This is a genomic window from Pseudoleptotrichia sp., from assembly GCF_057270515.1.
Map to the genome: position 1 here is coordinate 1 of NZ_DBHIXS010000003.1, position 57671 is coordinate 57671.

Sequence of the window (57671 nt, forward strand, 5' to 3'; positions counted from 1 at the left end):
AGAAGTCCCTCAAGCACCTGTTTACCTGCATTTCTTAACTGAGCGGTAACTTTTGAATTTGGATTTTGCTGATTTTGGTACTGATTTAAGGTTAAAGTCATTCCTATTATTACCATTTGGTCATATATATATTTTTTATCACTGTCACTCATTTTATCAAAGTCATCTACACCTTGAAGCACTGTTTTTAACTGATTTTGCATAGGTTTCATATAATCATCATTCAGACTTACATTGTTATATGCCATATATGCTCCTGCTATTGCAGCTGCCATTCCTGTCGACAAATCATTTGTAGGCATTCCTACTGAACGTGCTACCTGCGGGAAAGAATCCTGAATTTTTTTCAGATATGTTCTTGCTTCCCCTCTCTGTTTTGACGGATAGTTATTAACAAAATAATCAAGTCCTCTTGTATTTCCGTCCGATTTAAAAGTAATATTTGCTTTTGTTGTTTTTGGGGCTGTAGTTGAAGTTGCTGAACTTCCCGTTGTTTTTGTAGTTGTTTTTTTAGAATTTGATTTTTTCTTTGAAGAATAATCTCCTTTTCCAATATGCTTTATTGTTTGTCTACTAAGTAAATAATGTCTTGTAGTATTTATCACATTGTTTGTATAGTTAAAAATGTCTGACGTATCATAATAAAATGCCTGTGCAGGCTGTGATACAAATACTCCCGCTCCAATAACTGCCGCAACAAATAATTTTTTTAAATTTACTCTCATAATTTCTCCTCCTAAAATTTTTATTTTTTTTATTAAACCTGTTTAAAAACTTTATATTTATTTCTGACAGAAGGGCTTTTAGAACGAACCTTTGCCGATAAAAATAAATATTATTAGACAGGTTATTTTTACTTTACAATTTAATAGTACACTAATTAGATTAAAGGAACATTAGAATTTTTTATTTTTTGAATTTTTATCAAATAGTTTTCTCTTTCCTATCAATAAATTTACACCAAGGCCCACAAGAAATATTACATCCAATAAACCTATGGAAAAATAAGCATAATAAGTTGGTAAAAATTCTTCACCTCCTGCTGATGAAACTAAATATTTATACGATATTAAAGATATTAGTATTTTTAATATTACACCAATTATTGTTAAAATTATCAAAGCCTTTTTTCCTATTCCTGCTTTTGCATAAAAATATGATAAAAATATATTAAGCAAAATTAATATAAGATTTTCCGAGTATATACCTCCAATCATTTTCAAATTACTTAAAACTGATACTTCTAATACAGCCAGAAAAAATAGTACTAGAATATTAAAACAGAGCAGATGAATAAAATACAGGCTTCCAAAAAATATTTTTTTCATTTTTCCTCCTAAATCATACATTAATTAATCAGTTATTTTTCAATTTTATGATATATAATTCTGATTAAAATAAAATGATAATTTTTACTTTACTTTTTTCTTTTCTTTTCATAGATATAAAACCCGGCTGCGAGAAATATAATTGAAGATAATAAAAACATAAAATTATTAGATTCGCTTTCTCCATACATTTCCTCATATCTTTCTCTATTCCTTTTTTCCTGTTCTCTTGCATTTTCGAGTCCTTGATTAGCCATCCATTGTGCATTATAATCAATAAAAAAACCATAAGCCTGATTTGAAATTCCAAAACTTAATGCTACTATTACTATTAAAAATATTTTTTTTATTTGCTTAACTTTCATAATTTCTTCTCCTGAAATTTTTTCTAATTTTATTAAACCTGTCTAAAAACTGTATATTTATTCCTGACAGAAAGGCATTTAGAACGAACCTTTGCCGATGATATAGTTTAAAAATAAATATTATTAGACAGGTTATTTTTACTTTAGAATTTAATAGTACACCAATTAGATTAAAGAAACATTAGAGCTTTTTATTTTCTATTTATTTTTTGATACTTTTTTAAATACAAGATTACTCTCAGGAACTCCGATATAGAGAGTCTGCTCGTTATCCATAAGCGTTATTACATCAGCATTACTTAAATCATATAAAAAATCTTTATCACTGTCGCTCAGTTCACTCTCTTTTTTCAGCAGATTGTTCAAATTATCTATTTCAAAAGAAATCCTGTGATTTTTTAAGAAATATTTTCCCGAATATTTTTTTCCATTTTTTCCTATTATGACAACATTTCCTTTATCAAGTTTTATTGAAATTTTACTGTTTTTAAGTTCAAGCCCTGCAATATTTACAAGTGTCCATTCATTAGCCATTATTTTTTTCTCAAAATCTTCGATATTACTAAAAAATGAAAATCTGTCTTTATATTTTTCTTTAGAATATTTTTCCATAGCCTTTAGCATGAAGCTGTCCCCTTTTTCAAAGCTGTTTTTCAAAAAATCGGGAATATCCTTTCTGTATATGAGATATACAGTTTCATAATTTTTGTTATCCACATAGACAGGATAATAGCCGTAATCAGAATTTCCTAACGACAGCATAGGCGAAAGAATTGCTTTAACTGTTCCATTTTTGAGATTCTGCACCATAATATTACTGTCCTTATATTCAGTTGCTTCGAAGACAGTATAAGTGGGAGAATGCTCCATTTTTCCAGCAAATTCCTTATCAATCTCATCGGATACACCCACTTTTAATATATACCCCTTGTCTATTATGTCTTTTGGTTTTCCGCAGGAAATGAATACAATTCCCAGAAGCATAAAAATCAGAAATCCTCCTAATTTATTAATTTTCAGCATATAGCTTCCTCCTTTTTAATTTATTATTTTTTCACCATATATTTTCTCCCTTATTAATAATAATTAGATAATGAAAACATTTACTTTTGAAAGTCTATGATATGATTTTTTCTCTATTACTAAGAATAAGATAGCGAAATATTTAGATTTTTTTAGTTCCCTTTGTTTCGATTTTCGAAATTTCGAATATGTTTTTATAATACATGAATTAGATTAAAATAAAATGAGAGTTTTTCATTTTTACAAATTTTTTATTTAAAATTTTTTGTATTATACCGTCATTTTCATTTTTATTCAATAATAATAAAAAAAGCACTTTCTAAAAAAGTGCTTTTCATTTTATGGTTTTTATTTTACGATTTTTATATGATTTCTATTTTGATATTATTTTTCAAATACTATTTCACACTGCCAAACAGATCATTTAATGCTTCACTCATTGTAGGATGTGTAAATATCATATCTTTCAGGAATGTATATTTCTGTTCAGCTTTCATTGCCGCAGCCACAACGTTTATCATCTCATGGGAAGTGTTGCATAACAATGTACAGCCCAGTATTTTATCTGTTTTTGCGTCTATCACCGTTTTTAGCAGTCCGTCCGTTACACCTTCTATTTTTGCTTTCGGGATTGCCATTGCTTCAATTTTTCCTGTTTTTACTTCATATCCTTTGGCAACAGCTTCGCTTTCAGTCATTCCTACCCTTGATAATGGCGGATTTATAAATACGCTGTAAGGTATCACATTTCTGTCGTTTACGGTTCTGTTTCCATTTCCGTAAACATTATCCCTGATTATTCTGAAATCATCAAGGGAAATATATGTAAACTGCAATCCTCCTTTTACATCTCCCATTGCCCATATATTGTCCGCCGTAGTTTTGAGTTTATCGTCAACTATAACTGCTCCTCTCTCGTCTGTCCGTACTCCTGCCGCTTCGAGGTTCAGTCCCTCTGTATTCGGTTTTCTTCCTATTGCCACGAGAATAGCATCGGCTTCTATTTCAGCTGCTCCTTCTTCTCCCAAGACTTTTATGTATCCTCGGTTATCTCTGTCGGACACTTCATCTATTTTTGATTTCAATAAAAATTTTATCCCTTTTGCCTCAAGTATTGTTTTCACTCTTTGGGCAATTTCTTCATCTTCTTTCGACAGCAGTTTTTCAGCCGTATCGATAACTGTAACTTCGGAGCCGAATTCGGAATACATTGAAGCAAACTCAAGTCCTATATATCCTGCTCCTATTACAGCAAGTTTTTTGGGCAACTCTTTTAATTCCATAATTGATGTACTTGTATATACGTATCTGCTTTCCTTCAATCCTTTTATATCAGGAATTATAGTAGTCGACCCTGTATTTATAAATATTTTCTCTCCCTCTATCTGTTCATTATGACCATTATTCTCAATATTGACAATGTTTTTTGAAACAAAACTTCCGACTCCGTCATATACTGTAATTGTATCTTTTGTAGCAAGCATTTCGTAGTTTTTTCCTCTCAAAGCTCCTATCAGAGTATTTTTATTGTCAATACTTTCGGTATAGAATTTTTTTCTATCTTCAAAACTGCTCAATCCTTTATCTTTTAGAACTTTTGTACTGTTCACAAGTTTTTTTGACGGAATGCAGCCTATATTTATACATGTACCTCCGTACATTTTATCGGATTTTTCGATTAATGCTACATTCTGACCTTTTCCTGCCAGAAATCCTGCCAAAGTTTTTCCGCCTTTTCCAAATCCAATTATTATGGCATCATATTTTTTCATTTTATCCTCCTCATTTATTTTTTTACAAAATCTTTATGGGCTTGTCTCATAAGGTAGAAAAAATATCTTAATTATAAGTTATATATATATTCTGTTATTTTTATAAAATCAATGAAAATGGTATTTTTAAATTCTTTAAATACATGATTTTATGTTAGAGAGTTTATTTCTAAATTATGAGATGACCTCGTCATTATAAGTAAATTTACTATTTTGAATTCCCTGATATAAATTCATCATTATGAATTTACCATTTTGAATTTATATTTTCGTATAATTTATTGTATCATATTTTTATTGTTTTGTACATACAATTTTTATAAATTATTTTATAGTAAAACTGCCATAATATCGAACTAATAACTTATTACGAACATAAAACATCTATAATTTCCTATTTTTATTTTAAAGCAGTTAGTTGTATAAATTCTTATTTACAAAAAAGAACTGTTTCAAAAGAAAAACAGTTCTAATTTTTGTATAATATTTTTATAAATTAGAAATACATTGTATTTTATATCTAAAATTAGAGTCCTAATTCTTATATAATGATTTTATAGCTAATAAAATTATTTATTTGTCATAATATATTTTATTATTATTTTCTTTATTATTACCTGCCTTAATTGTTACTAATAATTTTCAGGGAACAAAATTCTTTCCACTCCCTCAATAATTATGTGTAAAATCATCATATGCACTTCCTGTATTCTGTCGGAAGTTTCTCCCGGAATGATAAATTCGTAGTCGCACATACCTTTCATTTTTCCGCCGTCTTTTCCTAACAGACCTACGGTTTTAAGTCCTCTTTCCTTAGCTGATTTGACTGCTTCTATAATATTTCTTGAGTTTCCCGAAGTGGATATTCCGAAGAAAAAATCTCCTTTCTGCCCGAAAGCTTCCACTCCTTTGGCAAATATAAAGTCAAATCCGAAATCATTCCCCACACAGGTAATGTGCGAAGAATCGCTTATACTTAAAGAAGGCAGTGCCTTTCTGTCTTTTCTGAAACGACCTGTAAACTCTTCAGCAAAATGCATTGCATCACAGTTGCTCCCTCCATTACCTGCTATCAGTGATTTATTTCCATTTCTGTATGCTTCTGCCAGTTCTTCCGAAATCTTTACAGTTTTTTCAATATTTTCATCATTTTCAACAAAATTTTTTACTGTTTCATATGCGGTAAAATATGAATTTTTAATATGATTTTTCAACAAGACTATCACCTCACTATTTTTTTTCTGTGAACATTTCTCTGTTTATTTTATAATTTTCTAAAAATTCCACAAACTTCGTAATTCCCTCTTTGTCTTCATTTTCCCTTATAAATACTATCTGAAACTTATCTTCGGATTTATCAAAGCTGTGAATTACTTTGAGAGTTCCTTTTCTTATTTCCTCATATACACTGTAATAAGGGAGTATTGCAAATCCCAAACCATTTTTTATAAGATTTTTCATTGTTTCAATACTTCCGTTTATGGATATTCTCTTATCCAGATTAAACCCTATTATCTTTTCAAATAAATCCAAGTATTTATTTGTAAGCATTGTATCCCTTTTCAATAAAGGAATATCCATTAATTCTTCATAATTCCTGATTTCATTCCCTGCCACTACTACAAAAGGATACTCTTCAGTTTCTATTACTTTTATTTCCTTATCTTCTATAAAATATTCCTCCATTAATGCCACATCTACAGTTCCCTCTTTCAGATGTTTCACAAGGGATTCCTTGTTTTTTATGTAAAGGTCAAATTCTATTTCGGGATTATTTTTTGAAAATTCTATCATTATTCCCGGCAAGACAGGTTCTCCTATATTATGAGTAGCTCCTATAGAAATTTTCCCTTTTTTATATTGCAGGATTTTCTTCATTTCATTTTCCATTCTTGAAATTTTTTCAAAAACATCCCGAGACATTTTGAAAAGCTCTTTCCCTGCAAAGGTCAATTTAAAGTTTTTTGAATTTCTTTCAATCAGCTGTAGTCCCAAAGTGTATTCGAGCTTCTTTATCTGTATGGATACTGCCGATTGGCTTATGTACAATTTTTTTGCAGCTTTTGTAAAACTCTTTTCATTACATGCCTCAAAAAATATTTTTAAATGATGTATATCCATTTACTTCTCCAATCATATATTATATTTATAGTATTATATAACATTCATAATCATTTGTCCAGTATATTTTAAAAAGAAGTTTTGTTTATCCTTGATATAATTGTTCCGATTTATAAGTGCAATCTCTTTTTAAATTCATGCTTGTATGCCTTATACGTATATCTGAGCATCACATTCAGAACAAATAAAGGTACCGAAGCCCAAATCGACCATGACAGCCTGCGGCTTATTATAAATTCCAGTATAAGTAAAAATACTCCTACAAAGAATAAGAAAAAATTCATAATTTTTATTCTGTCTTTTTTATGTTTATCCCAAACAAATGAAAAAACAAAGGCTACAAAATAATATGCTCCTACAATGGGGATACCTGTTCTCAAGCTCCATGTAAGTTCCTTATTTCCATAGTCCAATATAAGGAAATAGACTGTCAATCCTATAAATATAAGAAAAAGGTTCTGTCTCATTGTATGAAAATTAAGCAATACGAATAACATCAGGTCAAAAATCAAAATAGAGGGAATGGCATAATATCCCCACTTCATATGTCCGTATATAATCATATTTTGAAAAAACACTTCAAGTATTGATATTATTGATATTGTAAAAAAAGATAGAAATACTGCTTTTTTCACTTTTTTTATTTTCAATTCATATAGATTTATATTAATTATGGGATATTCGGGGTCATAGACTATATTTTCATTTTCGTTATTTTCCATTTTTATGACGGGAGTTTCACAAAGCGGACATTTTTCATGATAATCGTCCAGCTCGGCTCCGCATTTTACGCAATACATACTGTCGCTCCTTTTTAGATTTTTTGTTTATCTCAATTACTTTTTTAATCATATTTTCTATTTATTCTTACATTTTCTAATTATTATAATATCTTATTTCGGATCTATTTTTGATTAATTAGTTTATTATTCTGATTTTTTGTTCATTCTTATTTTTATAATTATTATCGTATCTTATTTTCGATCTATTTTTAGTTAATTAGTTTATTATTTTGATTTTTCGTTTATTCTTATTTTTATAATTATTATCGTATCTTATTTTGGATCTATTTTTGGTTAATTAGTTTATTATTTTGATTTTTTTTATTCTTAATTTTTTGATTATTATCGTATCTTAACTTATATCTATTTTTAATTAATTAATTTATTATTCTGTTTTTTTTATTCTGATTTTTTATTTCATTTTATTTCGTTATTTAATTATATTAATTCCATTTATATTAATTTTATTTTTCCTGATTTTTGCTCAATTATTTTATTTTCTATTTAGTAATTCACGGATATTTTAGCCCTTATTCCTCTTTTTCTCAAGTAAATAAAGTAATCTCTTTCTATTTCATGATTTGTAGTCAGATTTCCGAATGTCAGATAGACTTTTTCATCATTACTTATAATTCCTATTTTTATTTTACATCTTTTACTTGGAGGCGGTAAAAATCTGTATCCTTTTATATATTGAAAATATTTTTCGTCCATTTTCAAAATTCCGAGATTTGAAAAGCCTGTAGTATAGCCTTTTTCGCCATAATAGTCAAATACAAAAGGATAAAAAATCCTTTTTATGAAGTAAGGAATTGACTTTACAAAAATATTTCTCATAGGATTTATAGCTTTATAAATACTTTTATAAAATTCTTTCTTTGTTACTTTCATTTTAAAATAATTTTTCAGATATTCAATAATCTCTTCAAGGCTGTAACTGCCTAAACTGGGGTCGATACTCGGAGTTATATTTATAAAAAAATTTCTGTAAGTCTTTTCTGAAAATATTTTCCTCAAATCCACAGGAACTCCTATTACAATCTGTTTTCTTATATTCGGATATTTATCAAGGAGAACCTTAAAATATACTGCCAGAAGATACTTCCCTACAGTTGTATTATATTTCTCGCTTTCTTTTTTTATACTCTCTAAAGCTATTTCTCCCGTCGTTATATGATACTGACCTTTTTCCAATATTTTTATCGGTAAATGGAATGCCGATTTTATAGTTTTTTCTTTATTTACTTTTCTCATATATTTACTATATAAATCTACATAATCCACATTTTCGGAATTTATTATATTTTCTTCCGATTTTACGGACTTATTATTCTTATCTATATCATCTGTATTATTTTTATTATCTAATAAAAAATCATCGCTATCTTTATTATTATCTATGTTATTTTTATTATTTTCTAAAAAACTGTCTCTATTATTACTTTTACTATTATTATTTTCACTGTCTTTTGGAACTTTTGAAAAATCATTATTATCTTTATCATTATTAGCATTATTACTATTACTTTCTAAAAAACTGTCTCTATTATTATTTTTATTGTTATTGTTTTCACTGTCTTTTGGAACTTTTGTAAAATCATTATTATCTTTATCATTATTAGTATTATTGCTATTATTTTCTAAAAAACTGTCTCTATTATTATTTTTATTGTTATTGTTTTCACTGTCTTTTGGAACTTTTGTAAAATCATTATTATCTTTATCATTATTAGCATTATTACTATTATTTTTTAAAAAATCATCATCTTTATTATCATCATTATCACTGAAATATTTTAAATTTAGATATTTTTCAGTCAAGTCCTTTAAAAATTCTGCCGCTCCTACTCCGTCAGTGAGAAAATGGGCAATTTCCACAGATATTTTTTTTCTGTAATAAATTATTCTCAAAGGATTTTTCTTTTTTATATCTGTACACGGATAAGTGTTTTCAGGCTCTACTTGAAAATTCTCCTTTTTATGCTGTAAATAATTCCAAAAAATTCCTTTTTTCAGCTCGGAATTATAAAAAGGGTACTTTTCCTGCAAAATCAGAGCCGCTTTTTTGAGCAGTCCGACATCTATTTCTTCGGACAGCAAAACGGACAACCGAAAACAAGTTGTCCTTCCCTCGCTTATTATTGATGAATAAGTTTTCGCAAAAGCGTCAAGTTTATACCATTTTTTCTGAATTTTCTGTGTTTTCATTTCTGTTCCTTTTTTCATATCCTGAAATCTCTAATACTTAAATAATTTGAGGATATTTTATTTTTTCAAATTGTTCCGATTTTCTCTATTATGCCGATATGGAAAATTTTTCTAAATTAATTATATCTTATTTTTCTAAGAATATTCCAAATTTCAAAATAATTTCAGATTTTTCTATTCTGAAAGATATTTTATCATTGCTTCATATCTTTTTTTAGCTTCCTTATGACCCTCATTATAGACATTGGTCAGTTTTTCCCTGTTTTTTTCTATTCTTCCGAGATTTAAAGGTTTTTCAGGCTGAATAATAAATACATTCCCCTTTTTTTCCTGCTCATATATGTACTCAAGAGTTTCATTATACCTTGAAAATCTTGTATTCATAAGTTCTACAAGTTTAGGATATTTTTTATATCTTATTGCCGAAATTTTCCCCAGATTACTCTGTTTTTTACGATAATTTTTATCCCTTGTCATTATTATAATATTTTTCGTATTACCGTTTTCTATGGACTTTTTTATAGGTATAGCGTCCGATATACCCCCGTCAAGATAAAGTTCCCCGTCAATCTTTACCATTCTCGAAAGAAAAGGCAATGAACTCGAAGCCCTCACATAATCTACATCTTTTTTCATATCTTTGACATAGGGATATTCGGCTTCTCCTGTCCGACAATTAGTTATAACCGCTTGAAATTCAGTATTTCCTTTGAGATAAGTTTCATTATCAATAGGGTTCAGCACATCAGGAATTTCTCCGTAAACAAAATCCACCCCGAATAAATCCCCTGTCTTAATCAAACTGTAAAAGCTGCAATATCTTTTATCATCCAGATAATCCACTGATACGTTATATGCCCTTTTATGCTGTTTGCACAAATAGCTGCACGCGTGGCAGGCTCCCGCAGATACTCCTATACAGCCGTCAAATTCTATATTTTTTTCAAGGAAAAAATCCAGTACCCCTGCTGTAAAAATCCCTCTTAATCCTCCACCTTCGAGAACTAATCCGATTTTTTCATTTTTTATTTCTTTCATATTAGTTTCCTCTTTTCCAAAATTATAGCCTTATTATATCACTTTTTGTGGAATTTTCACAGCTTTTTTGCTATAATTATAAGAAACGGAGGGGAAATTTTTTTAAAAGGAAAAAAGAATATGGATTTTAAAATACACTCAAAATTTCAGCCTACAGGCGACCAGCCTCAGGCAATAGATAAAATTGTGGAAAATATTGAAAACGGAATTACTGACCAGATACTTCTCGGAGTAACGGGGTCAGGAAAAACTTTTACCGTGGCAAACGTAATAGAAAGGATAAACAGACCTGCATTAATAATGGCTCCCAATAAGACACTGGCTGCCCAGCTGTATAACGAGTACAAGCAGTTTTTCCCTGAAAATGCTGTAGAATACTTTGTTTCCTACTATGACTACTACCAGCCCGAAGCGTACATAATGCAAACTGATACTTATATAGAAAAAGATTCTTCTATAAATGATGAAATAGACAAACTGCGTCATGCGGCAACAGCAGCCCTTTTAAATCGTCGCGACGTCATAATAGTTGCATCGGTTTCAGCCATATACGGTCTGGGGTCTCCCGAGGCATATAAAAAGCGTTCCATTCCTATCGATGTGTCCACAGGTTTTGACAGAAACGAACTTATAAGGAGGCTCATTTCCCTCAGATACGAAAGAAACGATATAGCCTTTGAAAGGGGAAAATTCAGAGTGAAAGGCGATGTTCTCGACTTGCACCCAAGCTATCAGGATACAGGGTACAGATTTGAATTTTTCGGAGATGATTTGGAAAGCATTGCTGAAATCAACACTCTCACAGGACAGAAAATAAGAGAAATAAAAAGACTGACAATAATGCCTGCCACTCACTATTTATCCACCGAAGATTCTGAAAAAATGTTTGAAAGTATAAAATCGGAATTACACGACAGAATAAATTTTTTTGAAAAACAGAACAAGCTTCTCGAAGCTCAGAGAATTAAGCAGCGAACTGATTATGACCTTGAAATGATAGCAGAAATCGGATATTGTAAAGGTGTAGAAAATTATTCCCGATACTTGACGGGAAAATCGGAGGGAGAAGCTCCCGACACGCTTCTCGATTACTTTCCTGATGATATGGTAGTCTTTCTTGACGAATCACACATATCAGTTCCCCAAATAAACGGAATGTACAAAGGAGACAGGGCAAGAAAAGAATCCCTTGTGAATAACGGTTTCAGATTGCCAAGTGCTTTTGATAACAGACCTTTAAAATTTGAAGAATTTTTTGCCAAAGTACCTCAAGTGGTCTATATTTCCGCCACTCCCAGCGATTATGAACTGGAACATTCAAAAGATGAAATAATCGAACAGCTTGTAAGACCTACAGGCATTGTAGAGCCAAGCATTGAAATCAGACCTACAAAAAATCAGATTGACGACTTAATGGACGAAATAAAAATAAGGACTGCAAAAAAAGAAAGGATCTTAGTTACCACCCTTACGAAAAAAATGGCTGAAGAGCTGACAGACTATTATTTGGAATATGGAATAAAGGTAAAATATATGCACTCGGACATTGATACGCTTGAAAGAACTGAAATAATAAGAGGACTAAGAAAAGGAGAATTTGACGTATTAGTCGGAATAAACTTACTGAGAGAAGGTTTGGACATTCCCGAAGTTTCGCTCGTGGCAATCCTTGAAGCCGATAAAGAAGGATATTTACGTTCAAGACGTTCACTGATCCAGACAATGGGAAGAGCCGCAAGAAATGTAGAAGGACACGTCATTCTTTATGCCGATACTGTTACAGGCTCTATGAAAGAAGCTATTGACGAAGTCGATCGTCGTCGTAAAGTTCAGGAGCAGTACAATATAGACAATAATATCAATCCTAAATCTATCGAAAGGGAAATAGCCGAATCTATCGTAGATTATGAAATTATAAAAGAAGACAGTGTGGATAAAATCAAAAAAGACTATAAAAATCAGGCTGAAATTGAAAAAGAGATTAAAAGACTGGATAAAGAAATCAGGAAAATGGCTGAAGAGCTTAATTTTGAAGAAGCCATAAAACTCCGTGATAAAATGAATGAACTGAAAAAACTGATATTGGAATTATAATCAAAAAATGGTTATTAAAAGATAAAAGAAAAATAATTTGAATAAAAATATTCCCTTTATAGTTTGATTTTTTTATCTTCAGAAAAAACAAAAAATAAGAAACATAAAACAAAAATATTTAAGGAGCAGAATAAATGAGAATATATTATTATCCGACGTGCAGCACATGCAAAAAAGCATTGAAATGGCTTGATACAAACAAAATAGGTTATGAAAAAAGACATATAGTGGACGCTAAACTCACTACAAAAGAAATAGAAGACATTTACAGAAAAAGTGGACTTCCCATTCAAAAACTGTTTAATACAAGCGGAAGAGTTTATAAAGAGCTGAATTTAAAAGATAAGCTGAAAGATATGACCGAAAAGGAAAAACTTGAGCTACTTGCCTCCGACGGTATGCTTTTAAAAAGACCTGTCTTAGTAAACAGGGCATTTGTATTAATCGGTTTTAAAGAAGAAGAATACAAAGAAAAACTGTTATAAAGAACAGAAAAATCAAATAAAAAAATCATAAAAAGAGGAAAGAAAATGGAACAGACTATATTTTCAGTCAGTGAAGTAAACAGAGCTGTAAAACAATTTCTTGAAGGGACTTCCACTTTTAAAAATATATACATTCAGGGTGAATTGTCAAATATTACATACTATCGTTCGGGACATCTTTATTTTACATTGAAAGACGATAAGGCAAGTGTAAAATGTGCGATATTTAAGTATATTTACAAAAACATTCCTACAGACCTGAAAGAGGGAGACCACGTAAAAATAATGGGCAGTGCTACTGTGTATGAAGCAAGCGGCTCTTATCAGATAATTGCCGAAACCCTTGAAAAAACCAATAAATTAGGGTCATTGTTTGAAAAACTGGAAATGCTGAAAAAAATGTATCTTGAAAAAGGCTATTTTGATGACGCTAATAAAAAGCCACTTCCTTTACTCCCGGTAAATATTGGAGTAGTAACCGCTGAAACAGGAGCGGCTATAAGAGATATAATAAATACTGCCCATAAAAGATTTAAAAATATAAATATTTACCTTTATCCCGCAAAAGTTCAGGGAGAAGGCTCTGCCACAGAGGTTGCTTCAGGAATAGAATTTTTCAATAAAATGAAAAATGAGGAACAGCTCTGTACAGATGTCCTCATTGTAGGACGGGGCGGAGGAAGTATAGAAGATTTATGGTCTTTTAACGAAGAGCCTGTAATTGAAGCTATTTTCAAATCAGAAATCCCTGTAATATCAGCAGTTGGACATGAAATTGATAATTTACTGTCAGATCTGGTTGCAGATAGAAGAGCTGCTACTCCTACTCAGGCTGCTGAAATATTAATTCCTGTAAAAGAGGAACTGATAAATAATCTGACAGTCAAAAAAAACGCTGTAAACAGATTATTACTGAACAAAGTAACTTTTATGAAAAAAGAACTGAAACAAAGAAAGAACAATTATTACATTAAAAATTACATAAGCATTTTAAATGAAAAGAAATTTCAGCTGATCGAAAAAGAACAAAGAATTACAAAAGCACTCAAAAGGATTACCGAAAGAGCGGGAGAACAGTTTGAATACAGAAAAAAAAGATTTGAAAAAATAAACCTGAAATCATTGCTGGACGAAAAAAAAATCTATATCGGCTCTCTCGAAAAAAAATTGAATATCAGAATAAAGGAAATATTAAAAGAACTGAAAAACGAACTTCAATTAAAATCTGCGAAATTATCCAAATATTCCACGTCCGATATACTGAAACAGGGATATACCATAACAAGAAAAAATGGAAAAGTAATAACGAGAGGAATAGAGTTGAGCAAATCGGATATTATTGAAACACAATTTTCAGATATGAAAGTAAAAAGCTCCATTAAGTAGTTTGCGAATAAATACCATTAAAGATTTTATTAGAAAAATGATACGCTGCAAAAAATGAATATCAAGGAAAGGAGAATAAAATGACTAAAAGAAAAAATTATCTCTCATGGGATGAATATTTTATGGGTATAGCATTTTTATCAGGAATGAGAAGCAAAGACCCGTCTACTCAAGTAGGGGCATGTATTATCGATGAAGATAAAAAAATAATAGGTATCGGTTACAACGGTTTCCCAATAGGAAGTTCCGACGACAATATGCCTTGGGATAAAGAAGGAGATTTTCTCAATACAAAATATCCTTATGTTGTCCATGCCGAGCTGAATGCCATTCTTAACAGTATAAAATCTCTTAAAAACTGTATTCTTTATGTAACCCATTTTCCGTGTAATGAATGTGCAAAAGCCATTGTTCAGTCGGGAATAAAAAAAGTGATTTATTTTTCTGACAAACATAAATCACTTGATTCTACAAAAGCCTCTCAAATAATATTTGAAAATGCCAAAGTGGAAATGCAACATTTAAAAATGGATAAAAAAGAAATTCTTTTAAAATTTGAAGATTAAATTTCTCCCAAATTTTTTAAACTCAGGAAATTATATAAATTTAACTTGATATTGTTGATTAAATCCCGACATTTAATCCGTAAGATTTAAAAATTTCTTCCACTTTTTTGATTTCTTCCCTTGACGGAGTTTTGACCTCGGCAAGTTTATACTCTTTTCCTACTTCTTTCCATTTATATGCACCCATTTGATGAAAAGGAAGAATATCCACTCTGACAATATTTTTAAATTGAGAAACAAATTTTGCCCATTCGTGTAAATCTTCTTCATCATCTGAATATCCCGGCACTAAGACATATCTCACCCAGACAGTTTTATTTATATCCGACAGATACTGTGCAAACTGTAAAGTATGCTCCAGACTGACCGATGTCAGTTTTTTATATTTATTCGGATTGATATGTTTTATATCCAGCAGGACTAAATCCGTCCATTTCAAGACTTCTTTTACTTTATCATTAAACATATATCCCGATGTATCCACAGCCGTATGTATACCCTCTTTTTTGCACAACTGAAATAATTCCATTACAAATTCAGGCTGGATTAAAGGTTCCCCTCCTGAAACAGTAATTCCTCCTGTTCTAATAAATCCTTTTACTTTCAGGACTTCTTTCATTACTTCCTCGGGTGTCATCATATATTTTTTATCTTTCACGTTCCATGTATCAACATTATGACAATATAAACATCGAAGCGGACACCCTTGTAAAAATAGGACAAATCTTATTCCCGGTCCGTCCTTTGTACCGAAAGATTCAAAAGAATGTATATACCCTATCATAATCACTACACCCTATTCTTAAATTTTATAGTAAATAATGCCGCTCAACATGCACTATCAGAACAGTCAAGCGGCAAAAACTTGTAACAATATATTTAAAATTACAGCTATTAGAATTTATTTGATATTGTTCTGTTTATAACATCCAGCTGCTGTTCTTTCGTCAACTTGACAAAGTTTACAGCATATCCAGAAACTCTTATTGTAAGTTGAGGATAATTTTCAGGATGTTCCATTGCGTCTTCAAGGAGTTCCCTTCCGAATACGTTTACATTCAGGTGATGTCCTGTTTGATTAAAGTATCCGTCAAGTAATCCTACAAGATTGCCTTTTTTCTCCAATTCATTTTTACCCAATGTTTCAGGCGTTATTGCAAATGTATAGGAAATTCCGTCATTTGCATCTTCAAAAGGCAATTTAGCAACTGAAGCAAGGGATGCTACAGCTCCTCTCGTATCTCTTCCGTGCATTGGATTTGCTCCCGGTCCGAAAGGTGCTCCCGCTCTTCTTCCGTCAGGCGTATTTCCTGTTTTTTTACCGTATACGACATTTGAAGTTATAGTCAGCACTGATTGAGTAGGAGTTGCGTTTCTGTACATTTTATGACTTCTTATTTTATCCATAAATACTTTTACAACTTTTACTGCCAATTCATCAGTTTTATCGTCATTATTTCCGAAAGGAACGTAATCTTTTTCATTTATATAGTCAACGGCGTCTCCGTCCTCATCTCTTACTATTTTTACTTTTCCGTATTTAATTGCTGCCAATGAATCCGCTATTATTGACAATCCTGCTATTCCAAAAGCTTCAGTTCTTCTTATGTCCACATCGTGTAAAGCCATTTCCAATGCTTCATAAGAATATTTGTCGTGCATATAGTGGATAATATTCAATGCTTTGACATAAGTTTCAGCCAACCAGTCTAACAGTTTATCAAATTTTTCCCAGACTTCATCATATTCAAGATAATCTCCTTCGATTTTAGGGAATTTTCCTTCAGGAGTAACCTGCATTTTTGATTTCTCGTCTTTTCCGCCATTTATAGCATAAAGCAATGCTTTAGGTAAATTTACCCTTGCTCCGAAGAACTGCATTTGCTGTCCTATCGTCATAGGAGAAACACAGCATGCTATTCCGTAATTATCTCCGAATTGAGGTCTCATAATATCATCATTTTCATATTGAACCGAGGAAGTATCTATGGAAACTTTCGCACAGTATTTTTTCCAAGTTTCAGGGAGACTTTCACTCCATAAAACTGTCAAGTTAGGTTCAGGAGATGTACCCATATTGTATAATGTGTGTAAAATTCTGAAACTGTTTTTTGTTACAAGGGATCTTCCGTCAAGTCCCATTCCTCCGATTGATTCAGTAACCCATACAGGGTCTCCCGAGAACAGTGCATCATATTCAGGAGTTCTTAAAAATCTTATCAATCTCAGTTTCATAACAAAATGGTCCATAAATTCCTGAGCTTCTTTTTCAGTTATTATTCCTTCTTTCAAATCTCTTTCGATATATATGTCAAGGAATGTAGAAACTCTTCCTATACTCATTGCAGCACCATTTTGGTCTTTAGTAGCTGCAAGATATGCAAAGTAAGTCCACTGGATTGCTTCCTGTGCAGTTTCGGCAGGTCTTGAAATATCATAACCATATGCTTCCGCCATTCTTTTCAATGCTTTTAATGCTTTAACCTGTTCAAATATTTCTTCTCTCTGTCTTATAATATCCTCTGTCATTTCTGCAGGATCATCGTTTTTGAAAAGCTGTTCCCTTTCAGCAATAAGTCTGTCCAAACCATAAAGGGCAACTCTTCTGTAATCTCCGATAATTCTTCCTCTACCGTAGGCGTCAGGAAGCCCTGTTATTATCCCTGTATGTCTTGCTTTTTTTATACTGTCCGTATAAGCTGAAAATACTCCGTCATTATGAGTTTTTCTGTATCTTGTGTAAATTTCCTCTGTTGCAGGATCCAACTTATATCCGAATGCTTCCAAGCTGTTTTTTACCATTCTCAGTCCGCCATTAGGGAAAATAGCTCTTTTTAAAGGAGCGTCAGTTTGAAGCCCTACTATTTTTTCAAGGTCTTTATTGATATAACCCGCTCCATAGGCGTCAATCTGTGAAGGAATTTTAGTTTCTGCATCATAAATTCCTCTTTCTCTTTCAATTTTGAACTTTTCCTTAAGTGAGTTCCACAATTCTACAGTAGCTTCCGTAGGTCCTTCAAGAAAGCTTTCATCTCCCAGATATTCCGTATAATTTTGTTTTATAAAGTCGGTAACGTCTATTTTCTCAGTCCAGTTACCTCCTTTGAAATCTCTCCATGCGTCCATAGCCTTGAACACTTCCTTTCTTTAAAACATAACTTTTTATTTATTTTTATTTTTCTATTTACATTTTTATTATAACTCATTTTGTCAAGAAAATCAAAGGTTTTTTTAAAATTGTTACTTTTTTCTCATTTTTTCAATTTTTACTTCAATATACTTTCTCAAAACTTCTTTTATTTCAATATTTTCAGGAATTAAAACTAATAATAATTGTTATTTTTTATAGTTATAATAATTTTTTATCATTATTTTTAGCTTAGATATAAATATAAAATGTTTATAGTATATTACGTGATTTTTTTCTTTTGTATTCTATATATAATTTTATCTATTATATAATAAATCTGATTGACAAATAACATAAAAAAATGTAAAATTTTTATTATATATTTTTTTCATACTTAAATTGTTTAAACTTATTTTTTATATTTCAGAGTATTTTTTAGTATATAAAATATAAATTATAGCTATATATATAAATTTATTATATATATAAAATTAGAAAATGAAAGGATAAATATGGCAAAAAATCTTGGAGGAAACTTGACTCCTTTTTCAATTTTCATAGGAACTGTCGGCACAATATTAGTTGCAGCAAGTTCTTTTTACGTCGTTTTAAAATTCGGTGCATTACCGTGGCCGACGATAATGGTTACATTGATATCAATATCGACATTGGGCATTTTTGGCAGAAAAGATTCGGGAGAAATCACCGTTACTCATACTATTATGAGTGCAGGCTCAATGGTTGCAGGAGGTGTAGCTTTTACAGTTCCCGGCTATTTACTTTTAGGAGGAAACCTTAATAATATCAACAAAGTCTTGTTCCTGATTACCGTACTTATAGGGAGTGTTTTAGGTGCCGTTCTCTCTTTTATTTTCAGGAAAAAACTTATCGAAGAGGACAAGCTTGAATTTCCTATAGGAGAAGCAGCCTATAATCTTGTAAAATCAGAAAAAAACAAAAAAAATATGAAAATTGTAACTTTAGGAATGCTTTTCAGCACGATTGTGGCAGTTCTTAGAGATTACAGTTTCAGAAAAGGAAAAGCTCCTTTTATACCTACAATATATTCCATAAAAAACGGTCTGTTCAGCTTCTATGTTTCTCCGCTTCTTTTAGGGATTGGATATATTTTAGGATTTATGAATACTTTCATATGGTTTTTAGGCGGAGCTGTTACTTATCTGATTGCAAAGCCTCTTTCAGTTTATTACAACTTAAAAGATTTTGATATTATGAAAAATAGTTTCGGTATGGGATTTGTTATCGGGATAGGTGCTTCGGTTATATTGAAAATAGTGCTTTCCACAACAAAAGCTAATAAATATAAAAAACGTAGAAATGACGGAACAAATATAAAAGTTATACTTGGAATTTTTTCGGTAATAAGCATTGTTCTGATTTCCTATATTTATAAACTACCCCTATTTTTATCACTTATATTGATACTAATATGTATTTTATGTACTGTTATCGCAGGATATACAACAGGAAAAACAGGGATCAATCCAATGGAAATTTATGCAATTATATCCATTCTGATAATTTCCTTTTTCAATGTAATGTTGAATGGACTTGATATAGGAGGAATAAAATTTTCCACTAACATCAATCTCCTCGTGCTGTTTCTGCTTGCATGTATAGTCGCTGTCGCCTGCGGTCTTGCAGGAGATATATTAAATGACTTTAAATCAGGTTTCAGAATGAAAGTCAGTCCTGTGGAGCAGTTTATCGGAGAACTGATTGGTGCGGTTGTAAGTTCCTTTGTCGTAACTTTTCTGTTTTTTATATTTTTTGACGTATATAAAAATATAGGACCTAAAGAAAATTCCGAACTCATAGTATTACAGGCTTCTATCGTAGCATCAATAATAAAAGGGATACCTTTTATAAATATATTCTGGACAGGACTTGGTATCGGATTTATCCTGAATATGCTGAATATACCTGTACTGACTTTCGGAATAGGGATTTATCTTCCTTTTTATCTTACATTGCCGGTATTTGCAGGAGGACTGATAAGCCTTATATCATCACGTATATCCGAAAAATTTTCTTCAAATATGCTTCTTTTTTCAAACGGACTTATGTCGGGAGAAGCTATTGTAGGAGTTATTTTATCAATACTCGCATACATTAAGTTATTTATATAATTTGTATGTTATAATATTTTAAAAATAACTAAATAAGGAGGATAAAGATTATTTCGGAAATATCTGAAAACAATCTTATTAATAATATGATTTTAGGATTTGATGTAGGAAACACACACATTGTACCTGTTTTTTACAGTTATGACGGCAATATCAAGGCTTCTTTTCGTATTCCGACAAGTTTGTCCTTTACGGAAGACACTTTATTTGCCACGTTGAAAACTTTGGCAGAAAATAATAACATTAATATTTATGAAGTTGAAGATATAGTAGTTTCTTCAGTAGTTCCGCATATTAATGAGCTTTTTGAATATCTGGGACAGAGCTATTTCAATGTTCAGCCCAAGTTTATTTCCCTTGATACGGTAAATGATGAGATTAAGTTACTCGACGGAATGGAAAGGGGACTCGGAGCAGACAGGATAGCCGATATTCTCGCTGCGAAAAAGCTTTTCCCTGAAAAGGAGCTGTTAATTATTGATTTCGGCACAGCCACTACTTTTGATGTTATAAAAAACTCCACTTATATCGGAGGCTGCATACTTCCGGGAATTGAGCTGTCCATAGACACCTTATTCAATAATACGGCTAAACTGCCTAAAATTAAATTTACTAAACCCGATACCGTTTTCGGTACTGATACGGTAACACAGATTAATGCCGGAATATTTTATGGAAATGTTGGAGCCGTAAAAGAGCTTATTTTCCAATATAAAAAAGAAATGCCCGCAGCTTATATAATTTCCACGGGAGGACAAGGCAAAAAAATATCCGAATATATTTATCCTGTTGATGAGTATATTCCTCAACTTGGAGAAATAGGGATGTTCGAGTTTTATAAACTTCATAAAAAATAACTGATTTTATTTGTAAAATCTGATTTAAAATTTAACTGATAAAGGATAAGAAATGGAAACGAAAATAAATTTTTTAAAATTTCTGTTTAAGTTTTTCTTTACTGTTATCATTTTGGTAATAGTAACTTTCATAGGATTGAAAATAACTAAAATGCTTTTATATCATCCCTATACTGTAAAAAAGTTCGGTACTTTTGACGGTAATAAAGATTTTATTGTTATTTTCCACGGAGTATACGGAAAATCCGAGACTTTGGAACCTATTGCCAAAGAGCTGGAAAATAGAGGATATTCAGGTATAAATATCCAGTATCCTACTACTGACGGAACTATTGAAAAACTTTCCGAAAAATATATTATTCCGAATATCGAATTTATATCACAGACAGTAAAGAAGTCAAATATCGAAAGAAAGAAAAAAGGACTGCCTGAAATAAAAATAAATTTTATTACTCATTCTATGGGGACAGGAATTTTGAGATATTATCTGAAAACTCATAAATTGGATAATTCGGGAAAAGTGATCTTTCTCTCTCCTCCTGCTCATGGAAGCGAATTATCGGATAATCCTGTGGCTGACGCTCTAAAAAGCACTTTAGGAGAGTCCGTTGCACAGTTAAAAACTTCCGATAACAGTTTTATAAACTCATTGGGAGAGCCTGACTATCCGTGCTATGTAATGATTGGAAACAAATCAAGTAACTTTCTCTATTCTCTCATAATTCCGGGAGTGGATGACGGTATGGTTCCTTTTAAAACTTCAAGACTGAATAACTGTAAATACAGGGTAATCGAAAATGCCACTCATACGAGTATTTTAAAAGATAAAAGAACTATTGACGAGATTATAAAATATCTTGGAAATTAATAAAAAACAATTCCTATATTTAAGCTCAAAACAGGTTCAGGAATTATTTTAAAATATATTGAAACAAAAAGAGGGTGTTTCATAAGTCAAAAATAATTTTATTAATATAAATATTATATATTTTTAAAAATCAAAATACATTATTTTTATTGGTTTTATATAAATAATAAAATATATAAAATTTATGATTTAGTAATTTTATTTACCTTATGAGACAGCCTCTTTTATTTTTTTCCTGACATACTTAACATAAATTTTTCTCTATGTTTTATACAATTTATACTATTTTCATCAGACTGTCCGCTACTAAATCAAATTCTTTTTCCCTCAAAGTCCTCATATCGAGAATAATGCTGTTTTCCTTTATACGTGTAATTATAGGGATTTCCTCCAGAAGAAGTAATCTTTCTATCTCTGTGGAAGTTTTTTTATTATGAGTAAGTTTTACCGCTATACTTTTCAGATAGCTCGAAGGATAGCTTCCGCCTCCTACTTCTGCCCTGTCCTCGATTATTTCGGAAATAAAGTCGGATTTTTTTATAATTTCGGTAAATTTTTCCGCTTTTTCTCTCAACTCCTCTTCTGAAATGGAAATCATTCTTAATGTAGGTATTTCTTTTAAGGCTGTTTTTTCATCAAGATAAAGTTTTAAAGTTGCTTCCAATGTGGCAATAGTCATTTTATCCACACGTAATGCCCGTGTGAGCTGGTTTTTTTTCATCGCTTCTATATATTTCTTTTTCCCGACTATTATCCCTGCCTGAGGCCCTCCAAGCAACTTATCCCCACTGAACGTAACTATATCCATACCGCTGTCAAGAACTTCCTTTACTGTAGGCTCATAAGGTAGTCCATAAGGAGTAAAATCGACGAATTGCCCGCTACCGAGGTCATTTATCGCTATCAGTCCGTTTTCATGGGCTAAATCAGCAACTTCCTTATTACTCACGGCTTCCGTAAATCCTGTTATTTTATAATTGCTCGTATGTACTTTCAGTAAAACCGCTGTATTTTCATTAATAGCATTGATATAATCTTTTAAATGTGTTTTATTCGTAGTTCCTATTTCACAGGAAACTCCTCCGCTCAGCTTAATAATCTCAGGAATACGGAAAGCACCTCCGATTTCTACAAGTTCTCCCCTCGACACTACTATTTCTTTCCCTTGGGTCAACGTATTGAGGGTAAGCATTACGGCAGCGGCATTATTATTTACCACAAGTACATCTTCAGCATCAGTCAGACGTTTAATAATATCTATCAGATGACTGTAACGGCTTCCACGTTTTTTTTCATCAATATTAAATTCAAGATTTGAATAATTAAAAGCTATCTCCGTCAAATTTTCCTTTACTCTTTCACTTAAAAGACTACGACCGAGGTTAGTATGTAAAATAGTCCCTGTAGCGTTTACAATACGTCTTAAAGAAAGTTTGTCCTTATTTTTCACTTCCAGACATAATTTTTGGACTATTTCATCCATTTCAGGAACTTCTTTCAGCTTTTCCTGTAAAATATCATTTTTTATATTATCCACTTCTTTTTTCACAATATCCTTTACAAATATTTCAGGATATTCTTCCAAAAGCTCTTTTACTTTATCTGTCATTAGAATTTTATTGATAGACGGTATTTTTGATAACAACTGTTTCATATTTTTCTCCCGATTATATATTTTCTGCTATTCTCTTTACTGCATTTACTGCATAGTCCACTTCTTTTTCAGTATTCATACTTGAAAAAGAAAATCTGACTATGCCCTGTTTTTTTGTTCCAAAATGTTCATGTATCAACGGAGCACAGTGAGTTCCCGCTCTCACAGCGATATCATATTCTTCAGCCAATACTTCAGCTATATCTCCCGAAGGTATGCCCTTAAAATTCAGAGCAACTACAGCTGTCTTAGGTTTTTCAAAATTTCCGTAAAATTTGAGATATTTTATATCTTTTAATTCATTATAAAATTTTTGAGCAAAATAAATTTGTTTTTTATACAGGTTTTCAATACCTTTTTCATTAATATATTTTATACCTTCTGCAAGTCCTGAAATACCTAGGGTGTTATATGTTCCCGCTTCAAGTCTTGTAGGATATTCGTCAGGGTGTTCCCTGTCAAAACTGCCTATTCCGCTGCCTCCTACGTTATATTTTGAAATTTTCAGATTTTTATTGCCTATACATATACCGCCTGTTCCCTGAGGACCGAACAGACTTTTATGTCCTGTAAAACAGTATACGTCTATTTCCGATTTTTCAACATTCACAGGTATTACCCCGGCAGTCTGTGAACCGTCTACCACGAGCAGTATTTTATGCTTTTTGCAAATCTCCGATATTTTTTCAAGATTGACAATATTTCCCGTAACATTTGATGAATGGGTTACTGCAAATAATTTTGTATTTCCCTGAATATTTTTTTCTATTTCATCATAAATTACAATACCGTCTTCATCACTGTCTATAATAGTATAAGTTACATTTTTCTCCTCTGCTGCCTGATAAATCGGTCTTAATACTGAATTATGCTCCATTTTTGTAGTAATTATATGGTCCCCTTCTTTTAACAGACCTTTTATAGCGATATTTAATGCTTCAGTAGAATTATTTGTAAATATTAAATATCTCTCATCTTCCAATCCAAAAAAATCCGCAATAGTTTTCCGTGCTTTATATACTTCCATAAAAGCATTATTGGCTTCTTTATAACTCCCCCTTGAAGGATTTGCATAAGCTCCTGAAAATAAAATATCATAAACTTTCTTAGCCACATTTTCAGGTTTTCTGAGAGATGTAGCTCCGTAATCAAAATAATATGACATAGAGTATTTATCAGCATTTAAGCTAATGTCCTCCTCTCATTTGAGATATTTTTATCCATTTTTCAGTTTTTTATTTTTCAAAAATTCTTCAATTCGTCTTAATATTTCTTCTTTTTTCTTCTTTATATTTTTTATTTCTCTGATATTTTCTATTTCCCTAAAACTCTGTAATCTTCAACCCTTTTTGTTATTCCCTGCTTGTCCATATACTCTAAAAGAGGCAGAGCATATTTTCTGCTTGAACCTGTCATATCACGAAATTCTGCAAGGGTCATTTTACTATTTTTTTCAAAATGCTTTAAAACTTTATTTTTTGCTTCTTCAAATATTTTCATATGGACAGCAATATCCTCATTTAATATTATCACAGTATCTCCCGCCATGGAACTCAACAATTCGCTGACGGCTTTGCTATTCTTCGTCAGCTCTTTTATGTTAGGCGGTGTAAATTTACTGTTTAAAAGCGTTTTTTCAATATATTCCTTTTCTTTCAGCTGTTTTGCATCATATTTAACTTCAAAATCATACAGTGAAATAAAATTATCCTGTATTTTTAAAATTTTATTATTTATGAGTAAGTCAATTATAGCAGCCAGCTCTTTCTGATTTATTTTAAATTTTGAAAACAGCTCCGCCTTGGACATACCTCTTTTCAGTCTGAATTTTTTATGATAATCTTCGACTAAAGCAGTCAGTTTATCCCTGATATCTTCATATTTTTTTATATGTATATATCCCGACTGAGTTTTATAAAGTATATTTTCATCAATCAGTTCGGATAAATCGGCAGACACACTTTCAACAGGCTGTTCCAAAGTTTTTGAAATTTCTTCAGGACTGACCAGATAATTGTGTCCTGTCAAAATATAATTTGAAATCAGTTCTTTACTGTTCCCTTGAGACTGGACTTTCAGCTTATTTAAAATTTCCTCATTAAATCTGCTATGTTTTTTAGGAGCTGCATCTAAAATTATCCCTCCTCCTATTGTTATCATAGGCGAATAAGTTCTTATGATAAATTTATCATAATTCTTAACGGCTATCTCCTCTTCAAGACGTAACTGGGCAAATCCTCCTTTTCCCGCTTCAAGCACTTCACTCCCCAAAGGCACAATCCTTGCCATTACTTCGGAAGTTCCCGTATAAACACGGACTCTGTCCCATAATTCCAAATTAAAGTCGGAATTATTTATTATTTTTATTTCAGTATCAAGCATATACGTCTTAGTCAGCGTTCCCGATGTTGCCAAAGTCCGTCCTCTTCCTACGTCTTCCATTTTCACATTAGTCAGACTTATAGCCGTTCTCTGACCTGCATAAGCGGTTTTCACGTCTTCTTTATGAACCTGTATATTTCTGACTTTAGTTTTAATGTTTTCAGGATAGATTTCCAGTTCATCTCCTACTGAAACAGTTCCTTCAGTCAATGTTCCCGTAACTACAGTACCAAAGCCTTTTACCTGAAATGACCTGTCTACATTGAGACGGGCATTTTTCCCCTGCTTCATTTCATCTATGTTTTGTACTTTGCTGTCGATTTCCTTGAGAAGATTGTCTATCCCTTTTCTGCTGACGGAATCCACCTCGATTATAGGGCTTCCCTCAAGAGGAGTACCTTTTATATAATTTTCTATCTCTTCCTTTACTAATTCCCTGTAATCAGCTTCAACTAAGTCTATTTTTGTCATTACTATTATGTAATTTTCCACGCCTAACAATGACAGTATGTCGGCATGCTCCTTTGTCTGAGGCATTATCCCCTCACGGGAATCCACTAAAAGTAAGACGAGATTGATCCCGCTTACTCCCGCAAGCATATTTTTTATAAATTTTTCATGTCCGGGAACATCTACAACTCCACATCTTTTTCCGCTCGGCAAATCAAAATAAGCAAATCCCAAATTAATGGACATTCCTCTTTCTTTCTCTTCCGCTGTAGTATCGGTTTCAATTCCGCTAAGTGCCTTAATCAAGGTAGTTTTCCCATGGTCTATATGTCCGGCAGTTCCTATTATTACATTACTCATAAATTTATCTCTCTTCCTCAAGTAATATTAATGATTTTGCTGTTAAAAAATTATTTACTGAAATTACTCTTTTTCCTCGTAAAGCATTTCGACTTCCCTTTTTATCCCTTTTTTCTTTGAGTAGTACAGAGCCTTGTAATCTATATTTTCATTATCCAGAACTTTTACAAGTTCGCTAAAATTATTCCATTCGGTTTTTAGCATAAAACCGCATCCCAGAGAAATAGATGGATGAACGGGAATAAGTCCCGCATCGATTTTTCTAAATCCGCAGACATTATCTGCTTTTATCGCATCATGAGTGTTATTAAACACTACTATTCCTTCTTCTCTTTCCATTTCTCACCTACGGACGCACTACTCTGTTAGCAGTACGCATATCCTCAACGATGAAATACATATTAGACGAATTTCCTACTGCCAGTTCGACTTTGTAATAATCTATGCATGCTCCGCAGCACATTATTTCGACACCATTTTCTTCCAGTTCCTGCAATTCTTTCAGGACATGGCTTCGGGTCTTGTCTACTAACAGAGCCCCTCCATTATAGAATATTATTTTTTTAGGGAGTATTTCCTGTTCTGTCAAAGTATATATGAACGATTTCATAAGTTTTTTTCCTAATTCTTCACTTCCGTGTCCCATTATACTTTTGTTTATTACTACAACATAGCTGTCATCTTTGACTTGTAAAGCTGTTTTAGGCTCTTCGGTTTCTTCCCTTTCGAGAGTTACTCTGAACAGGTCATCTTCAGCGGCTTCACTTTTGAATTTATAATTTTTTTCTTTAGCAAAGTCATTCATTTTTTCCACGTCTTCTTCCTGAACCAGAAGTTCCACTTTACTGTCTTTTTCCAAAGCTCTTTTTGCCTGAATTACAGGGAGAACACATCTGTCATCCAATGTATTTATAACTTTAACTTCCTTTATCCCTTTACCTGATATCGTTACGATATATTCCTCATCACTTATTTTTTTTGTATCAATGTCATAACTCATCTGTTCAGCCAGTTTTGCCAAATTTTGGGTAGCAATAAGGTTATCCACTGTTGTTTCGACTACTTCATATTCTTCAAGAAGTTTTTTAGTTTCTATTACAGGCAATGGACAAGCCATTCCTTTGGCATTAAATTCGTATTTTTTCATTATTATCTTCTCCTTTGATAGTTTTTTCGTTAATATGTTCTACTAAAACAGGACTATATAATTACTGATACTATCACTGCCAATATGTCTATACTTTATCTGTCATCGGACAGACTATATTATAATTATATCTTTATCCTGTTTTTTGATGACTTTTCCTACCAGACCACTCTTTATTTCAAGTTTATTTAATTTTTCAAGTAATTCATCCGCATACTCATAAGGTAGACTTATAAGCAGTCCTCCCGATGTCTGCGGGTCATACAGCACTTCTTCGAGTGCGAAATCTTTCACTTTAAATTCGACCTTATCCTGAAGATAATTTCTGTTGAGCTGCCCTCCTGAAGTAATTATAAAATCACCTGCACAACGGTGTGCTTCAGGAAGCATAGGCACTTTTTCTCCTATTATTTCAGCTGAATATCTGCCGTCCAACATTTCCAGCAGATGCCCTAAAAATCCGAAACCTGTTATATCGGTACAGCTGTTTACAGGATAGTCTTTCATAACTTCTGCCGCATATTTATTTAATGTCGTCATCTGCTTTATACATTGAGCAAACGTTTCTTCGGAGCATGCTCCTACCATATGAGCGGAATTTATAATACTCACTCCTAAAGGTTTTGTAATTATCAAAGCATCTCCCTCTTTACAGTTGTTATTCATCAATATTTTATCAGGATGTATAATTCCCGTAACAGACAGCCCATATTTAGGAGTAGCATCGTGTATTGAGTGTCCTCCTGCGAGTACTCCTCCCGCTTCATGGACTTTTTCAGCACCGCCTTTCAATATCTGATGTAATATTTCCATATCCATTTTTTCAGGAAAAGCTACTATATTCAAAGCTGATATTACCTCTCCTCCCATTGCGTAAATATCACTCAGTGCATTAGTTGCAGCAATCTGTCCGTATAAATAAGGGTCATTAATCATCGTTGTAAAGAAGTCCAATGTCTGGATAATCGCTTTATCGTCCGATATTCTGTAAACTGCGGCATCATCAGAAGACTCGTACCCTACTATCAAATTCTTATCTTCTTTTTTAGGCAAATCTTTCAATAAACCTGATAGAGCTCCCGGCCCTATTTTCGAGTTTCACCCTCCGCAGACTATCATGCTTAATTTTTTTTCATCCATTCATGTTCCTCCTTCCAAAAATATTGTGTACTTACTGTTATCATTATAACATTTATTATCAAAAAATAAAAGTGTCTTTATAATATTAAAGAATTTTCAGACTATAAAATCTTACTTTATTAATTCTCAAATAAAAAAAGTCTAAGAAATTTCATTTTAAAATTTACTTAGATTTTTTTTAAAATTGACTATATTATAACTGACTATATTTATACACAATATACCTGTTGCCTGTATTACCGTCCATAAAAACAATATGGTCATAAAATTCATTGTATTTCATATTTTCCATAGGAAGTATATGTATCGCAAAATCTGTCTGGGTGCCGCAAAACCAGAATGTACTTTTTTCAAAATCCATAAAAGATATTCCTACGTTCCTGTTCATTTTCCAATTCATTATATTAGTTTTTGCAATAGGCAGTTTTGCTATTCTTCTGTATAATTCTTTTTTCATTATTGTCTGAGCCAGCCCAAAAATCGACCTGAATATTATAAACATCATAACCACAGGGATTATCAGATTTTCAGAGCTTGAGCTTATATAAATCTGATAGATATATATTACCCATATTCCTATCAGGATATAGGGAACCCACAATGCCAGTTTTATATATTTCAAATCATTTATAATCATTTATAGACCTCTTTTCATTAAATAGTACTGTAAATTCATATCAAGAAATTCCTTTATTTCATTTACTTTTGCAGTTTCGGCAGTCGTGTCTTTTCCCGGATTTCTGTCAGGATGTACTTCCTTAATCTTAGTTTTATAAGCCTTTTTTATCATTTCAGGAGTTATTTTTATTCCTCTGTCTATTCCAAAATATTTTAAATACTTCTCATATTTTTCCACAACATTATCAGCTGTTCCCGAATAACTCTGATAACTTCTGTATCCGCTATTTCCCGAGCTGTTTCCATTGTTATTATTTCTATTGTATCCTGTGTTTCCTCCTGCTCTTCCGTTTCCATAACCACTATATCCTGAATAGCCCGTTCTTTGCGAATTATAGCTGTTTCCTCCGTATCTTCTGAAAAATTGCTTTTCATATCTTTCATAAATTCTCGAATCTTCTTCCTTTTCGTTTAAGAAAATTCCGAAAGTTTTGCCTATCCAGTTACTTGCAAATTCCAGCAAAAATGTCATCAGAAATATTTGAATCCCCGCAATCAGAAAACTCAAGAAAAATTTCCAGCCGTCAGCCCCGAATAAGGATAATACAAAAAAAGCAAATAAAGCCAATGCTATTATAAAAATATATAATTTTAAAATAATATCCACGGCAAGTTTTGCCGCCAGACATACGCCTACCAGTAAAAACTGTACAAATCTCAATACTGTCCTCAATTTTATCTCCTTAAATCAAAATTTATAAATTTTATAACATTAGTATATCATATAAAACAGAATTTCAGAAATAAAAATATCACTTAGACAATATTTCAGAAATATTGATTAAGTGATATTATCTATTTTAAAATAATTCTATTCAAATCTGGCGGGAATGTGTGGGAATCGAACCCACCCAAGAGGCTCCTAACCCCTCACACCGGTTTTGAAGACCGGAGAGCACACCAGAACTCATCCACTCCCGTACAACGAAATAATTATACACTATAAACTATTTAAAATCAATATAGATTTTTTCAAAAATTTATTTCTTTTAACTTTATTATCATTTTTATATTTTTTACCTTATAAATCTTTTCGCTAAAGTTGACAACATATCCGTAATATATACCATAATCAGATAGCAAATAAGATAAAGTAATATTTCCGAATATTTAAGATGTCCCATGGCGAGTTTAAACTGTAACCCCAAGCCTCCTGCTCCAACAAAACCGACTATCAAAGTAGCTCTTATAATATTTTCCAGTCTATATAATATGTAGTTTATATATTTGGGCAAAATATCGGGAAAAATACCGTAAAATAATAACTGCAATTCCCCTGCTCCGTTCAAGGACATATTTCGGATAGGCTTTTCATTCATATCTTCTATGACTTCGCAGCAAAGTTTTCCCAATACTCCGAAATTATGAAGTGCCAGAGCCAAAGCTCCGGGCAGGATACCGGGTTTTAGTATAAAAACTAAAATCATAGCCCACATAAGCTCGGGTATAGCTCTCGTAACTAAAAATGCCGTTCTGCTTATATAATAAAAAGGCTTGTAATATCGATGTCTATGAAGTGTCAATTCACCATTTACAATGTTTTTTGCAGAAAACAGGACAAAAACAAGCATACCAAAAGTCGCAATTCCTGTAGCAAGTATGCTCATCTGAAATGTCTGAATACTTAGGCTTATAGCCTGTTTCCACATTTCTTTATCAAAAAATGCAGGAACTTCCTCATTTATACCGAACAGTCTACCAATAAATCTTGACAGATGAACCGTGTTTCTTGAGTCGAAAAGCTTTGACAGACTTTCGGGATCGGTTGAAAAAATATAGCTCCACGACACTGCAACTAATAGACAGAAAATAAAAAAAGAATATTTTATAAAATTTTTATCTGTATTTTTTTTCATTTATTTTATTCTCCTTCTTATTTCATAACTCCATTTATCAATAATCAAAATCATTATAATCAGAAAAAACATAAATGTCCAAACCTGATTATATTTTAAATCCTGTAAAGATATCTGTATCTGAAAACCTATTCCTCCAAGCCCTATAAATGAAAGGACAGAAGATGAACGGACTGCACATTCAAGTCTGTACATCATATAACTGAACATATCAGGAAAATTCAGCGGAAAATATCCGTAAAGTAAAGTCTGAAATTTTCCTGCTCCTGACATTTCCAGAGCAGTTACAGGCTGTTTTGGTGTTTCTATCAAAATATCTGCAAAAATTTTTCCTAAATATCCTGAATAAGGTATAGCCAAAGCAAATATCGCTCCTATAGGATTTAATCCTAACGCTGCAACAAATAGCCAAGCCCATATCAATTCGTGTATAGCACGAAAAAATCCTATAATTCCCCTCGTAACCAAAATAATAATTTTATTTTTAAAAATCACTCCCGATGCCAAAATTGACAGAGGCAATGCAATTATTAGAGCTACAGATATACTTATCAGTGCATATGCAAAAGTTTCCCAGCACGATTTTAATGCAAGTATAACAATATCAGGCGACAAATCGGGTTTCACCAAAGAAGAAAGCATGGATTTCAAAGTATTGTACCCTCCTGTATGAAAAAATCCCCTGCTTTCTTTTATACCTGATAAATTTATTAGAAAAATAAAAATCAACAGAAAAGTCAAAAATTTTCTCCTGTTATCAAAAATATATTTTTTCAGATTATCCATTTGCTTCACCTTCGTATAAATTTCTAATCATACTGTCGCTAATATTTTCGACCTTATCATCAAAAATTATTTTCCCGTATTTCATTCCTATTATTCTGTCAAAAAATTCTTTTGAATATTCTACCGAGTGCATACTTGCTATTAGAGTTTTTCTTTCATTTTTTGCCAATCCCGTTATGAGAGAAAGTACATTTTTCGCATTGGCAGGATCAAGGGAAGAAACAGGCTCATCCGCTAAAATCAATAAAGGATTTTGAACAAGCAGACGGGCAATAGCCACTCTCTGCTGTTGCCCTCCGGATAAACTTGATGTCGGCTCAAATATCTTATCCTCAAGTCCTATTTTCCTCAATGCATCCTGTGCATATTTCATATCCTGCGGTTTAAATAGTGATATAAACGACTTCCAGAAGCCCCACTCATTAAATCTTCCTACCAGAACATTATGCACAACATTTATGTTTTCGACCAAATCAAACTGCTGCCTTAACATTCCCACTTTTTTTGCAAATTCCTTATTAGTAAACTTTGATATTTCAGAATTATCAATCAGTAATTTCCCGTTGTCAGCTTTCACTGTTCCTGTAATCAAATTCATCAATGTAGATTTTCCTGAACCGCTCGGACCTATGAGTGCTACTATTTCTCCTTTGTCAATATCTATGTTTATATTGTCCAGAGCTATATTATCGTTAAATTTTTTTGTCAGATTTTTTATATTGAGTATATTTTTATCGGTCATTTTTTCCCCTATTTTACAATACCTAACGATTTTGCCACTTTTTCTATATTTTTATAATTATCATTTTTAGTAGGTATAAAACTGTCTGTTGAAAGTAAGTTCAATATTTCGGATTCTCCCGGTTTAACGCCAAGAATAGCCTGTTTTATTTTTTCTTTTGTTCCTGCACCGAATTTTTTGTCTACATCATTGATTGTCCAGTGATAATCATAATATTCAGGTGTAGTATAGAATACTTCCACTTTATTCGTATCGACTTTTTTCTCTTTTACAGCTTTATCCCAATACTGTTTATTTACAGCTCCAACTTCCACGCTTCCTGCTTCTACAAGTCCGTATGTCTTATCATGGGAACCGCTGTAAACAGGTGCCCCGTTGAAATCTTTGTCAGGATTTATTCCTGCTTCTTCAAGGAAAAATCTTGGCATAAGATGTCCCGATGTGGAACTTTCACTTCCAAAGGCAAAAGTATGTCCTTTTATATCGTTTAAATTATTTATCGGTAATCCTTTCTGTCTTATAAATACAGACTGGAATTTTTCATCACTCGGTCTTTGAGCTATAGCTTCGGCTTCAGGAACAAGAGCACGTGCCTGAACTCCTGTTAGTCCTCCAAACCATACCATATCTATATCTCCACGCTCAAATGCGGTAACTACTGCGGAATAATCCACAACAGGAACATACTCTACTTTCATTCCTGTTTTTTCACTCAAATATTTTGCAAAATCTCCAAATCCTCTTGTCAGTTCTGCTTGATCAAAATCAGGGATTGCACTTATTTTCAAAACTTTCTCTGTCCCTTTTCTTCCTACTTCTTTATCTTCTCCTTTATTCTGACATGCTGTCAACATAAATATTGCTATTAAACTTATAAGTAAATATAGCACTTTTTTTAATTTTTTAGTCACTTCTTTCCTCCTGAGTTTTATATAGATTTTATAATATATCAATTTCATAATATATTAAATACACCGAAAATTTTACATTATTACGACTATTAATACAACAATTTAGATATTTTAATTTCTTATGTTACATAAGTATTTTTTATACTGCATTTATATCATTACATTACTTTAATCAGGAACTATTTTAATTAGGACTGTTCTATAATTTTCCTATACAGATATTGTATAATATTATCCAATACAGTATTTTTCAGGAATAGCTTCTCCCGGATTTACTATACATTTCACCCATTCTTTTTTTATTTCCCATAGATTTGCCTGTATTTCCCGAGTATTCCATTCGGATATATCAAATATTCTTTTCCAGCTTTCTCTAATTCTTTTTTCTTCCAAAGGAAATTTTCCCGCATATCTTCCTATGAGAAATTCATAGGTATTGGCAAACCCTTTTAATTCCATTTCCTTTGTATATCTTTCCAAATCATTCTCATTTTCGGGAACATAGTGATAGTTTATTATGTAATCCCATTTGAAAGAATTGAAATACAATATCTCTTCATCAGGAACTTCAAGTACATAAATGACTTCAGTTTCAATCGGCTTCATACATACATCCGAACTTGGTACACACCATATCTGATACTGGACATCATCAGGTTTTCTGATTTTTTTACTTGCAGCAGCCACAAACCAGTCATATGCCCTCAAAATTGTAGGAGCAATATCTCCAAAATGCTGTCGTATGTATTCTTTTCTATTTATAAATCTTCCGTTTTTTTCGAGTATATCAAGAGATTTATTATTCTGACACGTAAATAATATGCTTTTACCATTTTTAGAATTAGGATTTTTCATAGATATACCTCTCTTTTTTCAAATTATATTTTTTATTTATATATATATTTTACCCCATATTTTTTAGTAATTCAACTGTCCAAAAGCACAACAAAAAATTTTGACTTTTTTATTTTACAGAGTATAATTAAGTTAATAACAAAATATTTTAGGAGGATAAGTATGAAAAAAGCATTGACAATCTTAACGGCAATAATATTTCTGACATTTATTGCGAGTTGCGGCAACAAAGAAACAAAAGAAGGAAAAACAACGGGAGGAAAGTCTGATATAAATGCTCAGATAAGTTTCAGCGGTTCTTCAACATTGGCTCCTGTCATAAGCAAGATTTCCACTTCGTTTATCGAAAAATACGAAACTTGGAACAAAGTAGATTCTTCATTACCCGAAGAAAATATTACCATATACGTATCTGCAGGAGGTTCAGGAGCAGGAGTAAAAGCAGTTCTTGACAATGTAGCAAATTTCGGAATGCTTGCCCGTGATATAAAAGACAGCGAAAAAGAAAAAGTTAAGGATTTGAAAGCATTTACACTGGGACTTGATGCACTTACCATTTCAGTAAATCCTGAAAATAAGTTTATTCAGTTAAAAGGCGGAAACATTACAAAAGAGGAAATCATAAAAACATTTTCGGGAGAATATAAAAAATGGAGCGACCTTGACAAATCCCTTCCTAATGAAGATATAGTAGTTGTAACTCGTGATTTGAGCGGAGGAGCTCATGAAGTTTTCCAGAAAAACATAATGAAAGATGTCAATGTCAGAGATGACGCTATTCAAGCACCTACAATGGGAGCATTGGTCGCAAAAATCATCGAAAATAAAAACGCCATAGGTTATGCTTCTTTCGGGATAACAAATCAAAATGCCGGAAAACTTATTCCTTTAAAAGTCGACGGTGTGGAACCTACTGAAGCGAATATTCTGAATAAATCGTATTATATTTCAAGACCTTTGATAATAATGAAAAGTGGAGAACTGACAAAAACTGAAAAAATATTTGTTGACTTACTTAAATCGGAAGAAGGAAAAAAAGTTATAAAAGATATGGGATTTATTCCTGTTTCAGAATAAAAGCGAGGTAAAGAGTGAAAAACATTTTCAGATATTCGATATACTTACTCACAGTATTATCCATATTTATACCGGCAGTAATGCTGATATATTTGTTTATGGAAGCCCGCCCTTTTTTTAAGGAACAGACATTATCCGATTTCATTTTTGGAAAAGTCTGGAGAGCAAGCGAACCTCATCAGAGTTTTCAAATATTCAATATTCTGTATGCAGGATTTTATATTTCGATTTTGGCTTGTATAATATCATTTCCTGTTTCATACGGAATTTCAATGTTTATCTGTTTTTATTCTAAAAATTTAACAAAAAAAATAATTATATGGACGGTAAATATCCTTTCGGGGATACCGTCCATTGTATACGGCTTTTTTGGAATGACGGTGATACTGAAAATTCTGGAAAAAACTTTCTCTCTATCCACAGGAGAATCTATTTTAGCAGGAAGTCTTATTTTATCCATAATGATTATTCCATTTTTTGTCGGAAGTTGCATTGAAAGGATAGAAACCGTCAAAAAGAAATTTGAAAAGAACTCTGACGCTTTAGGTGTTACAAAGGAATATTTTATCCGCAAAATAGTTTTCAGAGAAACGAAATTTTCAGTAATGACAGCATTTTTACTGGCATTTGCAAGAGCAACAGGTGAAACAATGGCAGTTATGATGGTAATAGGAAATTCTCCCCAGTTTCCACGTATCCTTACAAAAGCTGAAACTGTGCCTGCTCTGATTGCTCTGGAAATAGGAATGAGTGAAGTTGGAAGCAGACATTATTCCGCATTATTTGCTTCCGCTTTTGTATTGCTTATTACCGTATTGATTATTAATATAATATTTTTTATTTTGAATGGAATAAAAAAAGAATATATGAAAAATTAAAAATTATAGATGATTATATTTAAAATATACAATTAATCATAATTATAAACTATGATCATAAATTTTATTACAAAACAAGAAAAACATATATTGAAAATTATGTATAATTATATTTATAAAGTTAATAAAAAAACAAGGAGAATATATATTGAAAATTAAGGATTTAATTATAAAAATATGGATTTATCTTTCAACAGCCATTGTCTTTTTTATTATTTTCAGTATAATTTATTTTGTAATATCCAAAGGTATCAGAGAGATAAATTTAGATTTTCTGTTAAAAAACCCTGAAGGTATGCCCCTCGGAAGCAAAGGCGGTATTAAAAATGCCATTATCGGTTCTGTTTTTTTAATGTTTTTAGCTATTATCTTTTCTGTTCTTCTGGGAATGGGCTGTGCAGTCTACAATACTGTTTACTGTAACTCAAAGATTATTAAAATTGCAATTCGCCTAATAATTCGATGTATATCTTCGATACCGTCTATCATTATCGGGTTATTTGTATACGGATTTTTTATAGTAACTTTTAATATACCGAGAAGTATGCTGACCGCTGGAATTTCACTGGGGATTATGGTTTTCCCGTTTGTGGAGATAAGGATTGAAAAAAGTATTCTGAATGTGGACAGACTGATTATAAGAGAAAGCAATTCTTTAGGAATTGGAAAAGACTATATGTGCAAAAAGCTTATATTACCGATAATCAAAAGGGAAATCATATCTACGGGAATACTGGCGGGAAGTTATGCCATAGGTGCAACGGCTCCGCTTCTTCTTACAGGGGCGGTCTTTATAGGCGGAAATTCCAACAGGTTACTAAGCCCTGTAATGGCTTTGCCTTTTCATCTTCATATGCTTTTAGGACAGACTGCTTTATATGAAAAAGCCTACGCCACTGCATTTATATTAATATGTATTCTTATAATTCTGCATATCTTATCGGAAATTGTAATGAACGGACTGGGAGGAATATTAGTTGAATATATTGGAAATAAAAGACGTTAGTATATATTATAACGGTAAAGAAATTCTAAAAAATATAAATATAGATGTGAAAGAAAATGAAATTCTATGTATTATGGGACCGTCAGGATGTGGAAAATCGACATTATTGTCTTTAATTAACGGATTTCTCAAGGAAAATGGAGGAGAATATACAGGAGATGTTATTTTAAAGGGGAAAAATATAAAATCAATGAAACTTCTTCAGCTTAGAAGAAGTGTGTCTACTTTGTTTCAAGATTCCAAACCTTTCCCTTTATCCATAGAAAATAATATTCTCTATCCCATAGAATTTTACGAGGGAAAAGTAAAAAACAGAAAAGAAAGAATTTCTCAATATCTAAAAGATGTAAATCTCTATAATGAAGTTAAAAATGACTTTAAAATGTCAGCCTTAAAGCTGTCAGGCGGACAGAAACAGAGGCTCTGTATCGCGAGAATGTTGACGACAGACCCTCATATTCTTATATTTGATGAGCCATGTTCTTCCCTTGATAAGGAAAACACATTGATAATTGAAAATCTTATAAAAAGACTGGCTGAAAAATATACTGTTATTTTGACTACACATAATGTGGAACAGGCTGAAAGAATAGCAAACAGGACTATTAATATAACAAAAATACTATAAAATAAAGTTTCTGAAAAATTTGATATAATTTAACCTAAAAATTAAAATAGAGAATACATTTATGAAATTCTTTAAAATTTTACAATGTAAAACAGGAAATGAGCTTTAGAAAAAGTCATCTATCTAAGCCTTTAGGTTTGTTAAATGAATAAATATATTCTCTGCTTTATTTTTAAATCAAACAGATTTCTATTTTTAAAACAATTTTTCTAAAATAATTTTTTTTAAAATTATATATATGCCTTTCATTAAGGACTATTTTACTAAGGGCTATTTTACAAAATAAGAAATACTCTAATCATAAATTTATATATATTTTCTATTTTTTTCTATCCAAAATTCTTTCCAAAATTTTTTTAATCAAATATTCTTATTAATATATATTTATTAATCCCAATATGTATTTTATTAATCAAAAGAAAGTTTTGATTTTATAAAATTAATAAATTCTTCTTTTTCCTCTTCCGAAGAAAAAACCCTGAATGGAATAATAATAGTCGAAACAGGGGGATTAAAAAGATATATCGCTTTATCCGTCTGTTTTGCCTTGAAAATTTGGCTATATTCCACAATGTTGTCTCCCTGAGATGTTTTTTCATTAAGATAGCTATGTTTAAACAATATTGTTCTTTCTCCTAAAATATTACTGTCCTTTTTATATATTATTTTCAACACCTTGTTTTCTATAAGTTTATGAAACAACATCGGAGATATTATAAATACTGCCGCTGTTAAAAATATTATCCCTATAAAAAAGTTAAAACCTTTACTTCCTGTTACACTTACAATCGTTATACCTAATAAAGCGGGAGTTGCTGAAAGCATAAGCCTCATCTTCTCTATTTTTTTTCTGAAAATTTCAGAATTTCTCATACAGAATGAAATGTGTTCCATATATTCCTGTTCCGTCAAATCAAAAGATATTTTCATTTTATTTTCCTTTCTCATAACATTTTATCTCTTAAGACTGTTAATTTTTAAAAATTTTTATTTCCTAATATTTTAGTTTTAGACAGATAATTTTTTTCTTTCAAATGCTGAAATAACAGTAATGATATCTGACTGGGGAGTTCCTAAATACTATACAAAAATGAGTACAGAAATCTTCAACATTATCAATCAACTCAGGCAAGGAAAACTGACACCCGAAGAAGCTATAACACATCCTGCTCACATAAATTCAGCTCCTTTTATTCAATTTTATCATATTATACCTTATAAAAAAGAAAAATAGAAGAAAAATTTTAATTCAAAAAAAAGAAACTACTTTGTACTTATTTTGTAATAATCAGAAAAAATGAACTGCACCAGATCTTGTGTCCAAGATTTTGGATGCAGTTCACAACAACTCTTATAAGACAATATTTTCTATATTCTAAACTGAGTACATTAACTCAGGAGAAACAGCAAAATATACTCTCTTTTTATATTTTAAACTTTAAACACAGTCTGTCCGTCCACATCTTTTGTCAATGCTTCCAGTGCTACAGTAACCCTATGTTCTCTCAATTCATACTGTTCTTCCTTGGATGTAGCAGGGTCTCCCAAAGGATAAGGAATTGATATGGTAGGAACTATTTTATTTACCCCTACTGTAAGGGCTACAGGAACCAGATTACACATCTGAACTATAGGTATTCCTGCTTTTTCAACTTCTTTAACAATCGTTGCACCGCAACGAGTACATGTACCTCAGGTAGAAACCATTATGACACCGTCTACATTATCGGCTTTAAGACATTCCAGCATTTCCCTTCCCATTCTTGAAGCTTCGGCTTGAGTAGTCCCGGTACCTACTGTACTGTAAAAGTAGTCATGTAATTTACCGTAAACGCCTTTTTTAAGCAGATTTTTCATCGCATCAAGCGGAACGATTACGTTAGGGTCATTATCTGCCGCTGCCGGATCAAATCCTGCGTGAATAGTTTTAAATTCTCCCGATTTCAGTCTGTCCATTTTGGATATATCGTATCTTCCCCATCTTGTGGCTGATGCAGACTGTATTCTGTCAGGGTTGTCCACAGGAACGATACCTCCCGTAGTCAATATTGCGATTTTAGCATTTTTCAAGTCTTTTATCGGAGTAGCTACAGGAATTAAATCTTTTTTGGATATTGGTAATTCCGTTTTAAATTCTTCTCCTCTAAGTTTTTTAACTAACATATCCACACCACGTTTTGCGGCACTTACTTTTGAATCCAGCCATACCTGATGTCTTACACCTCTTGGGAAATATCCGTTTTCTTCAGCTCCGCCCAATGGCTCATTTTTTGCAATTTTATCAATATATTTTGCGATAAGTTCCGCATCTTTTTTCATAGAAGCTGCCGAATGTCCACCTTCAAAGACAGGCAACTCTTTTTTAAACATTTCTACACCCGGATTTTCAACATTCATGGAAGTTACTACAGGTATATTGTATTTTTCCTTAACGGCTATACATATATTACCGCACGCAACACCGTATCTTCCTGCCTGAAATGCCGGCCCTGCTATAAAGAAATCAAAATCAAGCCCTTTTATCAAGTCCATAATTTCAGCTATAGCTTCTTCCTTATTGGAACCCATATAATTATCTCCGCAAATAATTGTATGAGTTATCTGTACTTCTTTCATCAGTGAATTGAGAGCCATTCCCGGCCCGACAACTCCTTCTTTTAGGACAGGTTTAAAATCAGCCTTGTCTTCTCCACCTATTCCGCCAAAAAACTGGTTTATATAATGAATTGCTTTTTTCATAATTTTCCTCCTGTAAATGAGTTATTTTATATTTTCATTTTAAAATTCTTTCATTGTTTTTACAGACCACCCTGCTATGGCATCACCGCAGAACATTGCATTATTTTCCATTATTATTGAGCCGTCTTCCCTCACACTCGGACCTAAAATTTCATCATTTGCCCAACCTCCTGACAGTCCGTCTCTTGCTAATGACTGAAGTTCTCCTATAACTTTTTTAGCAGCAGGTAATATTATCATTTCAGACACATTTCCTGTGGAAACTAATGCATCGGCTTTTTCATCCAAAACAACTAAAGGTTGGCTTGCTCCGTCTCTACCTGTACATTCATTGCTTATTCCTACTACTTTAACTCCTACGTCCTCCAGTGCGACTATACATCTTATATAATCCGTGTCAGGATTTCCGTATCCTTCTTCAGTAACTATAGCTCCGTCCGCTCCAAGGGCTTTTGCAAGATTTGCTACAAAAATTGCTGACCTTTCTTTTTGTTCCAATGAAACATTCAGATTTGAAAGTATAACTCCCAAGAAATTAATTGATTTACCGTGTTCTTTATACAGTTCCTTTATAGTAGGAAAATTTTGCATATCATATGTCGACCATTTAGATGAAGCCGGCATAAACGAACCGGAAATAATAGCCCCATCCAGTATTTCATTTGGATTGACAAATGTAGGCACGTAATGGTTCAAATCCCAGCCGTATATCAAATCATTATATCCCATTTCTTCCATTTGAGACTGCGGCTGCATTACTAAAACAACACTCGGAAGTTTTTCCACAGCAGAATCTCTGTTTCTTACAGGCTCAAAATTATACTCTTCTATATCATTTGAAGTCTGTTCTAATACTGTTTTTGCAAGATATTCAGAAAATTTATGGCTCGCCCATCTGATTGCTCTGTTTTTCTTTTGCTGTTCATGTCTTTCAAATTCTTCGTCAGTATCGGCAACCAGACATATATTTATCAATTCTCCATAAATAGTATATTTCTGACCTTCTCCCGACATATCAATAAGACCGTCTCCAAATGAACCCCAGTGCATACCTACACCAAGTACGGATACACCTTTAAGAGCGTACAAATCTCCTTCACCGCATGGAGCAAGTTCCCCTGTTACTCCTGGGAATGCAGCCCTTCCGTCTTTTCTGGCACGAGGTTCTACCGCTTCTTTTACAGGTACAATACGGATATCTTCCCCGGGTTTTGCAATTTCTATATCTGCACTGATAATATGTTTATCTTCTTTTATAAAATTTAAAGCCTCTTCTTTGTTTATATATAAAACTTCGTTTTCATATTTCGTTTTCTCGCCGAATACAACATCTTTTACATGAAAATTATGAATTTTTAATTTTTTCATATCTTCCTCCTAATTATTTAATTGATTGTATTTTTCTTCTTCTTTTAATGCTTTCATTATGGAAATTATAGTAAGGAGCATTATAAATGCAAATGGAAATGCAGCTACTATTGATACAGTCTGTAACATTTTCAGTCCATTTACGGAACCTATCATTAATGACAATGCCAATGCCGACTGTACAATTCCCCACACTAATTTTTTTGAATTAGGCGGGTTCAAATCTCCGTCATGAGAAAACATACCTAAAACAAATGTCGCCGAATTTGCCGAAGTAATAAAGAATGTAAATAATAGTGCTATTGCTATAACGGATATTACATTTCCCAATGTTATGTTATTAATAACAATAAAGAAAGCTGTTGAAGCATTTTTTGAAGCATCTATTAATACTTCTTTGGCTACTGAAAAATCTATGGCTCCAAATATTGAGAACCAGAAAAACGATACGACAGACGGAACAATAAGTACACCGCTTATAAATTCTCTTATAGTACGTCCTTTGGAAATTCTCGCTATAAAAGTTCCAGTGAAAGGTGCCCATGCAATCCACCATGCCCAGTAAAACAAAGTCCATGCTCCATACCAGTCTGTTTTACTGAAAGCCCCTATTTCAAAAGTATTGGACAGTAAACTCTGTAAATAGTTTCCTGTACTTTCTCCAAATATATTAAGAATATCGACAGTCGGTCCGAATATTATCGATAATCCCAGCAAAGCGACAACTAAAATCATATTCAGATTTGAAATGAATTTTATACCTTTATCAATACCTGTTACAGCTGTCCAAGTGTATATAACTGTTATAACTACTACTATTATTATCTGTACCGTAGTTGTTTCAGGAATTTTAAACATAAAATTCAGTCCACTGCTAATCTGATATGTCCCTAATCCCAATGAAGTAGCCATTCCTGCGGCAGTTGCAAATATTGCCAATATGTCTATCAGTTTCCCGATATATCCTTTAGCTTTTTCTTCTCCTATTAGCGGTATAAACAGACTGCTTATCAATCCCGCTTTACCTCTTCTAAATTGCATAATTGCCAGACCCAATCCTAATATACTGTAATTTGCCCAAGGGTGTAATCCCCAGTGCAGAAAAGATTTAGTCATTGCAAATTTAGCCGCTTCGACAGACATGGAATCATATCCTATAGGATTGACATAATGATAAAGAGGTTCATATATACCGTAAAATACAAGACCTATCCCCATTCCTGCAGAAAACAGCATTGCAAACCATGAGATATTACTATATTCAGGTTTGGAATCTTCAGGACCTAATTTCATACTTTTATACTTACTGAAATAGGCAATCCAAATCGCAAATACTATAAAACATGTCATTGCTATTGTATAAAACCAACCAAAATTATGTACTATTTCTTTTAGTAAAATATTTGCAAAATTTTCAAATCCTTGCGGGAATATAAGTCCGCATAAGACAACAAAAGTTATAACGGAAACTGAAATTATATAGACTGAATTATCTCTTGTTTTTTCACTCATATTTCTGTTAAGACTATTACAAAATTGAAGAATTTCGATAAACCAGAAATCTATTTTATCATATCTTGGTTTTATGTATCTCCCCTTTTTGAAATAATCTATTCTCCTTTCCTTTGCTTTTTTCTTTTGTTTTTTGTTCAACTTTTTGATAATTTTTTCACATTAATTTACTTATCTTAAAAAAATTATTATTCTTAATTTTTTTAACTATATATGATATTCATTTTACAAATTTTACAAAATAAGAAAAGAGTATAAAATATTCTATTTTAAGAAATACGTGGAATTATATTGTCTATTATCGATAAATCAATGACTTTAAAATCTTCTGCAATTTTATCCGAATAATTTTCAGGTGTAAGAGATATATTTTGCCATTGTTTAAATGTTTCCAGACATTTTTCTATAAGCAGTATATCTTTCATATTATCTTCATTGCCCTGTGGATACAGAACTACTGACCTATAAGGTGTCTGATTAGGTTTAAGACTGGATGCTTGAGGATGAGTTAAAAGTATATGTCTATCATAAACCATATCTCTTACCTTTATTAAAACTTCTTCATATTTTTCTGTAAAAATACATTGCAGCTTATCTTTATATTTCAAATAAACCTTGTCGTTATTAGTAATAAGTATTGCTTTTTCGAGATTCCACATATTTATCTCCTTTTATTGTGTGTATTTATCAGCTATTATATTCGGAAATTCCCCTACCTCATAATAGAGGAATTTCCATTATTAGAGAGTACAGTGATTATTATTAGACAATTTTTTCAGCAAATCACTTTAAATCACTTTTTCTTATTTTTTAAGTCTTTGAAATTTTTCCAAAGCATAAATAGTATAAGTACTGCTCCTACATAACCATTTAATACATATATTATGTTTACCAATACTCTAAAATCCAAGAATAGACCTACTAAGAGTCCTACCATAGCTAAAACTACAGTCAACATCTTAAATGCAGGTGTTCCTTCTTTTGCAAAACGGGAAGAAGGATTATAGAGTAACGGTACTGCCGTTGTATATATTCCCGCAAATACAACTATTGCGAATATTTTAGAAAAAATTGGTACTATAGAGTTAGCAAGTATAAGATTAGGTATTCCGGCATTCCAAACATACAGACCGTCAGAACCCGTATTTATATTTGCAATTTGTCCGAAAGAAACTACAACTATAGCTATTGCTAATGCAACAGTTCCCCATATTATTCCTTGCTGTAAATCTTTTTTCTTATTTTTCATGGCTAATGCTGAAGTAAAGCTTGCAAACCATAAAAGTACAAAGCCTGCATAGGATAATCCCGATATAAGCCAGTTAGCACCGGCATTTTTTATAGTTTCTCCTGAAGCTGCTCCTTTATAAGCACCTGTTTTAATTACTTCCAAGCCCGCAGATACATTTCCCGCGTCTCTCACAAAAGTAATAAGTCCTATTGCAATACACAATACAACTATTGCAGGGCCTACTATACCTATAGCATCCACAAGAGAATTCAGACCTCCTATTACGGTTATAACTGTTAAGATAATAAGTATTACTGCACCTATCCATACAGGTAATCCGTAAGCTTCATTAAGGGTTTTTCCCGCTCCTCCGACCATTACCCACAAAGACATATAACAAAATAATGTTGAATAATAATCATAAAATGTACCTAAATATTTCCCGCAATAATATTTATAAATATCATTTGCTTTTTCAAATCTTTCTTCAGCTCCTGCTTTCGCAAAGTTGAAGTTATAATAAAGAAATGCTATTACAAATACTGCTAAAACTAATATATTTTGAGCTCCGTACGCTGTATAATACTGAACTATTTCCTGCCCTGTAGCAAACCCTGAACCGATAGTAAATGCAACAACTGCTCCGGCAAGTATCAAAACTCTTTTCCAATCAACTAAATTGCCACTACTTTCCATAATCAGTTCCTCCTAATCTAATGTATGATTAAAAATTATCTTTTTCAAAGACTGTTTGCCCGGTAACAGGTGTTTGTAATACTTTTAAAGCTCTTCTTACCATTCTCTGACGTATTTTTTTGGAATCTGTTTCTCCCTGAGTAGGATCTCCTAAAGGATACGGTATACCTACTCCCGGAATTATTCTATTAGCTCCTATTGTCAATGATATAGGAACTACTGTAGCCATATGCACTACAGGAAGTCCGTATTTTTCGATACCTTTTACCATCGTTGCACCGCAACGTGTACAAGTACCTCAAGTACTTACAAGGATTACTCCGTCTACATGCTCATCTATAAGTTTCTGTCCTATTTCAGTACCGAATTTTGCTGCCGAACCTGTAGATGTTCCCGTACCTGTTGTAGAAAAGAATGTGTTATAAAGTTCTCCGAATTCTCCCTCTTTTTCCATTTCTCTTAATACATCCAGAGGCACTACAAGGTTAGGATTTTGCATAACAAACTGACGGTCATATCCACCGTGAATTGTCGTAAAATCTTTTTCTGAAAGTTTATCCATACCTTCTATTGAATAAGCTCCAAATTTTGTTGCATTTGAAGATTCAATATGGTCAGGGTTTCCTGTAGGAACTATTCCTCCTGATGTAACTACAGCTATTTTAGCTTTTTTAATATCTTTAATAGGTTCAGCAGGGGCTACTCTGTCAAATTTAGGCATAGGTAAATCTGTTTCAAAAGGTTCACCTTTTATTTTTTTGACAATCATTTTTATAGCTCTCTCCGAAGCTCTTTCATCAGCAAAATAATTTACCCTTATACCTCTTTCGTGGTACCCTTCTTCTGCAGGTCCTAATATTTCCTGATTTGTTGCAAGTTTTTTAACAATATCGGAAACACTTTTAACTGCTTTTTTCATATCTGCCGCAGAATTTCCCGTTTTCATAATTATGACATCTTTTCTGAACATATCCACTCCCGGATTTTCTTCATACTGGGCAGTAACTGAAGGAATTCCCAATTTTTCCTCAACGGCTTTACACACAGTTCCGCAGGCAACTCCATAACGTCCGGCATTAAATGCAGGTCCTGCTACAAATACATCAGGATTGTATTTTTTTACCATTTCCAGAACAGTATTTGTCGCAGTTTCGAGATTTTCACCAAAATAGTTGTCTCCGCATATAATTGTTGCAACTACTTCATAATCTTCTCCAAGGGCTGTCTGAAGTGCTAATCCCGGTCCTACAGCACCTTCTTTAATTTCAGGTTTATAATCGGCTTTTTCTTCTCCACCTATACCGGCAAAGAACTGATTTATATAATGAACTATTTTATATTTTTTCATTTTATATCCCTCCTTAATATCCTCTCGCAGCTAATTTATTAAATCCATTTGCTATTGTAGAGGCTATTATAATTTGAATTTCAGCTTCAAATGAACCGTCTGCATTAACACAACCTGCCCAACCTCCAATTTGGCTCTCTATGTAATCCATAGTTCCTATTATCTTATCCATAACCGGAAATTGTAAAGTGGCATTACCTTGTCCGCACGATGCAAGTGCTGTCGCTTCTTCGCAAACATCTGCAAGTGATTGAGATTTTCCGTCTTTTCCCGGGAATTCATCAGTTATTAGTACAACTTTTACTCCTTTTCTCTCTACTTTTTGACAGTTCATCATAAGGTCCGTATCAGGATTTCCATATCCTTCCTCCGTTATGATAACTCCGTCAAGCTGCATCCATTCGGCAAGTTTTGCAACCATATCCGAATGACGTTCTTTATCTGCAAGGAATACATTTTCATTAGTAAGGATAACTCCCATAAAATTAATATCTTTTCCATGATGTTTGAAACAATCTTCAATAACAGGATTGTGAAAATGGTGATATGTCGTAACTTTATCACAAGGAGCAACACAGTTACCCGAAACTATGGCACCGTCCATAATTTCAGTCGGATACATAAATGTAGGAACAAACTGTTTTGCATCTACACCGTAATAATATGTATCGTGTAAAAGTCCTTGTGATTGCAGCATATGGACATATCCTATTTTAGGAAGATCAGGATACATTGCAGCCTGTTCAAATATAGGTTTTGTTTCAAATGTTTCCAATGTATCAGGCTCAAGATTTCTTGCAGCTTCTCCAAGATAAGCAGCTACTTTTAATCCGGCTATACGTCCCGCTTTTTCGTATACATGAGTTTCCAAACCTTCTTTAGGTTCTATAACTACACATAGATTTACTGTTCCCGAAAACGGACAGTAATCAGCCGCAGGTCCGCTCATATCGATTACACCTTCCTGAAATCCGACTATACGTCCCACAGTAACTACACAGCAACCGTCAAGAGCGTGAGTTCTTCCGCTTCCTACAGTAGGACTTACTTTACCTATAACTCCCGGAAATATTTCTCCTCCACTTACTTTAACACGAGGTTCAATTACGTCCTTTACAGGTGTTATTCTTGTTTTTTCTCCGGGTCTCGCTATATCAAGCTTGCATCCTATCAATTTATCATCTTCCAGCACTAATTTTTCCACTTCTTCTTTATTAACATAAAGAATATGTTTTTCTATATAAGTTTTATCAGAAAATTGTATATCATTGATTTTAATTTTTCCAAGTTCTAATTTCATAATGTATTACCTCCTTATTGGTAATTCTTATTTTAGAATAATTTATTTTTAAAAAGAATTATTTATACTTATAATCATAATAAACATCGTTTTTCTCGAATTTTTTATTATAATCTGTCAATAATTCTTTGACTTCTGATGATAACCAGACAATGGCTATCAAGTTAGGAAGAACCATTAAGCTGTTAAAAATATCTGCTAATGACCATACTATGTCTACTTCTGCCAATGCTCCCATAACCACAAATAATAGTACTATTATTCTATAAGGCCATATAGCCGACTTACCGAACAGCAGTTTTATATTCGATTCTCCGAAATAATACCACCCGACAATAGTTGTAAAAGCAAAGAAGATTATACATAATGCCAACAATATTGCTCCTGCTTCACCAAAAGCACTTTTAAAAGCAACCTGTGTCAGCTGTGAACCTTTCAGGAATTTTCCGTCAACGTCAACTTTTGTATATGCTTCCGTAACTAATACTACTAAAGCTGTCGATGTACATATAACAAGGGATACAAGAACACCAAACATAGCTGATAATGCTTGCTCTGTAGGGTGTTTAACGTTTGCTACCGCATGAGCATGGGGTGTAGAACCCATTCCTGCTTCATTTGTAAACACTCCACGGGCTACCCCTTTCTGAACGGCATCTCTTACTACTGCACCCATAATTCCTCCTACTGCCGCAGTAGGTGTAAAGGCACTTTTGATTATCCATGCAAATGTAGGTATAATATGACTAAAATTCAAAAGCAAAATTATAATACTTCCGAGAATGTAAGTCAATGCCATTACAGGAACTACTAATTCCGCAAATTTGGCAATTCTTCCCATTCCGCCTATAAATATTGTACCTGTCAATAAAGCAACTGCAATCCCTATAATCAAAGGATTAAGATGTTCCAATCCTTTTACTCCTCTAATTCCGAAAGATATGGAGTTGGACTGTACGGCGTTACCCATAAATCCAAGTGCCAATATGATAGCTATTGAGAAAAATCCTGATAAGAATTTCGCAAAGCCGCCTGCTTTTTCTTTTAATCCGTATAAAATATAATAAGCAGGGCCTCCAACCAAGTCTCCATCTATTCTGGAACGATATTTCTGAGCTAATGAAGCCTCAGTAAAAATAGTCCCCATTCCTAAAAATGCGGTAACCCACATCCAAAATATAGAGCCCGGTCCCCCTGCTGTTAATGCAGTAGCAACCCCTGCAACATTTCCTGTACCTACCTGTGCAGCTATTGACGTAGCTAAAGCCTGAAAAGAAGACATTGAACCTTCTTCCTTATCTTTCTTTCCAAAAATGATTTTTAAAGATCTGCCGAATCTGATTATCTGGGGAAACCCCAATTTTATACTCAAGAATGTTCCTGCTCCCAACAATCCCCATACAAGTATATTGCTGGCAATAAACTCATTTATTGTATTTATTAACTTTACCAACTGTTCGTAACTCATATTTTTCACTCCCTGTATGATTTAATTTTGTGTACAGAAATAAATAATGACTGAAAACTTTAATGATAAAGATGACAATATAAGAAAAATACCACTAAAAAATACCATTATTATACTTCTGTATAATAACCTCTGATAATATCATTTGTTATTTTTTTAACAAGAGCTGCTAATACAACTATATTAAGTTAACAATATTGGTATACAATATTATACCGTGCAATTTAATATAGTTAATATTATTTTAAAAAAATAGCCTATAAATATTCCGAGTAAAATTTATAGGCTCTATTTTTTTGGAATATTATGTTTCTTTATGATAATAAACCTTCCGCTCTCAATATTTCTTTGGATTTTTCTTTGTTTGCTTTATTTACAAGAATAATAGGCCCTGTACATCCCATTCCGTTTTCAGCATAAATATTATGTTTCCAAAGGACTTTTGTCGCATCTTCGAGATCCATAATATCTACACCTGCTATTTGAGATGTTACCACTTCTTTTTCAGGCATTTTTATTTCTTCGGCAGGTTTAGCTTCCTGTTTTTTATTTTTCAATTCAGCAAAGATTTTGTCAAGTCCTGCTGACTGTGCTTTTTTATATTCTTCTCTGGCTTTTTCATTGACCTTTCCTGTAGCCACTTCATAGGCATAATTTAATGCTTTGGCAACAACAGGTGAACCCGATGCCCTTGAAAGGATTAATATTCTTCTGTCATAATTTTCTCCTACTCCTGGACCATATCCGTATCCCTGAGCTTCGTAATCTCCTCCTGTAGTATAAGATGAAAATACTTTCATAAGCAGATTACCTGTCAGTGAGTCCGTTACCATTACATCAGGTGTTCCCATTAGCAGGTCATTTCCTCTCATCACTGCACCGCCGTCGGCTCTTTGAGATTCTGTAAACTCAAAGTCATATCCGTTTTTTTGAAGTTCGGACAGCAGTTTTTCAGTCTGTCTTGCACCTTCTATGTTTATTATACCAACTGTAGGTTTTTTTATTCCTACTGATTTAGCAGTTGCTATCCCGTATATCGCATTTCTTACCATAGCTTCCACTCTATCTGTAGCAGACGTACCGGTAGTTGTAGCTATAAACATTTCATTTCCTTTTCCGGGAGTTATTACTCTTCCTACAGTAGAAACTCCTATAGGGAAATTATAATGCATTGTAACACATGAAGCTATTTCACCTTTATCCAACAGTTCTTCCATTATTTTATGTGCTTCTTCTTCGGATTCAGTCTCATGACTTTCAAAATCTTCATGACCTTTTCCTATGAGAACTATATCAAATAAGTCGTTTTTAGCTAACTGTGCACCTTTTATAATATTTTCAGTACCGTGTTCACTTCCTAAAGTTGTTACTCCTACTTTTATTTTTTTCCCGAAATTCCCTGTTTCAATAGCTTCTGCCAGTTCAAGTAATACTTCGGAAATTATTTTTTTACTCATTATAGCATACACCCCCTACTCTTCTGCATCTGCGATATTTTGAGCAAGTTTTTTAATTGATTCTGCTATTATTTTTCTGATTTCTTCTTTGGAAACTGACCCTTCTTCGGCTTTCACTCCTGTATTTCTTTCAGCGACAAATGAAACACCGTCAAATAAGTTTGTCATTCTTCCCAAGAATAAACTTCCCTTTCCTACAACCATTGCTCTATTTTTATTTCCTGTAGTCAAGTCTTCACGTAAGAATCCTACATAAGGTACTCCTGAAGGTATATGTCCTTGAGTTGGAGCCCATCCCGGAAGTCCTTTTTCTTCTATAAATGATTTGAGGTCTTTTTTATCAATATCTCCACGCATTACAGCCAATGCACCTATCATTTTATAGTTTGCTTCAGGTACGTTTCCTGCTCCTGCTGCTTTTGTTATATCAGGGTTCTGCATCTCTACTGAGAATACGTCTACATCAGTTATTTTGAGATTTGCTTTATCCAGTCCCGGTGTTACCAATGCTGATATAACTGCTTGAGGGGATGAACCTGTTCCTACATTATGTTTTCCTACTAAATCAGTTCTTATTATAGGATTTACTCCGTCATTTTCAGAAATAAGTACGGCAAAACCTCCTAAAACGTCTTCCAGTACAGGTATTCCTTTTTTAACATGGTCTTTAGCATTCATTCCTAATTTTGCTGTTGCTCCTCCTGCAACTACCATTACATTTTTATATATTCCTGATTGAACAAGGGAAGCAGCACTTATCAATGCGTGTGTAGGTGCGGCACAGAAACCACGAAGGTCTGAACCTGTAGCATTTGTCAATCCTGCTATTTCAGCTATGGATTTTGCAAAGTTACCTCCTCCACGTTGATTTATGTCTCCACATGCTTCTTCGGAACATTCTATTACATAATCTATAAGTCCCGCATCAACTTTTGCGGCTCTTAATAATTGCAATGCTGAAATTACTCCTGATGCTTTAACTACAAGATTTTCAGCCATTACATGAGAATTAAGGTTAGGGTCAACATCGTGTGCTCTTTTTACAAACCCTACTACTTTTCCTTCATGAACTAACGGCTGGTCTCCTTCTTCTACTGTACTTACATCGGAACCTTTCAGCTGCCCGAAGAAAGGAGCTAACTCTTTATAGTTTTTTTCTATTTTAGGACGTACTGATTCTACAAACTCTTCAGACAATTTTACTAAGTCAAATGCGTCTGATATTTGCATTATTGCCAAAAATTCATCCTGAGGAACTATTTCTCCGAATTTTCCGTAACGATCACCTTTCTGATCTTTTATATCATACCAAGGCATAGGGAAAGTATTTAACTCTTCAGGAGTTTTTCTTCCTATATAAACCTGATTAGGTAAATAATCCACTACTTCTTCATATGATCTTATATGATTTTTTATTTCTTTTAAAAATTCAGAATCAGGATTTGTTATTCTTTCTATAGAGCATGTTGAACCGTTTTCAATCATGTCAGGTGTGTGAACTAAGACATACCCTGCTCCTTTAAATACTGGATAATTCATATTTTTTTTAGGAGCCGTCCTCAAAGACTGTTTTCCTATCAGAGCAGCTCCTTCTCCTTTCCAAATCATATATTAATTTTCAAATACTGTTTGACCGTCTACTTCTGTAGTTAGTGCTTTTAACGCTTTATCAACTAATTTTCTTCTTAATTTTTTTTCTTCTTCTTTATCTAATGCCGGATTACCTAATGGGTGAGGTATCGCAATAGTTGGAACAATTCTGTTTGCTCCTACTGTTAGAGATATAGGAACAACTGTACACATATGTACTACAGGAAGTCCTGCTCTCTCAATTTCTTTTACCATAGTTGCACCGCAACGTGTACAAGTACCTCAAGTAGATGTCAGGATAACTGCATCCACCCCGTCGGCTACTAATTTTTTCGCATATTCTGCGGCAAATCCTTTTGCACTTGCTACCGCTGTACCGTTACCAACAGTAGTATAGAATTTTTCATGTAATTTTCCTATTTTACCTTCTTTTACCAAATCTCTCATTACATCAACAGGTAATACACGGTCTGCATCTTCGTTTGCATATACAGGGTCATATCCACCGTGAGCTGTTTCAAATGTTTCAGCTGTAAGGTCATTAACTCCTTCTATGCTGTATTCTCCATATTTTGATGCTGAAGATGATTCAATATGGTCAGGGTTTCCTTTAGGAACAATTCCTCCTGAAGTTACTAAAGCAATTGTTGCTTTAGATAAATCTTTAACCGCAGGATTAGGATCTACCCTGTCGAAATTAGGCATAGGATATTCTGTTTCAAAAGGTTCGCCTTTAATTTTTTTAATTAACATATCTACAGCACGTTTTGAACCTCTTTCTTTATGGAAGTAGTTTACCCTTACTCCTCTTGAGATGTATCCTTCTTCTTTTGGAGAAAGAATTTCTTCGCCTTTAGCTAACTTTTTAGCTAATTTAGCTACTGCCGGTAATGCTTTTCTCATACCTGCCGCACTGTCGGATGTTTCTACGATGTATAAATCTTTTCTGTACATATCTACACCCGGATTTTCAATATACATTCCTGTAATAGCGGGAATGCCTAATTTTTCCTGAATTAATTTTGTAATTGTTCCTGCAGCAACTCCGTAACGTCCTGCGTTAAATGCAGGTCCTGCAATAAACAACTGAGGTTCTAAACCTTTTATCATTCCTAATAAAGTTTCTTGTGCTTTTTCTAAATTTTCATTGAAATAGCTGTCTCCGCACACCACTGTGCCTACTATTTCAAATTCGTCTCCCAATTGTCCTTGTAACTGTTGAGATATTGGCGGAAGTTCTTTTCTAAGTTCAGGCTCTATGTGAGCTTTTTCTTCTCCCCCAACTCCTGCAAAGAACTGGTTAATATAATGTACTACTCTAATCTTAGACATTTATTTTTACCTCCTCTTATAGTTTTCATTAGCTTAGGTTATTCCCCACGTACGTCTTTCATTTCGCTTGAAATTGCATCTACATCCAATACCATTTCCATCATTCCTACTTGTTCTTCATACACGGCTGAATCAACTTGCTCTTTTACTTCAGGTTCCAAGATATGGTATACTGCAAGATTTAACGCTACCCCTGCTAATGGACCTGCAAAAGTTGGATCTCCTACAGTTACTGTTTCAGCTGCTAGACCAGCAGCTTCGGCTTCCGACGCACCTAATAAAACCGCAACGTTTTCATTACCGAATTTATCGGCAGCTTCTTTAACACGTTTTTGGTTTTCTAAGTCCATCGCACCTGCAGCCGTTCAGACAAAGCATTCAGTCGATGAAAATACTACTTCTGTTCCTTCTATAGTTTTTACACATTCTTCAATGGCTAATCCCGGGATACCGTCTCTATCCCCGATAATAATTATCTTTTTATTTTTAAGATCGCTCATTATCTTTTCCTCCTATTTTTTTATTTTTTGTTCATTATATATAAATCGAAAATTAGTTTGATTGATGTTGATTAATAAGTTTTAGCAGTTAAGTATCCGAATCCTGTTTCGTTTGTTGCTCCTGTAATTGCCTGGATTTCCAATTCAATAGTTCCGTCTTTTCTCAACGAATCCTGATTTCCTCCTGCAATTACATTTACTACTTCTATATGACCTATTATTTTATCTAATTTAGGTAATACGATAACCTGATTAGCATTTCCTCCTGTTACCACTGCATCAGCTTTAGGATCGGCATCTGCCAGACTTTGGCTTGCTCCGTTTTGTCCTGCATATTCGTCAGTAACGATAACAGTTTTAACACCTTCTGTTTCAATTTTTTTACAGTTCATTATCAGGTCAGTATCAGGATTTCCAAATCCTTCCTGAGAAACTATAGCTGCATCAAGTCCTAAATATTTAGTAAATTTAGCTGTCCAGTTAGATGATCTTTCTTTATCAGCCAAATATACATTTTCGTTTGTTATGATTACACCTAAGAAATTGATTTCTTTTCCATGTTTTTCATATAAGTCTTCTATTACTCCATTATTCAAGTGAACGTAAGTAGGGTTTTTATCACATGCTGACACACAGTTTCCGCTTACTATTGCTCCGTCCATTATTTCAGTTGGATACAGAAGTGTAGGAACTATCTGTTTTGCATCTACTCCGTATACATAAGTATCATGCAACAATCCTTGTGTCTGTAACATATATACATATCCTACTTTAGGTAAATCAGGATATTGTGCTATCTGTTCCAGCAACGGTTTTGTTTCATATACTTTTGTTTCTTCAGGTTGCAAGTTTTTAGCCAATTCTCCGATGTATCTTGCCGCTTTAAATCCTACAAAACGCACAGCTTTTTCATGCTCATGCTGTTTGATACCTTCTACAGGTTCAGCAATAACAACTAAATTGTTTAATTTAGAGAATGGAGTATATTCAGCTCCCGGTCCTGTCATATCGATAACACCTTCCTGGAACCCTACGATTTTACCTGTAGTTACCACAGCCATACCTTTCAGAGCTATTGTTTTTCCTTCTCCGACTGTATCAACTTTAGATAAAACTCCTGGGAATATTCCTCCTCTTCCTTCTACTTTAACACGAGGCTCTATAACATCTTTTACCGGTGTAATACGAACGCTTTCTCCCGGCTTGGCTATATCAAGTTCTACTGATTTTATTGCCTCATCATCCCAGATTGCTTTTATCATTTCTTCTTTATTTACATAAAGCACGTTCTTTTCAATCTTTGATTCAGAAGCAAACTGGATGTCCTTTATGAAAATCTTTCCTAATTCAAGACGCATAATCATTCCTCCTTCACTTTATTAGATATATTTTTTAATCAATGCTTCTACATTTTCTACAGTCGCATCTTCTTTTGTTACTTCGTCAACTTTTTCACCGTCTTTGTAAACAGCCAAAGTTGGCAGTCCTAAAACTTTTTGTTTGATAGCTAAACGTCTTGCTGTTGTAGTATCCAATGAAGTAAATTTCATTTTACCGTCATATTTTTCAGCCAATTTATGAACATCAGGCATCAATGCTTTACAAGGTTCACATCCTTGGCTCCAGAAATCTACAAATACATACCCTTCAGCTTGAAGAACTTCAGCTTCAAAGTTATCTTTAGTCAATTCTAACATTTTTTTCCCTCCTTTCCTTTTTTGGAACTTTTTAAATAATATATATAAAATTATTATTTAGCACTTTCAAACTCTCTCACCATTCAGATAATCAAGAGCAAATTGAACAAACATCGCAGCACCATATTTAAAATAATCTTCGTCCAATTTAAATTTCTCATGATGAGGAAAATATATGCTGCCTTTTTCCTCATTTTTATAACCTATGAACGCATATACACCTTTGGCACGCTGAAAATAGAAAGCCATATCATCGGAAGCCATAGGTCTCTGCATAGGTATGCTGCAATTTTCTCCCATTATTTTTTTAGCGACTTCATTTGCAAGATTTACCATACTTTCATCATTATTTAAACTCGGCGTGCTTTCTTCGATATTTACATCAACTTTTATCTCATAAGCTTCAGCAATAGCTTTTGCATGTCTTATAATCGCATCATGAACGGTTTTTCTTGCTTCGGGATTGAAATATCTCATGGATAAATCAACTTCCGTATATTTTGAAACAATATTTGCCTTAGTCCCACCGTTTATTTTCCCTGCAGAAACTACTACAGCTTCTTGAGGATTTATATTTTTAGTTATTATGGACTGAATATCAGTTACAAAAAGACACGCAGGATGTACTGTATCTTTTGCAAGATGTGGTGCTGAACCATGTCCTGACACTCCTTCAAATTTTACGTATATCGTATCGCAACCTGAAAGCC

53 protein-coding genes and 1 tRNA gene (1 of these 54 running past the window's edge) are annotated in these 57671 nt (G+C 32.8%); 12 read left to right on the forward strand and 42 right to left on the reverse strand.

Annotated features, from left to right (window positions below; translation table 11 throughout):
• From ACO5J6_RS03145 to ACO5J6_RS03190, 10 genes are all read right to left on the reverse strand, one after another.
• On the reverse strand, window positions 1-725 hold a 725-nt coding region (locus ACO5J6_RS03145; protein WP_485642016.1), incomplete at its 3' end, for a DUF6683 family protein.
• Window positions 726-896: 171 nt separating this feature from the next.
• The gene (locus ACO5J6_RS03150; protein ID WP_485642018.1) at window positions 897-1328 is read right to left on the reverse strand and encodes a flagellar biosynthesis protein FliQ; all 432 of its coding nucleotides are present in this window, start codon (window positions 1326-1328) and stop codon (window positions 897-899) included.
• Between the two features lie 89 nt (window positions 1329-1417).
• Window positions 1418-1693, reverse strand: coding sequence for a hypothetical protein (locus ACO5J6_RS03155; protein WP_485642020.1), 276 nt, complete (start codon window positions 1691-1693; stop codon window positions 1418-1420).
• Between the two features lie 198 nt (window positions 1694-1891).
• Window positions 1892-2716, reverse strand: coding sequence for an amino acid decarboxylase (locus tag ACO5J6_RS03160; RefSeq protein ID WP_485642022.1), 825 nt, complete (start codon window positions 2714-2716; stop codon window positions 1892-1894).
• Between the two features lie 398 nt (window positions 2717-3114).
• Window positions 3115-4488, reverse strand: coding sequence for an FAD-dependent oxidoreductase (locus tag ACO5J6_RS03165; protein ID WP_485642024.1), 1374 nt, complete (start codon window positions 4486-4488; stop codon window positions 3115-3117).
• Between the two features lie 632 nt (window positions 4489-5120).
• Window positions 5121-5705, reverse strand: a complete 585-nt coding sequence (gene gmhA / locus ACO5J6_RS03170) for a D-sedoheptulose 7-phosphate isomerase (protein ID WP_485642026.1) — start codon at window positions 5703-5705, stop codon at window positions 5121-5123.
• A gap of 13 nt (window positions 5706-5718) precedes the next feature.
• Window positions 5719-6609 carry a LysR family transcriptional regulator gene (locus ACO5J6_RS03175; protein ID WP_485642028.1) on the reverse strand — a complete coding sequence of 297 codons (891 nt, stop codon included), beginning with the start codon at window positions 6607-6609 and terminating at the stop codon, window positions 5719-5721.
• A gap of 110 nt (window positions 6610-6719) precedes the next feature.
• Window positions 6720-7409, reverse strand: coding sequence for a DUF6320 domain-containing protein (locus ACO5J6_RS03180; protein WP_485642030.1), 690 nt, complete (start codon window positions 7407-7409; stop codon window positions 6720-6722).
• A 486-nt stretch (window positions 7410-7895) separates the two neighbouring features.
• Window positions 7896-9617 carry an alcohol acetyltransferase gene (locus tag ACO5J6_RS03185; protein WP_485642032.1) on the reverse strand — a complete coding sequence of 574 codons (1722 nt, stop codon included), beginning with the start codon at window positions 9615-9617 and terminating at the stop codon, window positions 7896-7898.
• A 156-nt stretch (window positions 9618-9773) separates the two neighbouring features.
• On the reverse strand, window positions 9774-10637 hold the full coding sequence (locus ACO5J6_RS03190) for a patatin-like phospholipase family protein (protein ID WP_485642033.1): 864 nt from the start codon (window positions 10635-10637) through the stop codon (window positions 9774-9776).
• A gap of 120 nt (window positions 10638-10757) precedes the next feature.
• On the opposite strand from ACO5J6_RS03190, the gene uvrB reads away from it, so the two are divergent.
• The 4 genes from uvrB to ACO5J6_RS03210 all read left to right on the forward strand — a co-directional run bounded on the left by uvrB (window position 10758) and on the right by ACO5J6_RS03210 (window position 15168).
• Window positions 10758-12731 (forward strand): excinuclease ABC subunit UvrB, encoded by a 1974-nt coding sequence (gene uvrB / locus ACO5J6_RS03195; RefSeq protein ID WP_485642035.1) that lies wholly within the window; start codon window positions 10758-10760, stop codon window positions 12729-12731.
• Between the two features lie 134 nt (window positions 12732-12865).
• Complete coding sequence (locus tag ACO5J6_RS03200; RefSeq protein ID WP_485642036.1) at window positions 12866-13216, forward strand: arsenate reductase family protein; 351 nt, start codon at window positions 12866-12868, stop codon at window positions 13214-13216.
• A gap of 45 nt (window positions 13217-13261) precedes the next feature.
• The gene (gene xseA / locus ACO5J6_RS03205; protein ID WP_485642038.1) at window positions 13262-14602 is read left to right on the forward strand and encodes an exodeoxyribonuclease VII large subunit; all 1341 of its coding nucleotides are present in this window, start codon (window positions 13262-13264) and stop codon (window positions 14600-14602) included.
• Between the two features lie 80 nt (window positions 14603-14682).
• Window positions 14683-15168: a deoxycytidylate deaminase gene (locus ACO5J6_RS03210; protein WP_485642039.1), complete on the forward strand. Its 486-nt coding sequence runs from the start codon at window positions 14683-14685 to the stop codon at window positions 15166-15168.
• 58 nt (window positions 15169-15226) lie between these two features.
• Here the strand turns inward: ACO5J6_RS03210 and pflA are convergent, their stop codons facing one another.
• Window positions 15227-15952, reverse strand: coding sequence for a pyruvate formate-lyase-activating protein (gene pflA, locus ACO5J6_RS03215; protein WP_485642041.1), 726 nt, complete (start codon window positions 15950-15952; stop codon window positions 15227-15229).
• 110 nt (window positions 15953-16062) lie between these two features.
• Window positions 16063-18294 (reverse strand): formate C-acetyltransferase, encoded by a 2232-nt coding sequence (pflB, locus tag ACO5J6_RS03220; RefSeq protein ID WP_485642042.1) that lies wholly within the window; start codon window positions 18292-18294, stop codon window positions 16063-16065.
• Between the two features lie 516 nt (window positions 18295-18810).
• Between pflB and ACO5J6_RS03225 the strand changes: the two genes are divergently transcribed.
• From ACO5J6_RS03225 to ACO5J6_RS03235, 3 genes are all read left to right on the forward strand, one after another.
• Window positions 18811-20448, forward strand: a complete 1638-nt coding sequence (locus ACO5J6_RS03225) for an OPT/YSL family transporter (RefSeq protein WP_485642044.1) — start codon at window positions 18811-18813, stop codon at window positions 20446-20448.
• 86 nt (window positions 20449-20534) lie between these two features.
• Window positions 20535-21305 carry a type III pantothenate kinase gene (locus tag ACO5J6_RS03230; RefSeq protein ID WP_485642046.1) on the forward strand — a complete coding sequence of 257 codons (771 nt, stop codon included), beginning with the start codon at window positions 20535-20537 and terminating at the stop codon, window positions 21303-21305.
• A gap of 52 nt (window positions 21306-21357) precedes the next feature.
• The gene (locus ACO5J6_RS03235) at window positions 21358-22173 is read left to right on the forward strand and encodes an esterase/lipase family protein (protein ID WP_485642048.1); all 816 of its coding nucleotides are present in this window, start codon (window positions 21358-21360) and stop codon (window positions 22171-22173) included.
• Between the two features lie 277 nt (window positions 22174-22450).
• Here the strand turns inward: ACO5J6_RS03235 and selA are convergent, their stop codons facing one another.
• The 14 genes from selA to ACO5J6_RS03305 form a co-directional block, all read right to left on the reverse strand.
• On the reverse strand, window positions 22451-23827 hold the full coding sequence (gene selA, locus ACO5J6_RS03240; RefSeq protein WP_485642049.1) for an L-seryl-tRNA(Sec) selenium transferase: 1377 nt from the start codon (window positions 23825-23827) through the stop codon (window positions 22451-22453).
• A 13-nt stretch (window positions 23828-23840) separates the two neighbouring features.
• Window positions 23841-24992 carry an aminotransferase class V-fold PLP-dependent enzyme gene (locus ACO5J6_RS03245; protein ID WP_485642050.1) on the reverse strand — a complete coding sequence of 384 codons (1152 nt, stop codon included), beginning with the start codon at window positions 24990-24992 and terminating at the stop codon, window positions 23841-23843.
• A 149-nt stretch (window positions 24993-25141) separates the two neighbouring features.
• Window positions 25142-27019: a selenocysteine-specific translation elongation factor gene (gene selB, locus ACO5J6_RS03250; protein WP_485642051.1), complete on the reverse strand. Its 1878-nt coding sequence runs from the start codon at window positions 27017-27019 to the stop codon at window positions 25142-25144.
• A 63-nt stretch (window positions 27020-27082) separates the two neighbouring features.
• Window positions 27083-27358: a putative Se/S carrier protein gene (locus tag ACO5J6_RS03255; RefSeq protein ID WP_485642053.1), complete on the reverse strand. Its 276-nt coding sequence runs from the start codon at window positions 27356-27358 to the stop codon at window positions 27083-27085.
• A 7-nt stretch (window positions 27359-27365) separates the two neighbouring features.
• Complete coding sequence (gene yedF / locus ACO5J6_RS03260; RefSeq protein ID WP_485642055.1) at window positions 27366-28166, reverse strand: sulfurtransferase-like selenium metabolism protein YedF; 801 nt, start codon at window positions 28164-28166, stop codon at window positions 27366-27368.
• A gap of 114 nt (window positions 28167-28280) precedes the next feature.
• Window positions 28281-29255: a selenide, water dikinase SelD gene (selD, locus tag ACO5J6_RS03265; protein WP_485642255.1), complete on the reverse strand. Its 975-nt coding sequence runs from the start codon at window positions 29253-29255 to the stop codon at window positions 28281-28283.
• Between the two features lie 244 nt (window positions 29256-29499).
• The gene (locus tag ACO5J6_RS03270; RefSeq protein WP_485642057.1) at window positions 29500-29943 is read right to left on the reverse strand and encodes a hypothetical protein; all 444 of its coding nucleotides are present in this window, start codon (window positions 29941-29943) and stop codon (window positions 29500-29502) included.
• Window positions 29944-30657, reverse strand: coding sequence for a J domain-containing protein (locus ACO5J6_RS03275; RefSeq protein ID WP_485642058.1), 714 nt, complete (start codon window positions 30655-30657; stop codon window positions 29944-29946).
• 149 nt (window positions 30658-30806) lie between these two features.
• Window positions 30807-30903 (reverse strand) — tRNA-Sec (locus ACO5J6_RS03280).
• A gap of 97 nt (window positions 30904-31000) precedes the next feature.
• The gene (locus tag ACO5J6_RS03285; protein ID WP_485642060.1) at window positions 31001-31840 is read right to left on the reverse strand and encodes a PhnE/PtxC family ABC transporter permease; all 840 of its coding nucleotides are present in this window, start codon (window positions 31838-31840) and stop codon (window positions 31001-31003) included.
• On the reverse strand, window positions 31841-32626 hold the full coding sequence (locus tag ACO5J6_RS03290) for a PhnE/PtxC family ABC transporter permease (protein WP_485642061.1): 786 nt from the start codon (window positions 32624-32626) through the stop codon (window positions 31841-31843).
• On the reverse strand, window positions 32619-33368 hold the full coding sequence (locus ACO5J6_RS03295; protein WP_485642062.1) for a phosphonate ABC transporter ATP-binding protein: 750 nt from the start codon (window positions 33366-33368) through the stop codon (window positions 32619-32621). The genes ACO5J6_RS03290 and ACO5J6_RS03295 overlap by 8 nt, the downstream gene beginning before the upstream one ends.
• Before the next feature lie 8 nt (window positions 33369-33376).
• Entirely contained in the window at window positions 33377-34279 is a 903-nt protein-coding gene (locus tag ACO5J6_RS03300; protein ID WP_485642063.1) for a putative selenate ABC transporter substrate-binding protein, read from the reverse strand.
• A gap of 231 nt (window positions 34280-34510) precedes the next feature.
• A complete protein-coding gene (locus tag ACO5J6_RS03305; RefSeq protein ID WP_485642064.1) occupies window positions 34511-35134 on the reverse strand; it encodes a DUF3841 domain-containing protein in 624 nt (207 codons plus the stop codon).
• A gap of 162 nt (window positions 35135-35296) precedes the next feature.
• Here ACO5J6_RS03305 and ACO5J6_RS03310 point away from each other — a divergent pair, with 162 nt between their 5' ends.
• From ACO5J6_RS03310 to ACO5J6_RS03325, 4 genes are all read left to right on the forward strand, one after another.
• Window positions 35297-36211, forward strand: a complete 915-nt coding sequence (locus ACO5J6_RS03310) for a phosphate ABC transporter substrate-binding protein (protein ID WP_485642065.1) — start codon at window positions 35297-35299, stop codon at window positions 36209-36211.
• 14 nt (window positions 36212-36225) lie between these two features.
• Window positions 36226-37089 (forward strand): phosphate ABC transporter permease subunit PstC, encoded by an 864-nt coding sequence (gene pstC / locus ACO5J6_RS03315; RefSeq protein WP_485642066.1) that lies wholly within the window; start codon window positions 36226-36228, stop codon window positions 37087-37089.
• A 148-nt stretch (window positions 37090-37237) separates the two neighbouring features.
• Window positions 37238-38095, forward strand: a complete 858-nt coding sequence (locus tag ACO5J6_RS03320; RefSeq protein WP_485642067.1) for an ABC transporter permease subunit — start codon at window positions 37238-37240, stop codon at window positions 38093-38095.
• Window positions 38067-38723 carry a phosphate ABC transporter ATP-binding protein gene (locus ACO5J6_RS03325; protein ID WP_485642068.1) on the forward strand — a complete coding sequence of 219 codons (657 nt, stop codon included), beginning with the start codon at window positions 38067-38069 and terminating at the stop codon, window positions 38721-38723. Before ACO5J6_RS03320 ends, ACO5J6_RS03325 begins: the two co-directional genes overlap by 29 nt.
• Window positions 38724-39131: 408 nt before the next feature.
• On the opposite strand, the gene ACO5J6_RS03330 is transcribed toward ACO5J6_RS03325, so the two are convergent.
• Entirely contained in the window at window positions 39132-39671 is a 540-nt protein-coding gene (locus tag ACO5J6_RS03330) for a YcxB family protein (RefSeq protein WP_485642069.1), read from the reverse strand.
• A 103-nt stretch (window positions 39672-39774) separates the two neighbouring features.
• On the opposite strand from ACO5J6_RS03330, the gene ACO5J6_RS03335 reads away from it, so the two are divergent.
• Complete coding sequence (locus ACO5J6_RS03335; protein WP_485642070.1) at window positions 39775-39957, forward strand: hypothetical protein; 183 nt, start codon at window positions 39775-39777, stop codon at window positions 39955-39957.
• A 197-nt stretch (window positions 39958-40154) separates the two neighbouring features.
• On the opposite strand, the gene grdH is transcribed toward ACO5J6_RS03335, so the two are convergent.
• The 15 genes from grdH to ACO5J6_RS03410 form a co-directional block, all read right to left on the reverse strand.
• A complete protein-coding gene (gene grdH / locus ACO5J6_RS03340; protein ID WP_485642071.1) occupies window positions 40155-41462 on the reverse strand; it encodes a betaine reductase selenoprotein B in 1308 nt (435 codons plus the stop codon).
• A 39-nt stretch (window positions 41463-41501) separates the two neighbouring features.
• Window positions 41502-42830, reverse strand: coding sequence for a glycine/sarcosine/betaine reductase component B subunit (locus ACO5J6_RS03345; protein WP_485642073.1), 1329 nt, complete (start codon window positions 42828-42830; stop codon window positions 41502-41504).
• A gap of 9 nt (window positions 42831-42839) precedes the next feature.
• A complete protein-coding gene (locus ACO5J6_RS03350; protein WP_485642074.1) occupies window positions 42840-44342 on the reverse strand; it encodes a BCCT family transporter in 1503 nt (500 codons plus the stop codon).
• 269 nt (window positions 44343-44611) lie between these two features.
• Window positions 44612-45001 (reverse strand): GrdX family protein, encoded by a 390-nt coding sequence (locus tag ACO5J6_RS03355; protein WP_485642076.1) that lies wholly within the window; start codon window positions 44999-45001, stop codon window positions 44612-44614.
• Between the two features lie 134 nt (window positions 45002-45135).
• Window positions 45136-46269 carry a YkvI family membrane protein gene (locus ACO5J6_RS03360; protein ID WP_485642077.1) on the reverse strand — a complete coding sequence of 378 codons (1134 nt, stop codon included), beginning with the start codon at window positions 46267-46269 and terminating at the stop codon, window positions 45136-45138.
• A gap of 28 nt (window positions 46270-46297) precedes the next feature.
• Window positions 46298-47617 carry a sarcosine reductase complex component B subunit beta gene (gene grdF, locus ACO5J6_RS03365; RefSeq protein WP_485642079.1) on the reverse strand — a complete coding sequence of 440 codons (1320 nt, stop codon included), beginning with the start codon at window positions 47615-47617 and terminating at the stop codon, window positions 46298-46300.
• 13 nt (window positions 47618-47630) lie between these two features.
• Window positions 47631-48917, reverse strand: a complete 1287-nt coding sequence (gene grdG / locus ACO5J6_RS03370; RefSeq protein WP_485642081.1) for a sarcosine reductase complex component B subunit alpha — start codon at window positions 48915-48917, stop codon at window positions 47631-47633.
• Between the two features lie 58 nt (window positions 48918-48975).
• Window positions 48976-50385, reverse strand: a complete 1410-nt coding sequence (locus ACO5J6_RS03375; RefSeq protein WP_485642082.1) for an alanine/glycine:cation symporter family protein — start codon at window positions 50383-50385, stop codon at window positions 48976-48978.
• Between the two features lie 314 nt (window positions 50386-50699).
• A complete protein-coding gene (gene grdD, locus ACO5J6_RS03380; RefSeq protein ID WP_485642083.1) occupies window positions 50700-51842 on the reverse strand; it encodes a glycine/sarcosine/betaine reductase complex component C subunit alpha in 1143 nt (380 codons plus the stop codon).
• 15 nt (window positions 51843-51857) lie between these two features.
• A complete protein-coding gene (gene grdC / locus ACO5J6_RS03385) occupies window positions 51858-53450 on the reverse strand; it encodes a glycine/sarcosine/betaine reductase complex component C subunit beta (protein ID WP_485642084.1) in 1593 nt (530 codons plus the stop codon).
• Between the two features lie 3 nt (window positions 53451-53453).
• Window positions 53454-54764, reverse strand: a complete 1311-nt coding sequence (gene grdB, locus ACO5J6_RS03390) for a glycine reductase complex selenoprotein B (RefSeq protein WP_485642085.1) — start codon at window positions 54762-54764, stop codon at window positions 53454-53456.
• Between the two features lie 38 nt (window positions 54765-54802).
• The gene (gene grdA / locus ACO5J6_RS03395) at window positions 54803-55264 is read right to left on the reverse strand and encodes a glycine/sarcosine/betaine reductase complex selenoprotein A (protein WP_485642086.1); all 462 of its coding nucleotides are present in this window, start codon (window positions 55262-55264) and stop codon (window positions 54803-54805) included.
• Between the two features lie 71 nt (window positions 55265-55335).
• Window positions 55336-56622 (reverse strand): glycine/sarcosine/betaine reductase component B subunit, encoded by a 1287-nt coding sequence (locus ACO5J6_RS03400; RefSeq protein WP_485642087.1) that lies wholly within the window; start codon window positions 56620-56622, stop codon window positions 55336-55338.
• Between the two features lie 21 nt (window positions 56623-56643).
• A complete protein-coding gene (gene trxA / locus ACO5J6_RS03405) occupies window positions 56644-56961 on the reverse strand; it encodes a thioredoxin TrxA (RefSeq protein WP_485642088.1) in 318 nt (105 codons plus the stop codon).
• A gap of 66 nt (window positions 56962-57027) precedes the next feature.
• Window positions 57028-57671, reverse strand: partial view of an amidohydrolase gene (locus ACO5J6_RS03410; RefSeq protein ID WP_485642089.1) — the 3' portion only. Its footprint extends 523 nt past the window's final position; only the last 644 of its 1167 coding nucleotides appear in the window; the start codon falls outside the window, past its right edge; it ends in the stop codon at window positions 57028-57030.

Bases quoted from the DNA above. Each gene is read 5' to 3' on its own strand.
- ACO5J6_RS03190 (WP_485642033.1), bottom strand. From the start codon at position 10,637: ATGAAAGAAATAAAAAATGAAAAAATCGGATTAGTTCTCGAAGGTGGA.
- ACO5J6_RS03270 (WP_485642057.1), bottom strand. From the start codon at position 29,943: ATGATTATAAATGATTTGAAATATATAAAACTGGCATTGTGGGTTCCC.
- selA (WP_485642049.1), bottom strand. From the start codon at position 23,827: ATGAAACAGTTGTTATCAAAAATACCGTCTATCAATAAAATTCTAATG.
- ACO5J6_RS03155 (WP_485642020.1), bottom strand. From the start codon at position 1,693: ATGAAAGTTAAGCAAATAAAAAAAATATTTTTAATAGTAATAGTAGCA.
- ACO5J6_RS03210 (WP_485642039.1), top strand. From the start codon at position 14,683: ATGACTAAAAGAAAAAATTATCTCTCATGGGATGAATATTTTATGGGT.
- ACO5J6_RS03245 (WP_485642050.1), bottom strand. From the start codon at position 24,992: ATGTCATATTATTTTGATTACGGAGCTACATCTCTCAGAAAACCTGAA.
- pflA (WP_485642041.1), bottom strand. From the start codon at position 15,952: ATGATAGGGTATATACATTCTTTTGAATCTTTCGGTACAAAGGACGGA.
- ACO5J6_RS03200 (WP_485642036.1), top strand. From the start codon at position 12,866: ATGAGAATATATTATTATCCGACGTGCAGCACATGCAAAAAAGCATTG.
- ACO5J6_RS03335 (WP_485642070.1), top strand. From the start codon at position 39,775: ATGATATCTGACTGGGGAGTTCCTAAATACTATACAAAAATGAGTACA.
- ACO5J6_RS03305 (WP_485642064.1), bottom strand. From the start codon at position 35,134: ATGAAAAATCCTAATTCTAAAAATGGTAAAAGCATATTATTTACGTGT.
- ACO5J6_RS03175 (WP_485642028.1), bottom strand. From the start codon at position 6,609: ATGGATATACATCATTTAAAAATATTTTTTGAGGCATGTAATGAAAAG.
- ACO5J6_RS03180 (WP_485642030.1), bottom strand. From the start codon at position 7,409: ATGTATTGCGTAAAATGCGGAGCCGAGCTGGACGATTATCATGAAAAA.
- ACO5J6_RS03350 (WP_485642074.1), bottom strand. From the start codon at position 44,342: ATGAGTGAAAAAACAAGAGATAATTCAGTCTATATAATTTCAGTTTCC.
- ACO5J6_RS03225 (WP_485642044.1), top strand. From the start codon at position 18,811: ATGGCAAAAAATCTTGGAGGAAACTTGACTCCTTTTTCAATTTTCATA.
- ACO5J6_RS03185 (WP_485642032.1), bottom strand. From the start codon at position 9,617: ATGAAAAAAGGAACAGAAATGAAAACACAGAAAATTCAGAAAAAATGG.
- ACO5J6_RS03165 (WP_485642024.1), bottom strand. From the start codon at position 4,488: ATGAAAAAATATGATGCCATAATAATTGGATTTGGAAAAGGCGGAAAA.
- ACO5J6_RS03330 (WP_485642069.1), bottom strand. From the start codon at position 39,671: ATGAGAAAGGAAAATAAAATGAAAATATCTTTTGATTTGACGGAACAG.
- uvrB (WP_485642035.1), top strand. From the start codon at position 10,758: ATGGATTTTAAAATACACTCAAAATTTCAGCCTACAGGCGACCAGCCT.
- grdC (WP_485642084.1), bottom strand. From the start codon at position 53,450: ATGATTTGGAAAGGAGAAGGAGCTGCTCTGATAGGAAAACAGTCTTTG.
- trxA (WP_485642088.1), bottom strand. From the start codon at position 56,961: ATGTTAGAATTGACTAAAGATAACTTTGAAGCTGAAGTTCTTCAAGCT.
- ACO5J6_RS03285 (WP_485642060.1), bottom strand. From the start codon at position 31,840: ATGAAAAAAAATACAGATAAAAATTTTATAAAATATTCTTTTTTTATT.
- ACO5J6_RS03375 (WP_485642082.1), bottom strand. From the start codon at position 50,385: ATGAGTTACGAACAGTTGGTAAAGTTAATAAATACAATAAATGAGTTT.
- ACO5J6_RS03230 (WP_485642046.1), top strand. From the start codon at position 20,535: ATGATTTTAGGATTTGATGTAGGAAACACACACATTGTACCTGTTTTT.
- ACO5J6_RS03355 (WP_485642076.1), bottom strand. From the start codon at position 45,001: ATGTGGAATCTCGAAAAAGCAATACTTATTACTAATAACGACAAGGTT.
- ACO5J6_RS03295 (WP_485642062.1), bottom strand. From the start codon at position 33,368: ATGACCGATAAAAATATACTCAATATAAAAAATCTGACAAAAAAATTT.
- ACO5J6_RS03160 (WP_485642022.1), bottom strand. From the start codon at position 2,716: ATGCTGAAAATTAATAAATTAGGAGGATTTCTGATTTTTATGCTTCTG.
- yedF (WP_485642055.1), bottom strand. From the start codon at position 28,166: ATGAAAAAATACGAATTTAATGCCAAAGGAATGGCTTGTCCATTGCCT.
- pflB (WP_485642042.1), bottom strand. From the start codon at position 18,294: ATGGACGCATGGAGAGATTTCAAAGGAGGTAACTGGACTGAGAAAATA.
- ACO5J6_RS03150 (WP_485642018.1), bottom strand. From the start codon at position 1,328: ATGAAAAAAATATTTTTTGGAAGCCTGTATTTTATTCATCTGCTCTGT.
- xseA (WP_485642038.1), top strand. From the start codon at position 13,262: ATGGAACAGACTATATTTTCAGTCAGTGAAGTAAACAGAGCTGTAAAA.
- grdG (WP_485642081.1), bottom strand. From the start codon at position 48,917: ATGAAATTAGAACTTGGAAAAATTAAAATCAATGATATACAATTTTCT.
- ACO5J6_RS03360 (WP_485642077.1), bottom strand. From the start codon at position 46,269: ATGGAAAGTAGTGGCAATTTAGTTGATTGGAAAAGAGTTTTGATACTT.
- ACO5J6_RS03400 (WP_485642087.1), bottom strand. From the start codon at position 56,622: ATGCGTCTTGAATTAGGAAAGATTTTCATAAAGGACATCCAGTTTGCT.
- ACO5J6_RS03310 (WP_485642065.1), top strand. From the start codon at position 35,297: ATGAAAAAAGCATTGACAATCTTAACGGCAATAATATTTCTGACATTT.
- ACO5J6_RS03255 (WP_485642053.1), bottom strand. From the start codon at position 27,358: ATGGAAAGAGAAGAAGGAATAGTAGTGTTTAATAACACTCATGATGCG.
- ACO5J6_RS03345 (WP_485642073.1), bottom strand. From the start codon at position 42,830: ATGAAAAAATTAAAAATTCATAATTTTCATGTAAAAGATGTTGTATTC.
- grdD (WP_485642083.1), bottom strand. From the start codon at position 51,842: ATGAGTAAAAAAATAATTTCCGAAGTATTACTTGAACTGGCAGAAGCT.
- ACO5J6_RS03235 (WP_485642048.1), top strand. From the start codon at position 21,358: ATGGAAACGAAAATAAATTTTTTAAAATTTCTGTTTAAGTTTTTCTTT.
- selB (WP_485642051.1), bottom strand. From the start codon at position 27,019: ATGAGTAATGTAATAATAGGAACTGCCGGACATATAGACCATGGGAAA.
- ACO5J6_RS03290 (WP_485642061.1), bottom strand. From the start codon at position 32,626: ATGGATAATCTGAAAAAATATATTTTTGATAACAGGAGAAAATTTTTG.